The following is a 56,942-nucleotide window of genomic DNA, read 5'->3' as shown; positions in this document are numbered from 1 at the left end:
GATGTTGAGGCGCTTCGGGCAGCCATTTCGGACATGGCGGGTGTTCGGGTCCTGGACCCGGCCGGCGACTTCACCGAGCGGCTCGGTCACTATCGTGAACGGGCCCTCTGGCTGATCGGTTTGTCGGCACTGATGATGGTCATTCCGCTCACCTGGCGCTATGGGCTGAAGGGTGGCCTTGTCGTCCTGGTTCCCCCGGTTGCTGCGCTCATTCTGGCACCGGCATTGATTGCCTTGACGGGCGAGGGTATCAGCTTCTTTCACGTCATGGGGCTCATCCTGGTGCTGGCGATCGGCGTCGATTACGCAACCTTCTGCGCTGAAGCGGACTTGGCCGACCGGCCTGTGACGATGCTGGCCGTATTGCTGGACATGGCGACCACGCTCCTCTCCTTCGGCGTGCTGGCCTTCAGCAGCGTCTTCGCGGTCCATGCATTCGGTCTTACCATGCTGCTCGGCATCCTGATCGCGTTCCTGCTGGCACCCATCGCCGGAAACGTCAATCCGCGCCAGGTGAGGCGGGCATGATGACGTGGACAAAGGCGCTCGCTGGGCCAATCACTGCCATCCTGCTGATCCTCGCCGGATGCACCCCGACGCCTGTGGCCGTTACAGACAATCTTCCCTATTTTGCGCCGGGTCGGTTGCTGGAGTTGCCGCTGCCGGGAGATCTCGGGCGGTCGGTCGAGATGTCGCAGATGATCACCGTGCGCCATGATGGCGAGGTGTTTACCTTCGAAGGGCATATCAGCATTAACCCACAGCGGTTCCTACTGGTTGGTGTTGACGGACTGGGGCGGCGGGCGATGAGCATCAGTTGGGATATGTCCGGCAAGGTCACGGCTGAGCGTGCTGATTGGCTGCCATCAGTGGTGCGTCCGGGTCCGATGCTGGCCGATATCGTTCTCCTTTATTGGCCATCCCGGAAATTGCGACAGTCACTGGCACCTTCGGGTGCGGTCATGAGGGACGCACCCAACCGCCGCGTGGTGGTGGTGGATGGGGTTGATGTTCTGGAAATCGACTATCTTTCCGGTGGCGACCAATCAACCAATGGCCGACTGCGGTATCGGAACCATGCCTGGGGCTATGACATCGACGTTCGATCGGTCGAGGCGACCCCATGACCCAGGCTCGGCTGGGAATTCACGCCGTGGGTCTGGTGACGCCGCTGGGTGCCGGCAAGGACGAGAATGCCGGCAAGCTCTTCTCCGGCACGCGGTCGGGCCTGGCAACGGAGGTTGACATCCTGCTGGATCGCCGGGTCCGGGCTGGCTGCGTCACGTCGGCATTGCCGGCGCCTCCAGACGGGTTCGGCCGATACCAATCACGCAACAACCGCTTGATGTTGCTGGCCCTGCAGGAAATTGCGCCAGAGGTCGCGGCCGCGCGCGAGCGCTTTGGGTCCAGCCGCGTCGCCGTCGTCCTGGGAACCAGCACATCAGGCATTGCGGAAGGAGAAGCGGCCTTTGCCGCGCACCACAGCACGGGGCAGTGGCCGGCTGCATTCGATTATCGCCAGCAGGAGCTGGGCAGCCTTGCCAATTTTGCCGCTGCAGTTTTGCAGGTGACCGGTCCGGCTTTTACGATCGCGACCGCCTGTTCATCCAGCGCCAAAGTCTTTGCCTCGGCACGCCGGTTGATAAGGGCGGGGATATGCGATGCCGCCGTCGTCGGTGGCGCCGACACGATCTGCCGCACGACGCTCAACGGCTTTGCTTCCCTCGATGCCATGTCACGCGGTCTTTGTAATCCTTTCAGCCGTAATCGCGACGGCATCAACATCGGCGAAGGTGCCGCGGCCTTCCTCCTTACCCGCGAGGCGGCACAGATTTCGCTCCTCGGCTGCGGCGAAAGCTCGGATGCCCATCACCTCAGCGCCCCGGATCCGACCGGCGCCGGTGCGAAGATGGCGATGTCGGCAGCCCTCGGAGATGCCGGCATACTGGCTTCTGATATCGACTACGTGAACCTGCACGGTACGGGTACGTCGCTCAACGATTCCATGGAAGGCGTCGCTGTCCACAGCCTGTTCGGTGGCGAGGTTCCCTGTAGTTCGACCAAGGCCATGACGGGCCACATGCTCGGTGCCGCCGGCGCTTGTGAAGCGGCCTTCCTGTGGCTGTCACTGGCGCGCGGAGGCCAGTTGCCACCGCATCTTTGGGACGGTGTACAAGACCCTGCCATTCCGACGCTGAATCTGGTTGAAGCTGGCGCGCGCCTGCCATCCAATAACCGCTCCGCCATGATGAGCAATTCCTTCGCCTTTGGTGGCAATAACATGGCCCTCATCCTCGGTCGGGGTGACTGGTGATGCTGCCTTGTGAGCATCCGATCGCGGCATTGCTGCCGCATGCGCACCCTATGATCCTCCTCGACAAGGTGACTGGTTGGGGTGCTCAGGCGATCGAGACCACCCTCGTGGTTCGAGCAGATGCGCCGTTCTTCCAGCCCGGAAAGGGGATCGCCGCCCATATCGCAATTGAGTGGATGGCGCAGAGCTGCGGCGCTTTCGTGGGGCTGGAGGCCCTGACCCTGGCCAGGCCGGTGCGCGTCGGCTTTCTGCTGGGCACGCGCAATTTTGCCGCCGACCAGGCCTGGTTCAAGGAAGGTGAGACCGTTCACATTCGTGCTGAACTGGCATTCCGGGATGGCGAAACCGGGGTGTTCGATTGTACGGTGCGCTGCCGCGACGCAGTCGCTGCCAGGGCGCAACTCACCCTGCATCAGCCGGCCGATTTGGCGGCCGTGCTGGCAAGTCAGGGGATCAAACCGGGGACCACGGACAATAGATGACCAGGACGATCCTAGTGACCGGCGCCAGCAAAGGTATCGGGCGCGCCATTGCCGAAAAGCTTGCCGGCGACGGATTTTCGTTGGTTCTGCATTACGGCCGCGACGTAGCCGGTGCCGAAGCGACCTTGACGACAGTTCGCGCCAAGGGCGCCGCTGGGCGGTTGATGAGTTTCGATCTTCGTGACCGTGACAATGCCAGGGCAACGCTCGAGGCGGACATGGCCGAGCACGGTCCCTATTGGGGTATCGTGCTCAGTGCCGGAATCGCGCGGGACGCGGCTTTTCCGGCGATGACTGACCGGGAATGGGATGATGTCCTCGATACCGATCTCGGTGGGTTCTACAATGTCATGCGCCCGACGGTCATGCCGATGGTCTCGGCCCGCAAAGGTGGCCGCATCGTCACGATTGCCTCCGTCTCCGGTATCGCCGGCAATCGCGGGCAGGTGAATTACAGCGCAGCCAAAGCCGGCATCATCGGCGCCACGAAGGCCCTGGCGATCGAGCTCGCCAAGCGTAACATCACAGTCAATTGCGTGGCACCTGGTGTCATCGAGACGCAGATGACCGATGCCCTGCCGATGGACGAGGTGCTGAAAATGATTCCGATGCGCCGTGCCGGGCAACCGGACGATGTCGCTGCGGCGGTTTCCTATCTCTGTTCGGATGGTGCGGGCTATGTGACGCGCCAGGTGTTGTCCGTGAATGGCGGGATGATCTGATGCGTCGCGTCGTCGTCACTGGCATCGGTGGGATAACTGCCCTGGGCAATAACTGGCACGAAATCCGCGCGCGGATGGCCCGGGGCGAGACCGCTATCTGCTACATGCCGGAATGGGAGCGATTCGAAGGCATCAACACACGCCTGGCTGCCCCGATCGTCGGGTTCTCGGTTGACGACCGCTATCCCCGCAAGAAGACCCGGACCATGGGGCCGGTCGCCAAGATGGCTGTGCGCGCCACGGAGATGGCCCTCGACGATGCCGGGATGCTGGATGATGCAGCCTTGCGCAACGGCCGCACCGGCATCGCCTACGGCTCCTCATTCGGGAGTCCGGCCCCGGTCATGGCCTTTGCCGAGCTGATGAAGGATGGGTTCTCCCGGACCCTCAACGCCACCAGCTACATTCAGATGATGAGCCACACAGCCGCCGTGAACATCGGCCTGTTCTTTGGAATCACTGGCCGGGTCATCCCGACCTCCAGCGCCTGCACATCGGGCAGCCAGGGCATCGGCTATGCCTATGAATCGATCCGCTGGGGCAAGGCCGATGTGATGGTGGCCGGCGGTGCCGACGAGCTCGACATTACCGAGTCTGCGGTGTTCGACACGCTCTATGCGACCAGCACCAGGAACGACCGGCCGGAAACGACGCCACGCCCCTATGATCGCGACCGCGACGGCCTGGTCATTGGCGAGGGTGCCGTTACCCTGATCCTGGAGGAACGAGAGCGCGCTCTGGCACGTGGTGCCCGTATTCATGCCGAGATCGTCGGCTTCGCCTGCAATGCGGATGGCAATCACGTCACGCAGCCGCAGGCCTCCACCATGCAGGTGGCATTGCGTGAAGCGCTGGATGATGCGGGGCTGGCTCCATCGGCAATCGGTTTCGTGAGCGGCCATGGCACGGCGACGGAATGGGGTGACATTGCCGAGACCGAGGCAACTCATTCCATCCTCGGCGCCCGGGCGCCGATTCACTCATTGAAATCCTATTTCGGCCATTCGCTCGGCGCCTGCGGGGCGATGGAGGCTTGGCTAGGAATCGAGATGATGCGCGACCAATGGTTTGCCCCGACGGCCAATCTCGCCAATGTCGATCCGCGCTGTGCTGAACTCGATTACATCATGGGTGAAGGGCGGCAGCTCGACGTCGCCTTTCTGATGTCAAACAACTTCGCCTTTGGCGGCATCAACACTTCGCTGATCTTCAAGAGAGTTTAGGGAGCAGGCGACACATGGCCTGGGAGCTTCTTGACAGCGCCGAGGTGCCTGACGGGTTGCTGGAACTCTACCGGCGGGACGATGTCTTCATGATTCGCGCCAATGGACTCGAATTGATGAACGGCCTCGGTCACACCTCCGAGATCGCGTTCGGCGTGATGGCGGCGGAGGTATCAGGCAAGGTATCACCGAACATCCTGCTTGGCGGTCTGGGACTTGGCTATACCCTGGCCGCCGCGGCGGGCGTGCTCGGCGAGAACGGCAGCATCACCGTGGCGGAGCTTTCGCCCGCTGTGATTGCCTGGTTCGATCGCTATATATCGGCGTCCGTGCTGCCACGGCGACCGAGCAATGTGACGATCGTCGCCTCGGATATCGGCGATCTGCTGCGGGCGGAAGCTGGATCGCGCTATGACGTCATCGCACTCGACGTGGACAATGGTCCGGAAGCCCTTGTGTCACCGCAGAATGCCCAACTCTACGACTCGGTCGGGCTTCGCTCTTTGGCGGCACGGCTTACTCCTGGTGGCGTGATATTGCTGTGGTCCGCTTTCGAATCCCCGGCATTTGTCGCCATGGCTGAGGAAATTGGGTTTTTGACCCAATGCACTGCGCTGGCCAGCGTTGGGCGGTCGGATCTGTTCCACTACGCTTACAGCCTGCGGCTGGGCTAGCGAATTCGCAGCAAAAACCAAGTGTTTTCAAGGAGAAATGGTGCCGTCGAGAGGAATCGAACCTCCGACCCCGTCCTTACCAAGGACGTGCTCTACCCCTGAGCTACGACGGCGCCTTTTGAGCTTTTGACCAGCGGGCTTGGGTGAGGCCCGGTGAAGCGGCGCGGAACATGCCAGAAGGCGTTTACGATGGCAAGGGTTGTGAACACCCGGCCGGGAGCCCCCGAAACAACCTTGGCCCGGCCGCAATTTGGTCGTAATTAAATGTTGTTAATTCAGGGTCTTGGGGCCGTTCAGCGAAGGTGGATGGATATGGGTGCAGGCAATGACTGGGATCCGGCCAAGCCGGCGCGCGCGCGGCCTGATCCCGCAGCGTCCGCCAAGCCAGTGCAGGATGACAAGGCCAGGCGCCAGGCCGAGGCCTTGCGGGCCAATCTGAAACGTCGCAAGACCCAGCAGCGGGTCCGCGCCGACCCAGCCAAATCTCCAACCGGCCAGGACTGACAGGCACGCTAGTCCTTGAGGCCTGGGAGGCCTTCCGATACAAACTGCGCGGTTGGCACTGGCGTAACGAGTCAGGGGTTACGGTGCCAATATCGTTAATAATCAATCACTCCATCGAGGCTCGAGGGGACCGTCCGCCAAATGTCGATTATGCCCGATACCTGGATCCGCGAGATGTCGCAAAAGCACGGCATGATCGAGCCATTCGTCGAAAGCCAGAAGCGTGACGGTGTCATCTCCTATGGTGTCTCCTCCTACGGCTACGATGCGCGCGTGTCGCCGGAGTTCAAGATCTTCACCAATGTGGATTCTGCAGTGGTCGACCCCAAGCAGTTCAACCCGAAGAGCTTTGTCGACCGTGAAGCCGAGGTCTGCATCATTCCGCCCAATTCCTTTGCGCTGGCTAGGACGGTTGAGTTCTTCCGCGTGCCGCGCGATGTGCTGGTGATCTGTCTTGGCAAATCGACCTATGCGCGCTGCGGCATCATCGTCAACGTGACGCCGCTGGAGCCGGAATGGGAAGGCCATGTCACATTGGAATTCTCCAACACCACGCCGTTGCCGGCGAAGATCTACGCCAATGAAGGTGCCTGCCAGTTCCTGTTCCTGAAGGGGGCTTCGCCCTGCGAGGTCTCGTACAAGGATCGTGCCGGCAAATATATGGGCCAGCGCGGCGTGACGCTGCCGCGGCTCTGACAGAATCGGAAAGTTAGTAATGGATCGCATTCGCATTCGCGGTGGCAATGCCCTCAAGGGCGAGATCAGGATCAGCGGCGCCAAGAATGCGGCATTGCCGTTGATGTGCACGTGCCTCCTGACCGATGACGAGGTGCGCCTCGACAATGTGCCGGATCTTGCCGATATCACGACAATGACCAATCTGCTGACGCATCTCGGCGTTGAGGTCACTACCCGGCAATCGCTCAAGGATCGGTCCGTTATCTTCTCGGCCAAAGGCCTAACCGAAACCACGGCGCCCTATGACCTCGTCCGCAAGATGCGCGCGAGCGTGCTGGTGTTGGGTCCGCTGGTTGCGCGCCATGGCCAGGCCAAGGTTTCACTGCCGGGCGGCTGCGCCATCGGCACTCGGCCGGTTGATCTGCACATCAAGGGCCTGCAGCAGATGGGTGCCGAGATCGAGCTCGATTCCGGCTACATATTGGCAAAGGCGCCGGGTGGTCTCCGGGGCGGCGAAGTTACTTTCCCAAAAGTGTCGGTCGGCGCCACCGAGAATTTGCTGATGGCAGCGACGCTTGCCAAGGGCGAAACGCATCTCATCAACGCAGCGCGCGAACCGGAAATCGCCGACCTTGCCAACTGCCTCAACGCCATGGGCGCGCAGATCGAAGGGATCGGCACGGATCACCTTAGGATTCGCGGTGTCGACAAGCTGCATGGCTGCACGCACAGCGTCGTCGCTGATCGGATCGAAGCCGGCACCTATGCGATGGCGGCGGCGATCACTGGCGGCGAAGTCGAACTCGTCGGATTGCATCACGATCTGATTGGCGCCGCGGCCTCGACCCTGACCCAGGCCGGAGTCTCTCTCACCGAAACGCCGCGTGGCCTGCTGGTAAAGCGCCAGAACGGCGCGCTGAACGGCGTCGACGTGATGACCGAACCGTTTCCCGGCTTCCCGACTGATCTGCAGGCACAGATGATGGCCTTGATGACGACGGCTGAGGGTGCCTCGATGATCACCGAGACGATCTTTGAAAACCGGTTCATGCATGTGCCGGAATTGACCCGAATGGGCGCCAGCATCAATGTCCATGGTTCATCCGCGATGGTGCGCGGCGTCAAGAAATTGACTGGTGCACCGGTGATGGCCACCGACCTGCGTGCCAGCGTATCATTGGTTCTGGCCGGCCTCACGGCGGAGGGTGATACGTATCTCAACCGCGTCTATCATTTGGATCGTGGTTATGAAAAGCTGACGGCCAAGCTCTCGGCATGTGGCGCGGAAATCGAGCGCCTGTCGGATGGGGCGGCGGAGTAGGGGATGTCAAAGGCGGCCAACGCGACCGACATGCGGCTGATCGCAAAGGATGCCGAGGATCTGGCAATCGTTGCTGCTTGCCTGCAGGACGCTCTGGTCCCGATCTCCGAGGTCCAATACCTCGCCGGGGAGCAGCGGTTCATCATGCTGCTCAATCGGTTCAGATGGGAACGCCAGCCGGCGGGCCGCCATGGACCTGTGACGGGCAAGGCATCAACTGACGATGCCAGCTTTCATGATGCCGATGACTACTACGACACCGAACAACGGATCCATTGCGGTCTGTGCATCGACAAGGTGACGTCGGTCCGTAGCCGCGGCGTCGATCTCAAGCAGCGTGGCAAGTTTCTGTCGCTTTTGACGCTGCAGATTGACGGACAAAACCTCAATCTGGTCTTTTCCGGCGGTGGCATCATCCAGTTGACGGTTTCGGAATTGAACGTTTTCCTCAAGGATATGGGCGAAGGTTGGCCGACCCAGTGGCGCCCGGACCACGAGCGCGACATGGCTGCTGCGGCCAAGGGGCGGGGATGAGCGACGTCTTTGTCCTGGCCCTTCCCAAGGGACGCATTCTCAAGGAAGTCCTGCCGGTTCTGAAAAAGGCCGGTATTGAACCGGAAGCGGAGTTCGCCGATGAGAACTCGCGTGCGCTCAGGTTCCGCACCAACGATCCGCAACTCGAAATCATCCGCGTGCGCAGCTTTGACGTGGCGACCTTCGTGGCCTTTGGCGCGGCCCAGCTGGGTGTTGCCGGCAACGACGTGCTGCTCGAATTCGACTATCCGGAAATCTATGCGCCCGTCGATCTCGGGATCGGGCATTGCCGCCTGTCGGTGGCGGAACCAGCCGACCTGTCGGCGACCGACGATCCCAGCCGCTGGTCGCATATCCGGGTCGCGACAAAATACCCCAACATCACGCAGAACCATTTTGCCGCCCGTGGCGTCCAGGCCGAATGCATCAAATTATCCGGTGCCATGGAACTAGCCCCCACCCTTGGGCTCTGCCGTCGCATCGTCGACCTCGTCTCCAGCGGAGCCACACTCAAGGCGAACAATCTGGTCGAGATCGAGCGGATTGCCGATGTCACATCTCGCCTCATTGTCAATCGGACCGCGATGAAGACCTATCCGCGCGAGATTGGCGCTTTGGTTGAACGTCTGCGTCTGGCAGTTGCCTGAATGATCGGCGACGACGCGTCCGCACCGGGTGCGAGCGGTCGGCTGATCCGCATAGATCTCGACGAGCAATCGACAGCCCGACGCTCGCCCGAGGTGGAACGGGAACGCGCTGTCGCCATCTTCGACCTGCTGGAAGAAAACGAATTCAGACCCGCCATCGACCATTGCGGCCCTTACCATCTTGGCTTGTCGATCGAGGAAAACCGGCTGGTATTCGATATCAAGGATTCGACTGACGCGCCGCTCTACAAATTCATCCTCTCGCTCTCGCCCTTTCGCCGCATCGTCAAAGAATACTTCGACATCTGCGAAAGCTATTACCAGGCGATCAAATCTGCCTCGCCCTCCCAGATCGAAGCCATCGATATGGGGCGGCGCGGACTTCACAACGAGGGATCGGAAATCCTGCGCGAACGACTCGTGGGCAAGGTCGAGGTCGATTTCAATACCGCACGTCGGCTGTTCACGCTGATCTGTGCGCTGCACGTCAAGATGTGAGGCTGCATGCCGCAGGGCCTCCCCGGCAGCGTGCTCTTCTGTTGCACCTACAATTCCGTGCGCTCTCCTATGGCGGAAGCCATCATGAAGTACCTGCATGGGACGCGCGTGTTCGTCGATTCCGTGGGTGTTCGCGCGCAGGAGGTTGACGGTTTCGTGGTCGCAGTGATGGATGAAATCGGCATCGACGTGACGAAGCACCGCCCGAAGACCTTTGATGATCTCGAAGACGATTCCTTCGATCTCATCATCTCGCTCTCACCGGAGGCACAGCACAAGGCGGTCGACACGACCCGCACTATGGCCTGCGACGTCGAGTTCTGGAACACCATGGATCCGACCATCGTCGAAGGCAGCCGTGAAGACCGCTTGGAGGCCTACCGCACCGTGCGCGACGGTCTGATGAAGCGCATCCGCGACCGCTTCCCCATGCAAGGCGCACCGCAGATCTAGTTGCTGATCCGATTTATCGATATGTGCGAAAGAGTTAGCGGAGGTGTGGACTGCAATTGAGCTTTGGCCCGATTTCAGTATGATCCGCCCGAATTTCACGAAGGATTGTGTTTTGACCAGTTCCGGCGCCCGTGCGCCTTTCATCCTGGCCTCCGCCTCGCCGCGGCGCCTCGATCTGCTGGCGCAGATTGGCCTGCGGCCGGACGCGGTCGATGCGCCGCATGTCGATGAGACTGCGCAGCCCCATGAACTGCCGGCTGCCTATGCCAGGCGCATCGCCGGGGACAAACTCGCGGTGGTCGCTACACGGCACCCCGGTGCCTTTGTGTTGGCGGCCGACACGGTGGTGGCGCTTGGCCGCCGTATCCTGCCGAAGGCGGAAGATGTTGCCACGGCGCGCAAATGCCTCGAACTGCTGTCCGGGCGGCGCCACAAGGTGGTGGGCGGCATCGCCATTGCTGCGGCCGATGGGCGCCGGGCGATCCGCGTGGTGTCGACCGACGTCATCTTCAAGCGCTTGGAAGAGAGCGAGATCGAGCACTATCTCGCCGGCGGTGAATGGCACGGCAAGGCCGGCGGCTACGCCATTCAAGGCGCAGCGGCGGCATTCATTCCGAGGGTCGCGGGCTCCTACAGCAATGTGGTCGGCCTCAGTCTCAGCGATGCCTATGCCATGCTGACCGGCGTTGGGTTCAGGTCATGAGCGAGATGCGCGAACAGATCTTCCTCAGCCTCCATCCCGAGCGCACCGAATTCTATCGCTGGTCGGGCGGTCGCCTGATCCAGGCCATCGTGGAAAAGCCTGGGCAGGGCAGCCTTGCGGGCGGCGTCTATCTCGGTCGCGTGCTGCGGATCGAGCAAAGTTTCAATGCAGTCTTCGTCGATATCGGCCTCGAGAAACCGGGCCTGCTACCGCTGAAGCGCCAGGGTGCGCAACCGACCGAAGGCGACGCCGTGATCGTCCAGGTGCGCCGCGACGGCCGCGAGGAAAAAGGCGTGCGCCTGACCACCAGCGTGAAGGTGCCGATCGACGTCGTCGCCCTTGCCAAGGGTAAACAGCCGCCCACTCAGCTGATCGCGCCGCCCACGGTATGGCAGACGGCGCTCGAAGCCCTCGCTCCGGAACAGGTCGCCAGCATCATCTGCGATCGCCGCGTCGACGTGGCGCCGGTCGCGGATTGGTGTCGCAAGCATCGTCGCGGCATGGAGGACAAGGTCGCCTTCCTGCCCGACCGTGAATGGGTGCCGTCACGCACCGACATCAAGGAAAGTGTCGCCGAGGCACTCGATGAGGAGGTGCTGCTGCCGGGTGGCGGCAAGCTGCTCTTCGAGCCGGTCCGCACCCTGACCGCGATCGATGTCAATTCCGCCGCGGCCACGGCCGAGAAAGGTCTCGAGCGCACGGCGCTCTCGGTCAATCTCGAAGCGGCACGCGAGATTCCGCGACAGCTCGCCTTGCGCAATCTCGGTGGCATCATCGTCATCGACTTCATCGACCTTGAAAACCGCAACAAGCGCGAGCAGGTTCTGGAAGCCCTGCGGCAGGCTGTCGGCGTAGATCCGGCGATCGAGTGGGTCGGCAACATGTCGCGTTTGGGGCTGGTCGAGCTGCTGCGTCGTCGCGCCGGCCCGACCCTGGCGGAGATGTGGCAGGCGCAAAATGGCTAAATGTCCTATCTGCGGAAAACCCACCGAACATGAGTTTCGCCCATTCTGTTCCGCGCGCTGCAAGAAGGTCGACCTCAATCGCTGGCTGAGCGATATCTACCGAGTCCCGGCAGACGCTACCCCGCCGGATGAGGATGACAAGTCAAGCGACTGATTGGGCACGGCTTTTTTCGGGTTCTTCGGGCGTGATTTGCGGCTGGACAAGGTCCGGCAAAGCCATTAAATATCCGCCGGTTCCAAGGTTGCCCGGGTAGCTCAGTTGGTAGAGCAGCGGATTGAAAATCCGCGTGTCGGCGGTTCAAATCCGTCCCCGGGCACCACTTCCCCCGCTTCCCAGATGTCGTCGCCACTGAAAGCGGCTCCATGCCGCGCGCCGCAGTGTCAATCAGGCTCGAACAGCGCCTTGTCTTCGGGGCTGGGCAGCACGCCGAGATTGGCGGCGACCCGCTCGGCCAAAGCGAGACTGGCGGTCAGGCCGGGCGATTCAATGCCGAACAGACTCACCAGGCCCGGGGCGCCATGATCTGCCTCCGTGGCGATCATGAAATCGGAATCGATGCGTGGATCACGTGACAGTTTCGGACGAATGCCGCAATAGCCAGGTGTCAGGGAGCCATCCTTCAGACCTGGAAAATAACGCCTGACGGCCGGATAGAAGCGTTCGGCGCGCGCCGGGTCCATGCCATAGTTGATCTTGTCGATCCATTCGACATCAGGCCCGAAGCGAACGCGACCGGCCTGATCCAGCGTGACATGCACGCCTAGTCCGCCGGGCTCTGGCATCGGATAGACCAGATGCGAGAAGGGCGGCGGTCCACCTTGATAGGTGAAGTAGTTGCCCTTGGCCAGATGCGTGGCCGGCACTCGGTCAGGTGCCAGCCCCAGGGCCCGCGCGACCTGGCTCGCCTGCAGCCCGGCAGCATTGATCACGCACCGCGCCCTGATATCGTCCGGTTCGGCGCCGCCAAGTCCGACCTGCCAATGGTCGGCATGTCGGACACCACGAATGACGGGTGTCTGCAGCGCCAGGCTGGCGCCGGCATTCTCGGCATCGCCGAGAAAGCTCAGCATCAATTGATGGCTGTCGACGATCCCGGTCGACGGTGAAAACAAGGCGGCGACGCAGCGGAGATTCGGCTCAAGTGCGATTGCCGCCGACTGGGACAGGGCCTGCAGATCATCGACGCCATTGGCCACGGCCTTGTCGGCAAGGATTTGCAAGGCCGCTCGCTGCGTCTCGTCAACTGCGACGAGCAGCTTGCCGCAGCGCCGATGGGGCACGCCATGGCTGGCGCAGTATCGGTACAGCGCCAGGCGGCCCGATACACAGAGCGCAGCCTTCAAACTGCCGGCAGGGTAATAGATGCCGGCATGGATGACCTCGCTGTTGCGAGAGCTGGTTTCGCCACCGATCGCAGAACCGCCGTCGACGATGACGATTTCGCGGCCGGCACGGGCCAGGCGGCGGGCGATGGCAAGGCCGATAACGCCGGCGCCGATGACAAGAAAATCCAGCATCGCGGCAAGCTATCAGGGATGTCGCTGGCCGTCATCTCGACAAAACGATGTGGCGCGCCATCCAGCGGACGGCGCGCCACGATTGAACCGGTTGACCTGGAAGTGTCGACCGTTACTCCGAGGTCGCCGCATTGCCACCGGGTTCGGTGGTGGGGTCGCGTTCGCCTTCCGGGTCCGGGGCGTTGCCGGATTCGGGATCCGGATCGGGGTCCGGGTCCGGTTCCTTGTCACCGCCGCCATCCTTGTCGTCCTTGTCGGGCGTACTGGTGTCAGCGGGTTCTCCGCCGGCCGCGGTGGCCATGTCGACGTCGCAGGAACCCTGTTCGATGGCCGTCATGAGATCGTCGGCCGAGAGCTGGTTGCAGTTCGAGGCAGTGCTGGCCGTGTTACCGGTCTGGGCACAGCCGGCCAGCAGCGCGCTTGCCGCGATGGCCGAAAGCAGGAGGAATTTGCGCATAGTCGTCACTCCGTGGTGAACAAACCGCCGCGGCATTGCGGCGTCTATGCTGGTTAGTGCCTCGGCAGCGGCATTTCGTTCAAATGCGCGACAAAGTCATGGGATGAAAATAGCTTGTAAAATCAGCCGGATGCAAAGCCGACCGGCAGCAGTTCAACGCGCCTGTGATGCTGGTCACAGCCGCCGATCACTCCTCGGCGGCAATCGGCCCGCTGGCCTTGGGCTGTTTCGTCGCCTCTGTGACGGGGGCCGGTAGAGCCGCCGGATCGGGCCGGGAACGCACGACGCTCGCCGTATGCGCAATGTCGACGCCATGGGCCCGGAATGCGTTGTCGATGGCGAAATTGAGATCCGAGGTGACCTGGTTGACATAGTTGGTGTCGATCACGAAACAGCGCAGTTCGAACTCCAGGCCGATGTCGACGAACTTCTTGAACAGCACCGTCGGTGCCGGTTCCGCACAGATGCGCCGTTGCTGGCGGGCGCAATCGAGCAAGAGGTCGCGCACCAGCTTGGTGTCGCTGCCGGGGACGACGCGCATCGAGATCACGATGCGGACAACCCTGTCGCGCAACGTCCAATTGACGACGGCGCTGGCGATCAGCTCCGAATTTGGAAATATCACGCTCGCATTGTCAAACGTCTCCACCTCGGTGGACCTAACGGAGATGCGCTTGACGGTGCCCTCGGTGCCGCCGACGACAATCCAGTCTCCGACTTTGATGGGGCGTTCGATCAGGATGAGGATGCCGGCCACAAAGTTCTCAACAACCGTCTTGAGGCCGAAACCGATGCCGACCGACAGGGCGCCGGCGATGATGGCGACGCTGGAAAGGTCGATGCCTAATGTCACCACGGCGAGTGTGATGACGATCAGGCTCGCCACATAGCCAAAACCAGCGGCGACGGAGTTCTGCAGGCCGATATCGAAGCGGGTGGTCGGGAGGATCTGGTCGGACAGCCAGCGCTTGACCCGGCCGACGATGAAGAGTCCGGCAACAAGTACGACCAAGGCCAGCACGATCTCGGTCAGCGACAAGGTGACCTGACCGACCTGCACACCGCTGACCGCCCGATTGATGATCAGGTTGAGGAGCGACGGTGACAGTCCATAGGATAGCAGCAGCAGATAGAAGGCCGGCAGCCACAGGACCGTCTCGACCAGCAGGCGGGCCCAGAAGCTGAGGCGGAAGGCATTACTGGCACCTGGTACTGCAGCACCTTCATCCGTCACCTCACTGCCAAGCAGAAGCGAGAGGCTCTCCAGCATGACGGAACGCAGCAGCCAGGCGATGCCCACAATCACCAGTGTCGCGGTCACCGCGATCAGCACCGCTTCCGACAGATAAGCATAGCCGGCCAACGACAGCAGTGGCGAAACGCAGGCCACAAGAATGAGAAAGCGGCGGACGAGACCCATGATGCCGGCGAGGCGGGCATCGGGTGCCGCCCAATACTCCCGTCGCAGCAGCGAGAGGGCGATGCTGCCGACGACGAGGTCGCGCAGGAACGCGTTGCAGGCGGTGAAGGCATCGGCCGCGACCGGTCCGTCTTTGGTGCCCATCAGGTAGATCATGTTGAAGAGGGCGACCATGATCGCCAGCAGAGTGACCTTGTTGGCAATCTGCTGCGCGCCCTGCGGGGTGACGGGAATGACGCGCCAATTCGGGAGATGCGGTGACAGAGTGGCGCGGGCGAGGCCGGAGACGAGCAGAAAGGCCACCAGGTTCTTGGCACCGCCGCCGACCAGTTGGGTAAAGAAGTCGGTTGTGACCGGAACCGCCCAGTCGACGATCCGCCACAGTGCCAGCAGGAAGATGCAGGGAATCAGAATGTCGGACACCGCCATCGCGCCGGCCGCCAGGATCCGTCGCGCATGGCTTGGCTCATCGATCGTCGGATTGGGTCCCCATCGGCGCCTCAGAAAGAGGTGTAGCCGCCAGGCAAAGAGGAGCGTCAAGCCAAGCAACAGGCTGCCGCCAATGAGCACGACACCTGCCATGCCCTCGGCGGCGATGACCCGCCACCAGGCCTGCGGTGCGGCCATCGTGTCATCGACGGCGGAGAGCATCTGCTGCCAACCGTCAACCCAGACCGCTGGCTTCAAAGGTGCTGGCAGCCGCTTCAGGATAAATGCGGTCCGCTGACCCTGTTCGTGAACCCCTAGGGCCCCGGCGAGGTTCTGTGCCCGGACGATCGTGAGCTGCGCCTGGCTGATAAACCCGTCGAGCTCAGCCTGACGTTTGGTCAGGGTGGCGCGGGTCGTGGCAACCTTGCCGTCTTCGGGCGGGGATCCCTCCGCTGGCGCTGGACCGAGGCTCTGCAGTTCGGCACTGACCGACTGCAACGCCTGTTGGCTGGCGCCACGCAATGCCTGCGCGCTGCCAACCACGGTGGAGAGACTCTGCGATGTCTCCTCGATCTCGGGCCGGGAAAGATCGCCCTTCTGTTGCAACAATTCTTCTGCGGCTTTGAGCGATTTCTCCCACTGGGCGATTTTCTGCGATGCTTCGGCCAAAGGCGCCGGCCCCGGCGCGGTCTGCGCGTGGGCAGACCAGGCGGAGATGGCGAGGACGAGGGCAATGAAGCTGAAAAACGCGACGAAAGAGCGGCTTGCCCGCATTCTGGCGCCTTGAACTGTGAAATGAAAATCGATCGACACAGAGTAGCTACCTCGGCGCTGAAGTCCAGGGTCTACACGTCGCAGCCGCGCCGAGATGGTCTGTTCCGATCATCGCCACGACACAACACCGCCACGGCTGGATGGTTTCCTGTGGCGGCTGGTTTTTTCCAGCGTGACAGGACCCCCAGACCGGTCATGGCCTGGGGGTCCTTGATATTTCTGGTAAGCCGGACTAGATGCCGATGAAGGGCTGCATCAGGCGGCCGATCCAGTTGCCAAAGCGCAGCGGGGCATCCGTGACCGCAAGACAGATGCAGACATCCTCGGCGCCGGCCACGGGCCTGTGTTGAGTGTTTTCGTCGGCCATTTCCAGATCGCCTCGGACAAATCTCTGGCCTTGGGCGAGGTAGCTGCCGTTCAGCACCAGGGTCAGCTCCGTGCCGCCGTGACTGTGATCGAAGACTGAGCGACCTGGCGCAATGCGCAGCAGTCGCGCAGTCACGCCGTCCGCCGTCACCAATGGCATGTGCTGGATGCCGGGGCCGAGTGTCCGCCATTTGGCCGCGTCTACATCGCCGCCCACATAGTGCCGCAACGGTGCCGGCAGCATGATCTGGGAGGTGGGCGCGTGCTTGCTGGGCTGCGTCGCGCCCATTGTCCCCATGGTGGTAGTGCCGCTGCGCACGCGCGCCAGCGTTGCGGACAGGGCATCCTGTGCCATGGCCATTTCTGGCAGTTCCTCGATCAGGCTCGCGCCGAGTGCCTCATAACAGGTTGCCTCGCGCCGGCAGGCCGGGCACAGGGTCAGATGTGTGGCGATCGCCAGCGCATTCGCCTCGTCCAACGAACCAGCGGCATAGGCGGCGATAAGCTCTTCACTGGGGTGATGGGTGATCATAGGACAGGCTCTCCAAGTGCCTTGCGAAACCGTTGAAAGGCGAGGCGCATACGTGATTTTACGGTGCCGAGGGGGATGCCGAGCTGTTCGGCGATTTCGGCGTGTGGCTTGTCCTCGAGCATCGCCATGGCCTCCTGCGCCAGTTCTTCCGCCACGTCCTCGGCAGCGCCGAGCTTGCGCATGTAGGACTTCACCCTGGGGGCGTAGAAGCGAAACAGCTCTGCGAAGGCGATTTCGTCGGGCCCCGACTTCATCACGCAGAGCAATTGCGTCATGCGCTCAGGGCCGGTTGCCGGCTTAGGGTCGCTCATGACGGGGCCGCCCAAATTCACTTGATTTCCAGACCATGACGGATTCATAGACCGTTTCGGCGTGACACGCACCTTTACCGGTTGGCGGGCGGCACGCCGCATATGCCCGGATTCCAACGAAATTTCGGTTGCCAGAACGCCAAGGCCGGGGGTTTCTCGTTGGAGCATTGCTGTTTCCATGCCCATACCTACGGTGCTTGCCTATACCCGGATCAGCGGGACGCCGATCGTTTCTTAACTTATTTGTGCGATTTCACGGATTGGCTACTCACACGGTGTGATCCACAACCGGCCATGACGCGTATCAAAACCTATAAACATCAAATCGTGACAGGCAGTTACGTCTGAACCTGCACGCCGCGATCCATCACAGAAGTGCTCCGAATGGCCCCCAACGACCAGGCATCCTTTCCTTCCCATATCGAGCAGCAGCTGATTTCTCATCCGGATCGTCCAGGGGGCGCCCCGCAGAACTTCGCAGTGATTGGCTCCGGTATTTCGGGCCTGGCTGCCGCCTGGCAGTTGGCCGAGCGCCACAATGTCACACTGTTCGAGCGGGATGACCGTCCGGGCGGGCATAGTCATACGGTTGATCTCGACTTGGCCGAGGGCCGTATCCCGGTCGATACGGGCTTCATCGTGTTCAATGAGCGGACCTATCCGAACCTGACGGCGTTGTTCAAGCATCTGGGTGTCTTCAGCAGGGCGACCGACATGTCGTTCGCGGCCTCCATCGACAATGGCAGTTTCGAATACTCCGGCACCAACCTCCGCGGCCTCTTTGCACAGCGACGCAATCTGTTGCGGCCGCGCATGTGGCGCATGATCTCGGACATCCTTCGCTTCTATCGGCACTCGCGCCAGGCGACGGGCAGCAGTTCCGAAGATCTGACCCTTGGCGACTACCTCTCTCAGTCGGGCTATGGCGCCAATTTCATTCGGGATCACCTGTTGCCGATGGGTGGTGCCATCTGGTCAACCTCGGCCGACCAGATGCTGCAGCACCCGCTGCAGTCCTTTGTCAGGTTTTGCGACAATCATGGCCTGCTGCAACTGGTTGACCGCCCAAGCTGGCGGACCGTGGTTGGTGGCAGCCGCAGCTATGTGACGCGCCTGCTCGCCGACCGCGACATCAACCTGCAGCTGGGTGCGCGAATATCTGCCGTGTCGCGTGATGCGGACAGACCCACCTTGCACTTCGCGGACGGCAGCAGCCGGCAATTTGACGCCGTGATCCTCGCGACCCATGCCGACCAGGCGCTGGGACTGATTGCCGACCCAACGGCGTTGGAAAGCCAACTCCTTGGCGCCATGCGCTACCAGTCGAACACCGCCGTGCTCCACGGTGACGCCACACTGATGCCGCGACGCGCATCGGCCTGGTCCAGTTGGAATGTCATCAGCGACAGCACGGACGTGCTGGCGAATGCGCAGATCTGCGTCAGTTACTGGATGAATCGCCTACAGAACCTGCCGGTCAAGCAACCGGTCTTTGTGACGTTGAATCCCAATCGCTCGATTAGGGAAGACCTCACCTGGGCGACCTTCAACTACGCGCACCCGTTGTTCGATCATCAGGCGATGGTGGCCCAGCGCCAGCTCTGGAAGCTGCAGGGGCAGGGCGGCCTTTGGTTCTGCGGTGCCTATTTCGGCGCCGGTTTCCATGAGGACGGCTTGCAGGCTGGGCTTGCGGTGGCGGAGCGTCTGGGCGATGTGCGCCGTCCCTGGTCGGTTGCCGACCAGTCCGGCCGTATTCATGTGCCCGACTTGCCGGCTTTCCCTGCTATTGTGCCGAATGCGGCCATTCTGGCGGTATGATGGAACAGCTGGCAAAGATCCAATCGGGCATCTATTGCGGTACGGTCATGCATCGCCGGGTGCGCCCCAGGGCGCATTACCTGCGCTATGGTGTGTTCTATTTGTTGCTCGACCTCGATGAGCTTCCCCAACTCGACCTGCGACTGCTGGGCGTAGAGCGCAAGGCGCCTTTCTCGTTCCGCGCCAAGGATCATGGCGATGGCAGCGGCGACCTCAAGACCTGGGTCCGAAAGTGTCTGGTCGACGCCGGCATCGGGACCGACCTGGCTCGCGTTTCCCTCCTTACATTTCCGCGCGTGTTTGGCTTCGTTTTCAATCCGATCTCGGTCTACTTCTGCTATGGCCCAGAAAACCGGCTCACAGCGACGCTCTATGAGGTCAATAATACCTTTGGTGGCCGCCATACCTATGCCCTAGCCGCCGAAGCTGGGCCGGCCGGGACCATCCGCCAGAGTTGCGCCAAGCGGCTATATGTCTCGCCGTTCAATGATGTCTCCGGCGGGTATCGCTTTGCCGTGCGGCCGCCGTCTGCCAAGATCGCTCTGTCGATCGATCAGCACGATGCCGACGGTCACCTGCTGCAGGCGGCCTTTGCCGGAAAGCGCCATGAATTGACGGATCGGGCGCTCCTGCGATTGCTGCTGGTCTACCCCTTCCTGACCCTCAAGGTTGTGGCCGGTATACACTGGGAGGCCCTGAAGCTCTGGCTCAAGGGCGTGCCGCTTCACAAACGGCCCCAGTCCGTGAATAATCCGCCCCAGTCAGGTCAGTTCGGGGCTGATCAGTTCGGACCTGGCATGAGGGGGGATAACCATGGCGGGGTCACTTCGGAGTCGGAACCAGCGCGGGTCGGAACATGATAGCCTGGAAAAAGATGGGCCGGGCCGCTCCATGATGTCCGGCCTCTGGGAACATCTCTTCAGTCACGCCTTGAATCACCTCCGCGTCGGCAAACTGGCCGTGTTGTTTCCGGATGGCCGGCGGCATGCGGTCGAGGGGGCGGAACCGGGGCCGGATGCCGAACTGGAGATTCGCGACGTCCGGGGCTTGCAGCGCCTGCTGCGCGGTGGCGACATCGGCTTTGCCGAGGCCTATATGGCAGGCGAGGTCGACAGCCCGGATCTGACTGACCTCATCGAATTGGCCGCCCGCAATGAAAGCGCCCTGGCTGACGCGTTGTCCGGCAAGCGTCTGGTGCGCGCCTGGAACCGGCTTCGTCACCTGATGCGGGCCAATACGCGGTCGGGCGCTAAGCGCAACATCGCCTATCACTATGACCTCGGCAACGAATTCTATGGAACCTGGCTCGACCCGTCGATGACCTATTCATCGGCCTATTTCGAACGCGGCGCCAACGAACTGCAAGCGGCCCAGGTCGACAAATACCGGCGTGTGGCGGAACTGGCCGAACTCGCACCCGGCAAGCATGTTCTCGAGATCGGCTGCGGCTGGGGCGGCTTTGCCGAAGTGGCGGCCCGCGATTTCGGCTGCCGGGTGACGGGCCTCACCCTGTCCAAGGAACAGTTGGCCTTCGCCCAGGCCCGCATGGCGCGCCAATCCCTCGATGGGCTGGTGGAGTTGCGCCTGCAGGACTATCGCGATTGCCCGGGTCGCTTCGACAGCATCGTCTCGATCGAGATGTTCGAGGCAGTGGGAGAAGCGCATTGGAAGCGCTATTTCGATGTACTGCGCGAACGACTGAACCAGGGCGGCACCGCCGTCCTGCAGATCATTACCATCGCGGAGGAGCGCTTTGAGAGCTATCGGCGCAATGCCGACTTCATCCAGCGCTACATTTTCCCCGGCGGCATGTTGCCGACCAGCACGGCCCTGCGCCGGCTCGCCACCGATAGCGGCCTGCTGCTGCGCGGCGAGGATGGATTCGCGGCATCCTATGCCCGCACCCTGCGTGAATGGCGGGAATCCTTCCTGCATGCCTGGCCAAGGATCCAGCCTCTCGGCTTCGACGAGCGGTTCCGCCGCATGTGGACCTACTATCTGGCCTATTGCGAAGCCGGCTTCCGGGCGGGTTCGATCGATGTCGTACACCTGAAGCTGCAAAGGTGAAGTGGCGCGGCGGGTATCTGGTCTATGGCCTGCCGGCGCTAGCCCTGGCTGTTCCAACCCTGCCAGCCCATGTGCTGCTACCCAGTTTCTACGCGGGACCGCTCGGGGTCGGTCTGGCTGCCACGGGCCTCGCCATTTTTCTGGCGAGGCTGGTCGATGTGCTCAGCGATCCGATCATCGGTCATTTCAGTGATCAGGCGGGCCGCCGCAAGCCGTTCATCGCGGTTGGTGCGATCCTGGCCGCAGTGGCCCTGGTGGCATTGTTCGCCCCGCCGGAAGGTGCGGGACCATTCTATCTCGGCATCTGGTGTTCGCTTCTCTACATAAGCTGGTCCGTGGTCATGGTCCCCTATACGGCCTGGGGGGCGGAACTCAGCTCTGATTATCGTGGCCGCTCGCAGATCGCCTCCTGGCGCGAAGGCATGGGACTGGTCGGGATCACCCTGGCCGCGACTTTGCCGGCGGCGCTGCAGAACATCGGCTATTCCCTGGCCGATTCCATGTTGGCGACGGCGCTCCTGGCCATCGCGCTCGGCGCCCCCGCTCTTCTTTTGCTCCTGCTTTGGGTGCCGGAGGTGCGGCGACAGGTGCATCACGCGTCCGGCAATCTGCCCGCGGCCTTCCGGGCCGCCGCCAGCAACGCACCCTTCCGCCGGCTGCTTTTTGCCTGGTTCATCAACGGCGTTGCCAACGGACTTCCGGCCGGGCTGTTCCCCTTGTTCATCGTGGCGCGGATGGGGGCAGGCGAGCAGGAGCTGGGCGTTGTGCTGCTCGTCTATTTTGCCTCCGCCTTGATCAGCCTGCCGCTCTGGCTGTGGCTTCTCAAACGCGTCGACAAGCATCGCCTCTGGTGCCTCACCATGCTAGCGGCGATTGCCTCCTTCATCTGGGTTCCGTTGCTGCCATTCGGCTCGGTCGTGGCCTTTGCCGGCATCTGCATCGTCACCGGCTTTGCCCTCGGGGCCGATCTCTCTTTGCCCCCGCCATGCAGGCCGACGTCGTTGACTGGGACCGGGTGCAGCACGGCACTGAGCGGGCAGGGCTGTTCTTTGCCTTCTCGAGCATGTCCGGGAAACTGTCCGCTGCACTCGCCATCGGCGTTGCCTTTCCCCTGCTGCAACTTCTTGGATTCGATCCAAAAATGGGTGAAACGGTTGGCAGCGTCGCGGCGCCGGGCAGCTTGGCCGTGGCCGTGATCTATGCCTGGGTGCCCTGCGTATTCAAGGCAATAGCGGTGGCGATGATGTGGCGTTTCCCGATCGACCGGCAGCTTCATGCTGAATTGTCGGCGCGCCTCCACCCGAATGTATGATCCAGGGTAGCGTCCGTCATGGTGGCAAAATGGTTGAAGTTTATGGTCACCGGGACGCTGCTGCTGGCCAGTATGGCGATCAGCGGATGCAGTACGATGAAAGTTGAAGATTTTGCCGGTAAGCAACCGGCCCTCAGGCCGGAAGTCTACTTCCTTGGGGAAACCCGCGGATGGGGCATGTTTCATGACCGCTTTGGCAATCTTCGGCGCCAATTTGTGGTCGACATGATGGGCGAGATGCAGGGCGATACGTTCGTCCTCACCGAGGATTTCGTTTACGACGATGGCGAAAAGGAACAGCGGATCTGGCGTCTCGATCCCTTGCCAGGCGACGCTTATGAAGGTGCCGCTGGCGATGTCGTCGGCACGGCGCATGGGCAGGCGGCCGGTAACGCCTTCAACTGGAAATACCGGCTGGACCTAAAGGTTGGCGAGGGGACTTGGCGGGTGGCTTTCGACGATTGGATGTTCCTCCAGTCTGACGGTATCATTCTCAATCGCGCGACCGTCACGCGGTGGGGGTTGAGATAGGAACCCTGACCGCCACCTTTCGCAAAAGCGCGCCGGAGGCAGCCTTGACGCAGGAAATGTCAATGCAACCGCAATCGCTCGCGCAGGCGGCGGAGTAGCCATCCCAGCACCGGGAAATAGGCATAGAGACCGCCAGCCAGGTCCCAATGATCTTCATGTGACATGACCAGTCCCTCGCTTGACAGGACCATGTCGCTCATCCCCGATACAGCCCAGGCGCGACCGCCAAGGCGACGCAATCTGCCGCTGTAATGCCATTTGACGAAGGCGCGCTGCGTGCCTACCCAGCCTATCCCAAGGATGTCGACACGCTGATCACTAATCGCGGCGGCGGCGTCACGGAAAATTTCCTTTAGCGCGTCGCGGCCGGTGACATCGTTGATCGGGTCCTTGAAGCAAATGTCCGCCGTCGTCAGTTGATCGAGCTTCGACAGGTCCCGGGACGGCGACGCATCGGCCCAGAGCGCCAGATATTCCTGCAGCAGGTCTGCGTGGGTACCGTTCATTTGCCAATCATGCGCCGTGTGATGGCAAAGTAGAATCGCGCCGGCAACAGGCGGCCAAGTTTCAGGAGCAGGACGAAACGCCATGGAAAGGCGATCTCGAACCGCTGGCTGTCCAGGCCTCGACGGATCTGGCGCACGGCTTCGTCAGACTTCATCAGGAACGGCATCGGAAATGCGTTGCCCTCGGTCATCGGTGTTTCGACAAAGCCAGGATTGATCAGCTGCAGCTTGATCCCGGCAGCGTCGGCGCTGGGCTTGAGCGCTTCCACCATGTTGATGAGGGCCGCCTTGCTCGGGCCATAGGCGGCGGCCTTGGGTAGTCCGCGATAGCCGGCGACCGAGGCGATGACGGCAATCTGACCCGCGCGCCGCGCCGCCATACGCTTCAAGAGCGGGTCCAGGCAATTGGCGACGCCAAGGATGTTCGTGTTGATCGTCTGACTGAATAGTCGCGCGTCGAAATCGGCAAGATCCATGGGCTGATATTGCGCGGCATTGAGAATGGCTACGTCGATCGGGCCATGCCTGGCTTCGATCTCGGCGACAATCGTAGCGAGCCCAGATGCATCGGTGACATCGGCCTGCTGAATGAAGATATTGTTGGAGACCGAAGCGGTCTCCTCCAGCGCCTGCACACGTCGCCCGGTGATAACGACCTTGTGGCCGTCAGCGGCAACGCTCTGGGCGAGAGCCCGGCCGATCCCGCTGCCGCCCCCAGTAATCCACCACAGCTTTTGGGTCATTGCGCCTTGGCCAGTTGGGCCGGACAGGTCCGGCAGCGATATTCGATCGTGGAACCGTCCTCGCCGGCAAAGCGCATGCCGAGCCAACGGCCGGCCGGATCATACCATGTTTCCAGCCGAATATCCCCGTCGAGGCGATAGCGGTTGGCGCGAATGATGCCGTTGGCGGCAGGGACGAAGGCGCTGCCGATCGTCGTCGTGGTGATGTTGTTCACATGGCCGGTAATGGTGTTGAGTACCTGCTGGTCCTGAACAAAGCTCTGCGACCAATGTTCGGTCGGCAGCAACGGTCGCTCCAGTTCCAAGGTGCCCGTCGGACCGGTAACGGACATATCCTGGTCATCGCGGGTGACGCTGACTTCCGACAATTCCCCATCGTCATCCGTGCGGGCCGTGAGCCTGGTGAGGAGATTGTCCTCCCAAACGGATGTCGACTGATAGTCGAAGCGATAGCCGGTGAGGAAAAGAAAGGGGATTTCGATAGAGGCGCTGGTTTCCGCAATGAGCGCCTCACCCTGCCTGCTGAAGGTGATCTGATGATCCCCGACCTTTTCACCATTGCGAAGAATGTCGTAGGCGACCCGCGGGCCATAAAGGGCGAGGGGATCGACAAATGCCTGTTGCGGATCCTGCGCGTGGGCAAACGCGGGCAGGGTGGTGCCAAGGCATAGGATGAGTGATGCGATAGGCGCGCGTGACATCAAGTTCCTCCGCCGAATCTACGTGTTTGCGATGGCGGCAGATCATCACGGCCGGGTTACGGTTGGATGGCAGGCAGATGGCAGGGCGGCTTGCCATGCGCGGCCGGAGGCTGATTGAAATTGTCCAGACCGGCAATAAGCCCTTGAAATATCAGGCCTTCGCAGCCTGCCCCAACTGTGCACGTTTCTGTGTTAAAGGGTTGAAAACAGGGGGAAAATCGCGCATTCTCCGGCCAGTCTTCGAGAAAAATTAGAGTGATTCAAAAAGAATGAGCAGTCGTAATCTCGCTGCCCAGTCGGACTTTGGCGTTGCCGCATTGGATGGCCGCCTGGAACTGGGTATCGACCGAGCCGCCGAAGCGCTTTTGGGCCTGCAACGGGAAGATGGCCATTGGGCATTCGAACTCGAGGCGGATGCCACGATTCCGGCGGAATATGTGCTGCTGAAGCACTTCCTCAATGAGGTCGACACAGCTACCGAGGCCAAGATCGTTCGCTACCTGAAGAAAATCCAGGGCGACCATGGCGGCTGGCCGCTCTACCATGGCGGCGCCTTCAACATCTCCGCCTCGGTCAAAGCCTATTATGCCCTTAAATGCTGCGGCGAGGATATCAATGCCCCGCACATGACACGTGCGCGCGAGGCGATCCTGGCCTTCGGCGGTGCCGTCAAAAGCAATGTGTTCACATTGATCCAGCTGGCGCTGTTCGGGCAGATCCCCTGGCGCGGCGTACCGGTGATGCCGGTCGAGATCATGCATCTGCCGCGCTGGTTTCCATTCCACCTCGACAAGGTCAGCTATTGGTCGCGCACCGTGATCGTGCCGCTTCTGGTGCTGATGTCGAAGAAGCCCCTGGCGCGGAACCCGAAGAAAATTGATGTCCAGGAACTGTTCCTGGTGGCGCCGGAAAAGGTGGCAAACTGGTACAACATGGACCGCAAGGGTTTCTGGGCGGTGTTCTTCCGGGTCCTTGACCGGATCCTGCAGCGCACCGATCGCCTTTTCCCGCGGAGTGTGCGGCAAAAGGCGATCGACAAGGCCGTGGTCTGGGTCACGGAGCGGCTGAATGGCGAAGATGGCCTTGGTGCGATTTATCCTGCCATGGCCAACTCGGTGATGATGTTCGACATCCTCGGCTACAAGACGGATCATCCTGACTACGCCATTGCGCGCCGGTCGATTGAAAAGCTGATGGTGTTCAAGGACGACGAAGCCTATTGCCAACCCTGCCTGTCGCCGGTCTGGGATACCGGGCTCGTGGCCCACGCACTCCTGGAAGTGGGTGGCGAAGCGGCAGCCCGCGTGACGGCAGCGACCGATTGGCTGAAGGATCGTCAGATCCTCGACGTGGTGGGTGATTGGGCGGCTGCGGCACCGGGTATCCGGCCGGGCGGCTGGGCGTTTCAATACAACAATGATCATTACCCCGATGTCGACGATACGGCGGTGGTGGTGATGGCGATGGATCGTCTCGATCACGCCCGCTACAAGGACTCCATCGACCGCGCGGTTGAATGGATCTTCGGCCTGCAGAGCAAGAATGGCGGCTGGGGCGCCTTTGATGCCGACAACGAATACTACTATCTCAACCACATTCCTTTTGCCGATCATGGTGCGCTGCTGGACCCGCCCACCGCAGACGTTTCGGCGCGCTGCCTCTCGATGCTGGCCCAGCTTGGCTACAAGATCGACCACCCCAAGGTGAAGGCCGCGGTCGATTACCTGCTGCGCGAGCAGGAGCCCGACGGCGCCTGGTTCGGTCGCTGGGGCACCAACTACATCTACGGTACCTGGTCTGTTTTGTGCGCGTTGAATGCCATCGGCATCCCGACTGACCACCCTGCCATGCGCAAGGCCGTAGCCTTCCTGGAGAGCAAGCAGCGCGCCGATGGGGGCTGGGGCGAAAGTGGCGACAGCTACTGGGCCGACAAGCCGCGTGGGGAAGGACCGGAATCAACGCCCTCGCAAACTGCCTGGGCCGTGCTCGGCCTGATGGCGGCGGGCGAGGTCGACAATACGACGGTGGCACGCGGCATGGCCTATCTTGCCGAGACGCAGAAGCAGGACGGTACCTGGGACGAACAGGAATACACCGCCGTTGGTTTCCCGCGCGTCTTCTACCTGCGCTATCACGGCTACAAATCGTTCTTCCCGATCTGGGCGATGGCGCGCTTTCGCAATCTGAAGCAGGGCAATTCCCAGCACGTCATGTACGGCATGTGATGGCCATCGGTGTCGTCACCGGCATGGTGTCCGAGGCAAGGCTGCTGGAAGGCCTTGGCTACACAGTCATTTCAGCCGGTGGCCATGCGGTGGCGACACGTGCCAAGGCGGAACGCCTGATCCGCGACGGTGTCACCGGGTTGATCAGCTTCGGTATCGCCGGCGCCCTCGATCCGAGCCTGCGGCCGGGCGATCTGGTGGTGGCTGATGCCGTCATCCTGCCGGATGGCACGCGGGTGACGTGCGATGCGTCCTGGCAGCGCAAGGTGCAGGACAGCCTCCCAGGCGCGCGCATGGGCGCCGTGGCTGGCTCCTCCAGTGCCGCAACCACAGCGCCGGCCAAGGCCGCGCTGTATGCTGCGTCCCGCGCCCTCATCGTTGATATGGAAAGCCATCACGTGGCCGACCTGGCGCGCGCCCACAATCTGCCGTTCATCGTGTTCCGCGCTGTCGCCGACACCGCAGAAGACGATCTGCCGGAGGCTGCTCTGGTCGGCCTCAACGAAGAAGGACGACCCGCGATCGGTGCCGTCCTTCTTTCACTTTTCAGAAAGCCCTGGCAGTTGCCGGCCTTGATCCGCGTCGCGTTGCGCTCCCGCGCTGCGCTGGCTGCCTTACTCGGCGGCCGCGCGGCCCTGCTTTAGCTTTTCCTTCTCGGCGTGGATTTCACCCATCGCCTGTTCGACATGGCTTGAGAAGACGTATTCAGCCGGGCGCTGATTGTCGAGCGAGATGTCCGGCACCATCGGCTTCTCGACCTCGATGCCACGGAAGGCAACCTTGAGGGCCTTCAGCGGATTGCGAATGGTGTCCTTCACGGCGCTACCTTCGAAACCGGAATGGACCATGCAATCGGCGCACTTCTCGTAGTTGCCGACGCCGTATTTGTCCCAATCGGTTTCTTCCATCAGCTCCTTGAACGAGCTGACGAAACCTTCGCCGAGCAGATAGCACGGACGCTGCCAGCCGAACACATTGCGTGTCGGGTTGGCCCATGGCGTGCAATGATAGCTCTGGTTGCCGGCGAGGAAGTCTAGGAACAAGGTCGACTGGCTGAAACGCCAGCGGCGGCCCTTGTCACCCTGGCGGAAGATGTTGCGGAACAGATCCTTGGTCTTCTTCCGGTTGAGGAAATGCTGCTGGTCGGGGGCCCGCTCATAGGCATAGCCCGGCGAGACGGTGATGCCATTGACGCCCATCGCCATCACATCATCGAAGAACTTCGCCGCGCGATCGGCATCGGTGCCGTCGAAGAAGGTGCAGTTGATATTGACGTTGAAGCCGGCGGCCTTGGCGGCCTTGATGGCATCCACGGCCTGCTCATAGACGCCTTCCTGGCAGACCGACTTGTCATGCTCGGCCTTCGATCCGTCGAGATGGACCGACCAGGTGAAGTAGGGCGACGGCTTGTAGAGATGCATCTTCTTCTCGAGAAGAAGCGCATTCGTGCAGAGATAGACCGCGCGCTTCTGCTTGTTGATCAGGCCGTCGACGATCTCCGGCAGTTCCTTGTGCAGCAGCGGCTCGCCACCGGCGATGGAAACGATCGGCGCGCCGCACTCCTCGGCAGCTCCCAGTGCATCGGCCACGGAAATGCGCTTGTTGAGGATCTCGGCCGGGTAATCGATCTTGCCGCAGCCGGCGCAGGCAAGGTTGCAACGGAACAAGGGTTCCAGCATGAGGACCAGCGGATAGCGCTTGCGCCCAAGAACATGCTGCTTGACCACATATGAGCCGACGCGAATAGCCTGGCGCAAAGGTACAGACACGGGGTGATCTCCTTTTCTTGATCTTACTGCGCGGCCGCTGGCTGATCGGCCAGTTCGGGCGGCAGGCGGAAGCGGACGTTTTCTTCGACGCCCGCCATCAGTTCGAGTTTCACGTCATTGAGGTCGTGCAATCTGGCAACTTAGATCCTGGACCAGGACATCCGGCGCGGATGCACCGGCGGTCACGCCGACCGCCTTGGCATCCTTCAGCCATTCGGGCTGCAGCTGCGAGGCATCTTCGATGAGATAACTACGCACGCCGAGTTCCTCGGCCATTTCCTTCAGCCGATTCGAATTCGATGAATTGGGCGCGCCGATCACCAGGATGACATCAACCTCTTCTGCGAGCTGCTTCACCGCATGCTGGCGATTCTGCGTCGCATAGCAGATGTCCTTGGTGTTGGGGCCGACGATTTCCGGGAAGCGGGCTTTGAGGGCCTCGATCACCGCCTTGGTGTCATCGACCGACAAGGTGGTCTGGGTGACATAGGCAAGCTTTTCGGGATCCTTCACCTCAAGCTTGGCGACGTCATCGGCCGTCGAAATCAGCAGCACGCCGCCGGGAACCTGACCCATCGTGCCTTCGACCTCAGGATGACCAGCATGACCGATGAGTACGACCTGGCGACCCTGATCGGCATAGCGCGTGCCTTCGGTATGCACCTTGGAGACCAGCGGGCAGGTGGCGTCGATAACGTTGAGTCCGCGCTCCTGCGCTGCCTGCACAACGGTCTTCGAGACGCCGTGAGCGCTGAAGATCGCGTAGCGGCCTTCGGGAATTTCGTCGAGCTCTTCGACGAAAACGGCACCCTTGGCGCGCAGTCCCTCGACCACGTGCCGATTGTGCACGATCTCATGCCGGACATAAACCGGCGGACCAAAGCGCTCAATGGCGCGTTCGACAATTTCAATCGCGCGCTCGACGCCGGCGCAAAAACCGCGCGGCTGAGCCAGAACTACCCGCATGCCAATCGATCCGCTTTGTTTAACGATAGTGACAAATACCCTAGCTGGGCGCTCAGTCTTGGCGCCCAACCACAGCGCTAATCATCGTTGGTGAATAGCTGGGACTGAGCGCTACATTTACACAGAATCGCCTTGGTTGACCACTATAAATACCCCATTTTGTCGTTAACCACAGTAGGCTAAGGGTGCAGAGCGCAATAATCTAACGGATTGGTCAACCATTTCGGAGATTTTGCAGCAGGTGGTATCAATACCCATCCGGAAAGGGGTGGCACTTTGCCGGCGATTTGCCTATAAGCAGCCGGATTCGGATAACCTTGAATAGTCACAATTCCCGGCATTTGGCCCTCGTCACTGCCGGCACGTGGCGCATCAACAATGGGTAAAAGGCTTCTCTCTTGACCAGCAAAACCCCCTTGCTCGACCGGGTTGTGACGCCGGCGCAACTGCGCCAGCTCGATCCGTCAGATCTGCGCCAATTGGCCGACGAACTGCGCCAGGAAACGATCGATGCTGTCTCTGTGACAGGTGGCCATCTCGGGGCCGGCCTCGGGGTGGTCGAACTGACTGTGGCCATTCACTATGTTTTTGACACGCCCTATGATCGCCTTATCTGGGATGTAGGACATCAGGCCTATCCGCACAAAATTCTGACCGGCCGCCGTGACCGAATTCGCACCCTGCGCCAGGGTGGCGGTCTCTCCGGCTTCGTAAAGCGCTCGGAATCCGAATACGACCCGTTCGGTACCGCCCATTCCTCGACCTCGATCTCCGCCGCCCTCGGCATGGCGGTGGCCTCCGAGATGCAGGGCCGCAAGCGCGCCAGCATCGCCGTGATCGGCGACGGGTCGATGTCGGCCGGCATGGCCTACGAGGCCATGAACAATGCGGGCTCGCTGGATACCAAGCTGATCGTCATCCTCAACGACAACAACATGTCGATCGCGCCGCCCGTTGGCGCGCTCTCCCGCCTATCTCTCGCGCTCACTGTCCTCGACCTCGTTCCGGTCGCTGCGCCACTTCGCCAAGGACACCTTGCGCATCCTGCCCGATCGCCTGCAGAAAATGGCGGCACGGGCTGAGGAATATGCCCGCGGCATTATTTCCGGCGGCGGCACGCTGTTCGAGGAACTGGGCTTCTATTATGTCGGCCCGATCGACGGTCACAATATCGACCACCTGCTGCCTGTGCTGCAGAACCTTGCCAATTCCGATGAGACTGGTCCGGTGCTGGTCCATGTGGTCACGCAAAAGGGCAAGGGCTATGCGCCCGCGGAAGCTTCGGCCGACCGCTATCACGGCGTCGTCAAGTTCGATGTCGCGACCGGCGTGCAGCAGAAATCGGCCCCCAAGGCGCCGAGCTATACCGGTGTCTATGCCAAGGCCCTGATTGCCGAAGCCAAGGCCGATGACCGCATCGTCGCCGTCACGGCCGCCATGCCGTCGGGCACCGGCCTCGATGCTTTCGGCAAGGAGTTTCCCAAGCGCACCTTCGACGTCGCCATCGCCGAGCAGCATGCGGTGACTTTCTGCGCCGGCATGGCCACCGAAGGTCTGAAACCGTTCTGCACGATCTATTCGACCTTCCTGCAGCGCGGCTATGACCAGGTCGTACACGACGTCGCGATCCAGAGCCTGCCTGTGCGCTTTGCCATAGACCGAGCCGGTCTGGTTGGGGCCGACGGGCAGACCCATGCCGGCAATTACGACATCGCCTATCTGGGCTGCCTGCCGAACTTCGTGCTGATGGCGCCGTCCGACGAGCTTGAACTGATGCATATGGTGGCGACGGCCGCCACGATCGACGACCGCCCCTGCGCCTTCCGCTATCCGCGCGGTGAAGGCCTTGGTCTCGATCTCCCGTCGCGTGGCGAGGTTCTGCCGATCGGCAGGGGCCGCATCATCCGCGAGGGCACCAAGATCGCCATTCTGAACTACGGGACCAGAATGGTTGAGGTCCTCAAGGCCGCCGACGAGCTTGGCGCCAAGGGTCTCAGCTGCACGGTGGCGGATGCCCGTTTCTGCAAGCCGCTCGATGAAGATCTCGTGAAGCGCCTTGCGCGTGAGCACGAAGTGTTGATCACGATCGAGGAAGGTGCCATTGGCGGTTTCGCCGCCCATGTCCTACAGTTCCTGGCCAAGAATGGACATCTCGACAAAGGACTGAAGATCAGGCCCATGACTCTGCCGGATATGTGCATCGACCATGAAGCCCCGCACAAGCAGTACGACGTGGCCGGACTCAATGCCCGCCACATCGTGACCGAGGCGCTGACCGCATTGGGTGTCGCCGAGGCGAGCGTTCGCGCATGACCCGGTTGACGTTGTCCCGTCGCCACGCGCTGGCAATGCTCGGCGCTGCGGCAGCGCTGTTTCCGCGTCTGGCCCATGCCCAATCGGAACCGGACCCCAGCTCTCATCGGCGGGTTCTATGACACATTGCTCGATTGCCTGAAGCGCGGTCCGGAACTGGGCTTTGACGGTCGCTATCAGCTGATCGAGCCGGTCCTCAACGGGACCTTCGACGTTGCCACGATGTGCAAGATCGCGGTGGGTCCCGAATGGACCAAGATGCCTGGCGACAAGAAGGGCGCGGTTCTCGTGACCTTCAACAAGTACATGGTCACCACCTACGCAGCGCGCTTCAAATCCTTCGTCGGCCAGCAGTTCAAGATCGGCGAAGCGAAGCAGGCCGGTGATGGTCGTGTCCTGGTCGAAACCCAGTTGATCCGCTCCAATGGCGAGCCGGTCGAGTTGAACTATCTCTTCCGGCTCAACAAGGGCGTGTGGCGCGTCATCGACATTTATCTCGCCGGGGCGATTTCGCAGATGGCGCAGATGCGCTCGGATTTCGCCAAGACGGTCACCGATGGTGGTCCGGATGCGCTGATCGCCTCGCTCGAACAGAAAATCCTGGATCTCAAGAAAGAGTCCTGAGGTTCCTATCTCCGACGGAATGAAAAAGGCGGGAGCCCGATGGCCTCGCCTTTTTGCTATTCGGTCGCTGCCGCCTTGGCGGGCGGCTTGCCCATCAGAACCGGCATGAAGGCGAAGATCACGACCAGGAGGATGGCCAGCGAAATCAGCAGCAGCATGCCCATTCGCGCCGTGCCGGGATGGCTTGAGAGGGCGAGACTGCCGAAGGACGAGCCGGTCGTCAAAGCGCTGAAGAGCACCGCCCGGGCCGTGCTGGTCGCGATCGGATTGTCGATGCCGCGCCGCCAATTGACCACGAAGTAGATATCGAAGGCGACGCCGATGCCGAGCAGGAGCGGCAGCGCGATGATATTGGCGAAATCCAGCTTCAGGCCGAATGTTACGCAGACGATGATCGTACCCAGCGCGGTCATCAGCAGGGGTAACATGACATAGGCGACATCCCGCGGCCGCCGCAGGATCGCAAAGAGCAGCACCGCAATGGCGATGACGGCGGTGATGCTGGCCATCTGAAAGGCCTTGGTGACGGCGCGCCCCGATTCATAGATCTGCACCGCGGGTCCCGTTGCTTCCGGCGCCACGCTCCTGACCGCGGTCACGAAATTGGCCAGCACGGCGCTGTCATTGCTGTCACCCTTCGGCATCACCGTGAGGCGCATCTCACCGTTTGGTGCGATCCATTGCGACTTGATCTCTTCTGGCAAGGTATCGACGGTGAGCGGTGTCGCCTTCAGGGCAGAGGCCAGCATCTTCATACGCGGCATGAGGCCATCGACCAGCATGCGCTGCAGCTCCGGATAGATCGCCGGATCAGCCGCTGCCGCCTGATCGAGCAGGCGCGCCAGCTGCTGCGCCTTGTCTGAGGAGGGCAAGGATTGGCGCAATTTCGCGGCACATTCCTTCAAGGCCGCGCGGGTTTCTTCGATGCTGGGAGTCGGGCGCGTGCTGAGCGGTTCCAGGGTGAGGCCCATCAGCAATTGCAGATCGCCGAGGATCGCAAGCTTGTCGTCCTGGTCCTTCGGCACGAAGCTGGAGGCGGAGATGACGGCATGCACCTCGCGCAGCTTCGCGAGTTCCGGCTTCAGTTTCTCGGCGGCTTCCGCGTTTGGCACGACGATCTCGATCGCATAGGGCGAGCGGATGGGATCCTTCATGAGATCGAGGATCGCCGCCATCGATTCCACCTTTGGATCCTTGAGGTGCAGCGGATGGAAATCGAATTCCAGCCGCGGTGAGAGTGCCAGGCCGACGATGGCCACGACACCCCAACCCGCCAGCACGGGCCAGCGATGCCGAATGAGCCAGCTATCGACCGGCTTGCCCCAGGCAAGCCCCATCTCACTGCCGAGAATGCTGGGCTTCATCAATGCCAGCAGGGCCGGGAGCAAGGTGAGGTTTAATCCCAGTGTGATGGCCATGCCGGCGGTAGCGATGAGTCCCAGTTCCGAGACGCCGCGATAGTCGGTTGGCACAAAGGCGGCGAAGCCGACGGCGATGGCGATGGCAGCCAATGTCAGTGGCCGCGCCATGGCGATGCCGCAACATACCAGCGCCCCCTCCAAGCCGCCTTCCAGGCGCTCCTGCCCATAGCGCACGCCGAACTGGATGCCGAAATCAATCGACAGGCCGATGAACATGACGGCGAAGGCGACCGAGATGAGGTTGAGCTTGCCGACCGCGAGCGTTGCGAAGGCAAAGGTGAGGATCAGGCCGACGACGAGGGTGATGAAGGTGGCGAGGATCAGCTTAAACGAGCGCAGTGCCAGGAAAAGCCACAGCAGCACCAGCACAGTCGATATCAGCAGCGCCCAGCCCATGCCCTCGGCAACCGTAGCGAACTCATCGTCGTTGAGCGCCACCGGCCCGGTCAGACGCACGGTGACGCCGGTATCCGCTGTCAGCCCCAATTCCTTTATGCTCTCGCGCACGAAATTCGTGGCCGCGGCACCCGGCTTCAGGGCGGCAAAGTCGCGGTTGGGCTGGGTGAGGATCAGGCGCCGCAGGTCGCGTGCCTCGGTCGGGCGGTCGAGCAGCAGGGTTGCCCAGGACATCGCCTGCCGCTTGCCGGAAAGGGCGTCGCTCAGCGTCGCCGAAATAGATGCCAGCGGCTTTTCCAGGCGGCCGATGCTGCCTGGCTGTTCTGCGACATGTTCCGCGAAAAACGCCAGGGTGCCGAACAGGCCATGCAACGTCGGGTCCTGCATCAGCGGACCGATGAATTGTTGCGCCTCGATCACCGCGTCGGCGATCTTCTGCACCTGTTCCGTGGGCAGGAACAACAGGCCATAGCGCTCGAAGAACGCACCGCCATCGGCCCGGCGCGCGGTTGAAAACAGGTCCCTGCGCGCCTCGATTTTCGCAAACAGAGCAGCTGCCGCGTCCTCGGCCACATCCGGTGTCTTGCCATCGATCATGACCACCAGCAGGCCCGTGTTCTGCGGGAACAGGCTGTTGAAATGGGTAAGGTCCTTCCGCCAGGGCAGGTCCGGCGAAATCATGTTGGCCGTGTCGGTGTCCATGCCGAGGTTACGGGCCGTGAAGACGCCGGCGCCCGCCGTCAGCAGTGCAGAGAGGATAAGCAGGAGGAGGGCGCGGCGCTCGCTCCAGGCAACGATGGCGCCAACCAGTTTTTCCAACATCGGGTCAAATCTCTCGGTAAAGAATAAGGATCGCGCCGACGGCGCAGAAGAAGATGGGCCACAACCAGCCGCAGATATTGCGTGCCGTGCCCTCCAGCCGGAGCTCCAGCCAACGCGCCCAGCCAGCCCAGATGCCGAAGATCGCGATCGGCATATGTGTCATCTCGATAAGCAGCAATTCTTTGACATTGGCGATCGAGTGCGAATGGGTGAGCAGCATCATCCCACCCGTGGCGCATAGCAGAGGGAAGACATAGCGCGCCCATCTGCGGGTCAGCGCTTCCGTGCGCACGCTCCATTCGAACCCGGCAAACCCGATCAGCAGGAGCATGAAGATCTTGTGCTGCACGAACTCCGGATCGCGCAAGCTGGCGCCAAGACTGATCGATCCGAAAGGCCACCCCTCCGCCTCCGATCGCAGGAACAGGAAGCCGGCGAGTGCCACGAACAACAGCGGCCAGTGCTTGGCCCAGGGCGCGCGGCCGCTACGCTCAAGAAGGGCCAGGATGCCGATCAGGAGAACAATGATCCCAGACCAATGATGATTGTATTCGGACCAGGCGATATCCTTGGCGTTGCGAGGCAGCGGTACGCCTGAGCCGGGCACATAAACCTGCTGATGACTGAGCGTGTCGCCGGCCTGCAAGTCACTGGCCGCGCGCTGCGCTTCATAGAAAGCGAGGCTGTCTTTGTCCGGACTGGTCAGCATCGGCCATTTTGGCTCCAGCCGCTCGACGATATCGTTGAGCGTGGCGCGGCCCTCGACCAGATCGATGGCCGGCGGCAATGAGGTGATCGAGGCGGCGACGAACAGCACGGTAATGCCGATGCCGATCTCGACCTCGACAAACCGCTTCAGCCGCAGCAACGAGCGATCGGTCCCACGGCTGAGCTCGCGGACAGCGCGTGCATTGAAGAAGCCGAGGCAGAGCAGGCTGACGAACAGGATGGTCTTGGTTCCCAGCATCATGCCATAGGCAGTGCCGTACATGGCTTCCATGGACCCGACATAGAAGACCAGCATCAGGATACCTGATGCGGCGATGGCGAGGACCGATAAAAGCGACAACATCGAAAAACGCGCGCCCACCCGCGCGAGACCGGGACCATGCGGCAATGTGTTGAGCGCGAACAGGAAAGCCGGCAATCCGCCGATCCAGACGGCAGCCCCCAGGTGATGGAGCGCGGTCGCGATAAGGAGGATGAGCTGGTTGTCGAGCCGTGCGGCCGCGTGGCTGGTGGCAATGCCGGCAGCAAGATCGATTGCCCCCAGCAAGGCCACGACGAAACCCAGCCTGCCGCCGCGTGCCAGCAAGGACATGGCCAGGACGGCAGCCGCCAGGCGGATCAACTGTGCGCTGGCATAGCTTCCGCCGAGCGCATTCAGGTAGCTGCCATCGGTGGTTCCGGCCAGGATGACCGTATGGGCCCACAGGCTGGCCGCCAGGAACGCCACCATGATCATGACGCTGTAGAATGCGATGCGGCGGGTGCCGGTGGCGATGCGTTGGCCGATCGGACCTAGCTCGTCCTGAAGAGGCAGGACGACCAGGAACATGAAGCAGAGTGACCCCAGATAGAAACTCTGCGCCGACCGTGTAAAGCCGGACAGCAGCACGCTCAGGAACCCGAAGATGTCGAGGAGAAAGGTCAAGGCGCGACGCTCACGCAGGCAAGTGAATGGATCAAGGGGCTACCACGAACGGCACGTCGCCGCGCGTGATATGACCGTCGGTGGCCAGCACCTGCCAACGGATCGAATAGGCGCCAGGCGTCAAGCCAGTCAATCGGCCCGCAAGGACTGCAGGGCTGGGATTCGGGAGGAGGGCAATCTCGACAGTGCCGCCGTCCGGTCTGGTCAGGATGAGCTTGGAGCGCGCGCCGTCAATGCGCACGTTGAACGTGAAAACTACGTCGACATCGGGGCCAGTGACGGTCTCGCCGGTTGCGGGTTGGGGCGCGACGATGATGGCATGGGCGAGGGCTGCCCCCGGCAATCCAGCCAGGAGCCAGCAAAGGACCAAGGTCTTCAAGAAAAAGTTAAATTTGTTCAAGATCTTAGCAGCCCCCAATGAGCGACGGGTGGGTTGCTCGCTACATAGCAGACCGGGCGCCGTGAGTCACCTGGGAGGGGATCCTGGCTGCGGCGGCAAGGCGCGGTCCAGCGCTTGGCGCCAGGGATCCAGGATCGACGCCGCGGTCCGCTGGCTAGGCCCGATCGGCGCGGCCCGCATCATGGCGACGCTGCGCAGGAAGATGCCCAACGACACGCCAAGAATGCGCAGATCAGCCAGATGCGGCCGGTCGGGCATGCCGGCCATCTGCCAATCCACCGGCCAGGGTTCCGACTGCGGCCGGTTGAGCCATGAGTGCACCACTGTCATCTGTTGTGGAGCGGCTACAGCTTCCAGGCCCGAAAGCGTCAGCCCGGGATAGGTGGCATGGACGCGTGCCACCGCATCGCTGGCCAGGGCGCAGAAATCGCGAGCAAAGCGGCGGCGCTCGTCATCTGTCAGATCGTGCCACAGTCGGCCGGCGGCGAATCGGCCGAACGCCTCGACCTCCGGGCACAAACCGGCGGCTTGACCGCGCGTGGGCAGGGTTGCGCTGAACAGGGCGCGAATATAGCGTGCCGCAGCCAGATCCATCGGCGTCTCGGCCTGCGGCGCGCCGGGTCCTGCCACGACGAGAACGAGACCGATGAGGATCGGCAAGAGGGTACGAATGATGCGCATCAAGGCTGATACTACATGTTAGGGCAGGAGCGACGCGAGGGGCGACTATCCCTTGTGACGGGCGGATGCGGCTTCATGGGCCGGCACCTGGTATCGCTGCTCAGCGCCCGGGGCGACCGTGTCCGTGTGCTCGACCTGCGCGACTGGCCAAGCTCGCCGGCCATGCCCTTGCCGGCCAATGTGGAGATGCGCCTGGGCTCGATCCGCGACCGGGAAGTTCTGGCGCGCGCCAGCGCCGGCGTGGACCGGGTCTTTCATCTCGCCGCCAACCCCAATCTGTGGGCGGCCTATCCCAACACCTTTCACGAGGTCAATTTCGAGGGCACCTGTCGCGTCATCGACGCGGCGGCGGCGGCTGGCGTCAGCCGCTTCGTTTATACCTCGACCGAATCCATCCTCAAGAACATCAACGCGCCGCGCGCCTCGCGCAAGGCGCTCATCGATGAAAGAGTGCATCACACGGTGAACGATGTGCCCGGCCCCTATTGCCGCTCGAAGTTCCGGGCGGAAGAAGCGGCCCATGCCGCGGCGCAGGGCGGCTTGCCCGTCGTCATCGTCAATCCCACCATGCCGATCGGGCCTGGTGACTTTCTGCTGACGCCACCTACCAAGATGATCCTCGGCTTTCTCGACGGCACCACACCGGCATATCTCGACTGCGATTTCAATCTGGTCGACGCCCGCGATGCGGCGCTTGGCCATCTGCTGGCGGCGGAGCATGGCAGGATCGGGGATCGTTATATCCTCGGTCACGAGAATCTGAGTCTCGGCCATTTGCTGGCCCAGTTGCAGCGGCTGACCGGATTGTCGATGCCTAGGCACCGAGTGCCCTATTGGCTGGCCTATGCCTCGGCCCTGGTCAGCGAGGGCGTTGCCAACATTACCAAGAAGCCGCCCATGGCGCCGCTTACCGGCGTCCGTCTTGCGCGCTCCTCGATGGCGTTTGATTGCAGCAAGGCCCGGACCGAACTCAACTGGCAATGCCGGCCGCTGGAACAGTCCTTGCGCGACACGATAGCCGATCTGCAGCAGCGCGGCCTATTGCGGCGGAACCCAGGCCTGGCCGTCCATTGACCCAGGGTTGCTTGATGCTATTGGGGCAGGCGCTGTGCCCGCTGCGACATTGTATATGAAGCCGTAGGCCGGATAGACGCTGCCATAGGAGCCGGCCTCGCCATTGTAGAAGCGTGGCATGCTCCAGTCATTGGCCGGTGAGACGTCATAGACGCTCTGGGCATGGGTGACATGGCCGCGAATCCAGTTCGCATGATCGACCAGGATCTCGCGCGCGCTGATCACCTGCCGCACGACCGCCACATGACCGCTCCGCAATCTGCCGGTCTGGGCCAAGACCAGCACCGCGCCCGGCGCCGGTGATGCGCCGCGCTGATAGATGCCGCTGGCACCATCCCACCAGGTAAAGGCGTCGCCACGCAGATTAATCCCAGACACCATGCGTGCATAGGGAACGCAGGTCATCGTGGTATAGGGCGAGCCAGGTGTGGAACTGGGCGCCGGGATATCGAGGAACGCGGTCGACGGGCGCGGCTCGACATGCGGCGCCTCCAGGCTATCTGCACAAGCGGTCAACAACAGTATCGCGCCTGTCAGCGTTGTCATGACGGCGTAGTGCCGAACCTGAATCGACAGGTGTTTCTGCATGATTTGCGCGCGCAACCGACTCGTGACGTTTTCGCAATCATGCTAGTCGAATCTGGGACAGTGGCAAAGACCCGTCACGATAAGATGATCATGGGCAGCCCAGAAGCGCCCGGACGAATGACCGGACACGCGCGCAAGCGCATTTAAGAAGTCGTCATCCGCCCATGCGACCAGAGTGATCGCATGCCGGACGCAGGGGGCGGAGAAATTTCCGTCCGCTTGGTCAATCGGCCTGCTGAACGCAGCATTTGCCATCCAGATAAATCGATCGCGCGTTGGGCGCCACGGGCAAACTTGCCTCGCGGCCAAGCCCGGGCTGATAGGGGAGAGCAGGCGATGAACATCCATGAATACCAGGCAAAGCAGTTGCTGCGTCGCTTCGGCGTGCCGGTACCGCGCGGCGATGTCGCGCACAATCTGGTCGAGGCGGAATCGGTCGCCGAGGAACTCGACGGCCCGACTTGGGTCGTCAAGGCGCAGATCCATGCCGGCGGCCGCGGCAAGGCCGGTGGCGTCAAGATCTGCAAATCGATCAAGGAAGTCGTCGCCAACGCCGACCAGATGCTCGGCATGAAGCTGGTGACGCATCAGACCGGCCCTGAGGGGCGCCAGGTGCGCAAGATCTACATTGAACAGGCGAGCGACATTGCCCGCGAGCTTTACGTGGCGCAGTTGATCAATCGTGCGACCGGCGGCGTCACGCTTATTGCCTCCACCGAAGGCGGCATGGATATCGAAGAGGTGGCGGCGCATCATCCGGACAAGATCATCCGGCTCGACATGCAGCCGGCCACGCCGATGCGCGCCTTCCAGGCGCGGCAGGTGGCATTTTCTCTCGGCCTTAAGGAGCGCGAAGTGCATAAGTTCGTGCGCTTGGTGATGGCCGTCAACAAGGCCTTCCGCAGCCTCGATGCGGTGATGATCGAGATCAACCCGCTGGTCGTGACCGGCGTCGGCCGCCTGGTGGCACTCGACTGCAAGATGATCTTCGACGACAACGCCTTGTTCCGGCACAGCGACATCCAGGATCTGCGAGATGACAACGAGGTCGATCCGCTGGAACTCGAAGCCGCCCGCCACGACCTCAATTATGTGAAGCTGGATGGCAATATCGGCTGCATGGTGAATGGCGCCGGCCTCGCCATGGCGACCATGGACATCATCCAGCATTTCGGCGGCCAGCCTGCCAACTTTATGGACATTGCCGGTGCTGCCACCAAGGAACGCGTCGCCTGCGCCTTCAAGCTCATCTTCAACGATCCCGGCGTGCGCGGCATTCTCGTCAATGTCTTCGGCGGCATGATGCGCTGCAATTCGATTGCCGAAGGCATCGTCGGTGCAGCAAGGGAAGTGGGCCTCGACCGACCGCTCGTGGTACGGCTCGAAGGCACGAATGTGCAACTGGGCCGTGAGATCCTGGAGCAATCCGGCCTGCCGATCATCACGGCAACCACATTGGCCGATGCTGCGCAGAAGATTGTCGCCGCCACGCAATCCAAGACTCCCGAGCAGAAGAGGGCCTAAGCCATGGCAATTCTCGTCAACAAGGACACCAAGGTGATCTGCCAGGGCTTCACCGGCACGCACGGCACCTTCCATTCGCAGCAGGCGCTGGATTACGGCACGCAGATGGTGGGCGGTGTCACCCCGGGCAAGGGCGGCAGTTCACATCTCGGCCTGCCGGTCTTCAACACGGTGCATGAGGCGCGCGCCAAGACTGGCGCCAATGCGACCGCGATCTATGTGCCGCCCATCTACGCCATGGATTCGATCATGGAAGCGATCGACGCCGGCATCGAGATCATCGTCGCCATCACCGACGGCATCCCCGTCCACGATATGGCGCGCGTGCGCAAGGAGCTGAAGGGCACGAAGTCCCGCGTCATCGGCCCGAACTGCCCCGGCGTCATTACGCCGGAACAGTGCAAGATGGGCATCATGCCGGGCTACGTCCACAAAGCCGGCAAGGTCGGCATTGTTTCCCGCTCCGGCACCCTTTCATATGAGGCAGCGACTCAGACCACGGCGGTCGGCCTCGGCCAATCGACCGTGGTCGGCATCGGCGGCGACCCGGTCAACGGTTCCAGCTTCCTCGATATCCTGGAGCTGTTCCTGGGCGACGACCAGACCGAGGCCATCATCATGATCGGCGAAATTGGTGGCACACCGGAGATCGAGGCAGCCGAGTTCCTCAAGCGAGAAAAGCGCAAGAAGCCGGTTGTGGGCTTCATCGCCGGCAAGGCTGCCCCCGCCGGGCGGCGCATGGGCCATGCCGGTGCCATCGTCTCGGGGGGCGGCGAAAGTGCCGCCGAGAAGATCGACGCGCTGCGGGCGGCCGGTATCCGGATCACCCCCAGCCCGGCGGAGCTGGGCCAGACGGCCCTTGAGGCCTTGCGCGCCTAGATTTACTTTATTGCACTGCACAAAAGTTCTTTTGCGCCTGCGCCGGGACCTGTACTCTTTGGGTCTCGGCGCACGAATTTTCTTGAGTTGGAGGTACCCATGACCACGGCGAAGCAGGGCAAGTCGCGAAATTCCGATGCGGCTGCCTTGCGGGTCAAACCGGCCTCGCGCAAGCCGGCCGCGAAGGGGCCGGCGCTTGAAGCCGGCCTCAAGCCCCTCGAGCGCATGTTCCCCATCGAGCGCGGCTTCGATGTCGCGAAGGCGGAGCGTGATCTGAAATCAGCGTTCGGCGATCTTGCGGGCCTCCGCGAGCGCAATCCCTTCGGCAATTCGGTGAAGCTGCTGGCGCTTGAGGTCGGCAAGCGCCTCGACAAGGGCAAGCTGTCGCTCGGCGGCATCGAGACCCTGATTCAGGAACTGACCGTGGCGGGCTTCGAACATCGCGCCGCGCGCCTCAACCACTATCTGGGCGAAAGCGATCCCAGGCGCAACGAGCAGCGCCTGCGCGATGCCTTCCAGGCCCTGGCCGCCAGCTCGCGCAGGCCGGGCGGCGGCAAGCAGAAGGCCAATCGCATTTCCTTTCAGAGCTACAAGGCCGCGGTAGAGCGGGAATTGTTCGGCATCGTCATCACCGGCCATCCGACCTTCAGCCAATCCCACGAAATGGTGCGCCTGCTGGCCGAGCTTGGCGTCGGCCGCACGGCGGATGGCGAGAAGGTGACCGCCACGCGCCGCCGCAAGATCCTGGCCGATGCGCGGGCCGTCGAGCACCGGCCGCCGGAAAAGCTCGATCTCACCTATGAATACGACATGTCGGTGGTGGCGATTGCCAACATCCACGGAGCGCTCCGCCGCGCCTATGAAATCGCTCTCGACGTCGCTGCCGAGCACTATCCCGACGAATGGGAGCAATTGTCGCCGCGCCTCATCACGGTCGCAAGCTGGGTCGGCTATGATCTCGACGGCCGTTCCGACATCAAGTGGAGTGACACGCTCTTCACCCGCCTCAAGATCCAGGTCCTGCAGCTGCAGCGTTATGTGAAGCTGGTCGACGAACTGCGTACAGGGATTGAATCGAAGCGCAGCAATGTCGATCTGGTTCATCTCCTCGAATTGCTGGAAAGCCGCCTTGCGCTGGCCATCAAGGAAGCCGAGGACGAGATCGAGGTCTTCCAGGGTGGCAAGAAGGAAGGCGAGGCACCCTTGGCCTGGGCCGAGGAGGTCCGCCGCATCGCCAAGCGCATGCATGACGGCCGCGAACTGCGCCTCATTGATTCGGCGCAACTGCTGGAACTCATCGATCGGGCCTTGGGACTCTCCAAGACGCCTGAGCAGCGGCGCAAGCTCATCGTGTTGCGCGCCGAGATCGCCAATCACGGGCTCGGTATGGCGCATACCCATGTGCGCCTGAACGCCGTGCAGATCCATAACGCGATCCGCAAGCTGATTGACATGGAGGCGGCCCCCGACGATCCCGCCCACAAGCGCTCCTACATCGCCAAGATCACCAAGCTGCTGCTGCATGTGAAGCCGGTACAGATCAACTTCGCCTCGATCCTCGCTGAGCGCACATCGGCCAAGCGTCTGTTCATGATCGTGGCGAAGATGCTGAAATACATTGACACCACGGTCCCCGTCCGCTTCCTCATCGCCGAGACCGAGACGCCACTCACACTTCTCTCGGCGCTCTATTTTGCCAAGCTGTTTGGCGTCGACGGCAAGGTCGATATCTCGCCGCTGTTCGAGACCACCAAGGCGTTCGAACGCGGTATCCGCGTCATCGATGAATGCCTGCAGAACCCGGCCTTTGCGGCCTACGTGCGCAAGCGCGGCCGCCTGTGCATCCAGACCGGCTTCTCGGATGCCGGCCGCCATCTCGGCCAGACAGTGGCGGCCATTTCAGTGGAGTGGCTGCGCCTCAAGCTTGCCGAGCTGATGCGCCAGCGCGGCTTCGACGATATCGAACTGGTGATCTTCGACACCCACGGCGAATCGATCGGCCGCGGTGGCCATCCGGAGGATTTCCGCGCTCGCCTCGAATATGTGGCCTCGCCTGTGAGCCGCCAGAACTTCGCGCAGCAGGGCATCCGCGGGAAGGAGGAGGCAAGCTTCCAGGGTGGCGATGGCTATCTCTATTTCATCACGCCGGATATTGCCTTGGCCTCGGTCACGCGCATCCTCGAATACATGCTGCCGATTCCCACCGACGATGTTGAATCGGATCCTGCCTATCGCCATGACGAAGACTATGTGAAGGAGTTCTTCATCACCATCCGCCGCTTCAATGAGGAGGTGATGAACGACCCGGCCTATGCAGCACTCCTCGATACGTTCGGCGGCAATCTCCTTTTCATCAGCGGTTCGCGCCCGGTGAAGCGCGAACACGAAGGATTAGCGCAACGCGTCAACCTCACCCATCCCAGCCAGATGCGCGCCATCCCCCATAACGGCATCCTCCAGCAATTGGGCATGCTGGCGAACACGGTGGGCGGCGTGGGGCAGGCGATTGCCCGCGACCCGGAACGCTTCCAGCGCCTTTACCAATCATCGCCGCGCTGCCGCAGGCTGCTGGGAATGGTCGATTGGGCCCTGGCCTTTACCGATCTCGAAGCCTTGAAATGCTATGTCGATCTGTTCGATCCCGGCCAGTGGCTCTCGCGCGCCTATCAGGCGAAGGACGCAGTGGCTGCTACCGAGCTTCGCCATGTCGCGGAGCATCTCGAAGGCGACCGGGTCTATGAGAAGCTCGCCAAGATCTACCGCGTCTTCCAGCGCGACATGCTTGATTTGCGCGAAGGCCTTGCCCTGGTCGGCCTGCCACAGGCCAAGATCAGCGACGAGGTGCGCATGGACCTCCGCCTGCTGCATGGGCTGCGCATCGCGCTCATCATGCGCATCTTCACGCTGACCGCGCATATCCCGGACTTTTCGGACCAGCACAACATCACGCGACAGCAATTGGTGTCGAAGATCTTCCATCTCGAGATCGACGACGCCATGCGCAAGCTGAACACGATTTTTCCCAAGGTCGAGCAGATCAAGTTCGAAGGCGATTTCGGAGAAGCCGCGACCTATGTAGGGGATTGGCACCAGACCTATGAACGTGAACACCAGGCGATCTTTGGTCCTATTGCCGGTCTCTACACACTGGTCAGGCGGCTGAGTTCAGGTATCATCCACACCGTCGGGGCGTTGGGCTAGGTCGATCATCAGGGCCGGCGCGCCCCTTTGTCAGGGGTGCGTGATGGATCGAACGGGTGGGACGGCCGGGATCGCTGGAAAACCGGGTGTGATGGGATGGCTGGTCGTCGGCCTCGGCTTCATCGCCCTCTCGGTCGGATTCTCGGCGCGGGCCAATATCGGCCTCGCCATGGCGCCCATGGAACTGGAGCTTGGTTGGAACCGGACCGGCGTGTCGGATGCCGCCGGTTGGGCCCTGGTCATCATGGCCATGGTGGCGCCCTTCGCCGGCAACCTCGTCGACAGGTTCGGTCCGCGCCTTCTGCTGGGCGGTGGCCTGGTGGCGCTTGGTGTCGGCATGCTCGGCACCAGCATGGTGCAGAACGCCTGGCAGTTCTATCTCGCCTACAGCCTGCTGGCCGCGATCGGTTTCGGCACGGTGGCAACCCATGTCGTCTCCACGGCAGTCAGCTACCGGTTCAGCGAACGCCAGGGTCTGGCCGTCGGCATCGCCACCTCCGGCTCTTCCGCCGGTCAGTTTCTCTTTGTGCCGATCGTCGCGCTCATCCTCGCGGCCTTCGGTTGGCGCGCGAGCTATGTCGTGCTGGGTCTGGGATGTCTGGCCCTGGCGCCGATCGTCTTCTTCCTGCTGCGCAATGAGGGCACCTCGCGCACGTCACGCAACGCGGTCCAACTCGATAGCCTGCCGGTTCGGCTCTCTCGGCTGGCGAAGAGCGGCACCTTCCAATTGCTGTTCTGGAGCTTCTTCATCTGCGGCTTCACCACGACCGGCGTCATCGAAACCCACTTCCTGCCGTTTGCCGCTACCTGCGGCTTTCCACCCCAGGAAAGTGCTGTGGCCTATGGGCTGCTCTCGGCCATCAATCTTGCCGGCATGGTGTTCGCGGGCTGGCTCACCGACCGCATGAACCGGCCGCTGCTGCTGGGCGCCATCTATATCGCCCGCGCCTTCAGCTTCCTCATCCTGCTGATGGCGGCCGACGACATCAATTTGCTGTTCGGCTTTGCGGTTGTGTTCGGCGTGTTCGACTATTCGACCGTCCCGCCCACGGCCAGCCTCGTTGCCAGCCATCTCGGCATGAAGGTGATGGGGCTTGCCATGGGGCTTCTTTCCGCCGGTCACGCACTGGGTGGTGCCGTCGGCGTGTTCCTCGCCGCCCGCATCTTCGACTGGTCAGCGAGATATGATTGGGTTTGGCTTGTCGCCTTCGGTTTGGCTATTCTCGCCGGACTGATGGCCTTTGCCATCCGGGAAAACCGGGGCAGGGATCTCGTGCCGGCCATCGCCTGAAAATCGCTCTCTCAAGGGAAACGACCGATGAAAATTGACTTTGTGGCCAAGCCGGCTGCCGATGCCGCGGTTCTGGTTGTGCTGATCAGTGAGGGTGGCAAGCTTGGACCTCGTGGCGAGGCTCTGGACAAGGTGCTTTCCGGTGCGCTGCAGCGCAGCCTCGATCTGCCGCGCTTCAAGGGCAAGAAGGGCGAACTCACCGAGCTCCTGGTGCCCAATGGAACGAAAGCGCGCCGCGTCATCATCCTCGGCCTCGGTGCCGCGAAGGATATGGCTGCCTTGTCGCTGCGCGAAGCGGGCGGGGCGCTCGCGGCCCATCTCGTCAAGGAATTCGAGACCAGCGCCACCCTGCTGGTCGATCCGGTCAAGGGCTGCAAGCTTGAAGAGGCTGAGATCGGCGGCGAGATCGCGTTGGGCGCGCAGCTGCGCAACTACCGTTTTGACCGCTTCCTCACTGAACACAAGCCCGACAAGCCCAAGGCGCTGGCCGGCCTCACATTGGTGACAGCGCATCCGGCCGCGGCAGACAAGGTCATGCGGCGTCTGGGTGCCGTCGCCAATGGCGTCGCTTTGGCGCGCGACCTCACCAACGAACCGCCCAACGAGCTCTATCCGGAAAGCTTCGTCGCACGGGCGAAGAAGCTCACCAAACTCGGTGTCAAGGTCGAGGCGCTCGACGAAAAGCAGATGGCCAAGCTCGGCCTCAACGCGCTGCTCGCCGTGGGCCAGGGCTCCGCGAGGCCGCCGCGCCTCCTGGTGCTGCAGTATAGCGGTGCCGGCAACAAGAAAGGCGATGCGCCGCTGGCGTTCGTGGGCAAGGGCGTCTGCTTCGATCCGGCGGCCTGTGCATCAAGCGTTCGGGCGCCATGTACGACATGAAGGGGCGACATGGCCGGCGGTGCCGCTGTGATGGGTCTCATCTGGGCGCTTGCCGAACGCAAGGCCAAGGTCAATGTGGTGGGTGTCGTCGGCCTGGTCGAGAACATGCCCTCCGGCAATGCCTTCAAGCCGGGCGACATCGTCAAGACGCTTTCCGGCCGCACCATCGAGATGATCGACACCGATGCCGAGGGGCGCCTGGTGCTGATCGATGCGCTCTTTTACACCGCCTCACGCTTCAAGCCGAAATCGATCGTCGATCTGGCGACGCTCACCTATTCGATCCAGGCAGCGCTCGGCACGGTCTTTGCCGGCATCTTCGCCAACAATGACGATCTGGCGACGCATCTCACCAGCGCCGGCCAGGAGGTTGGCGAACGCTTGTGGCGCATGCCGCTCGACAAATCCTATGACGAGCATCTGGAATCCCGCATCGCCGACATCAAGCACCATGCCGAAGATTCGGAATCGGGCGATGCGCCGCATGCAGCGGCCTTGCTCAAGCAGTTCGTCAAGGATCTCCCCTGGGCGCATCTCGATATTGCCGGCCGAGAGTTTGCGGCCAAGGACCGCAGCACCTGCCCGGCCGGCGGCACGGGCTATGCTGTCCAGCTTCTGGAACAATTTGTGGCCAAAAGCGAAGGCATTGTCTGAGATTTAGGCGACGTCTGCCTGGAAAAGAGGCGACCGGCGCTTAGCCGTCGGTCGCACCACTGACATTGAAATTATCTATATAGGACATAGAGAAAGCCCCTGGCGACTTTGATTTGTAATCAAAGCATCATCAAAGGTGCGCAGTTGAGCGCCAACTTCCAGTCGCCGCAAATTAAGCGGTCGCACACCAGGAGACGGGGATATGAAAAATTGGATCTCGCGCCGCAAGATGGCGCTGATGGGGGCAGCCGTTCTGGGGACGGCGGCTTCACTGTTCGCTGCTACCACGCCGACCTTGGCTGACGACGTCGTGCTCAAGGTCTATACCGCGCTCGAAGAAGAGCAGATGCCGATCTACAAGGAAGCCTTCGAGAAAGCCAATCCCGGCATCGTTATCGAATGGCAACGTGACTCGACTGGTGTCATCTCGGCGCGCCTGCTGGCCGAAAAGGACAATCGTCAGGCTGACGTCGTTTGGGGCCTCGCCGCCACCAGTCTGATGGTGCTCGACAAGGAAGGCATGCTTGAAAGCTACCGTCCGGTTGGCTTCGACCTGATCAAGGACGATTTCAAGGATCTGCGCAGCGGCTGGCCCACCTGGGTCGGCATGGACGCCTGGGCCTCCGCCATCTGCTTCAATACGGTCGAAGCTGAGAAGCTCGGCCTGCCGAAGCCGACCAGCTGGAAGGACCTCACCAACCCGGTCTACAAGGACCAGATCGTCATGCCGAACCCGGGCTCCTCGGGCACTGGATTCCTGACGGTCTCGGCTTGGCTGCAGCTCTTTGGCGACAAGGGCGGATGGACCTACATGACGGCGCTCCACGACAATATCAAGACCTACTTGCATTCGGGCTCCAAGCCTTGCAAGGCGGTGGGCGCCGGTGAATATCCGATCGGCATCTCCTTCGCCTATCCGGGTGTCAAGTTGATCAATGACGGCGCACCGGTCGAAGTGATCCTGCCCAAGGAAGGTATTGGCTGGGACATGGAAGCAACCGCCATTATGAAGGGCACCAAGCAATTGGCCGCGGCCCAGAAGCTGGCTGACTTTGCCGCCAGCGCGGACGCCAACAAGCTCTACAACGACAGCTATCAGGTCCTCGCACGCAAGGACGTGACGGCAAGCCTGCCGGCCAACTATCCGGCCGACGAAGACAAGCTGATGATCTCGCCCAACAACTTCTATGACATGGCCGATCGTCGTCAGGCCATTCTCGACGAATGGCAGAAGAGCTTCGGCTCCAAGGACGCGCCGAAGTAACAGCGACGCGGACCTTAGTTGTGACCTCGGGCGACCCGGCCACTGCGTGTGGCCAGGTCGTCCGATTGTTTTGTCGTTGATCGAACGGAATATGAAGATGACCGGCCGGACGCCCTACCTACGCATCGAACATGTGAGCAAGAGTTTCGGCGACTTCCAGGCACTGAAGAACATTTCGCTGGATATCTATGCCGGCGAATTTGTCTGCTTCCTTGGGCCATCTGGCTGCGGCAAGACCACCTTGCTCCGCGCCATCGCCGGTCTCGACATTCAATCCTCCGGCACGATCGTCCAGAACGGTGTCGACATCTCGGCCCTGCCGCCATCGCAGCGGGATTTCGGGATCGTTTTCCAATCCTATGCGCTATTTCCCAATCTCAACGTGGCCGACAATGTTGGGTACGGACTGGTCGGCGGAAAACTGTCGCGGACTGACATCCATCAGCGCGTCGACGATCTGCTGGCCATGGTCGGCTTGACCGGGCAGGAGAAGAAATATCCTAGCCAGCTTTCGGGCGGACAACAGCAGCGCGTGGCACTGGCGCGGGCGCTTGCCATGTCGCCGGGCTTGCTCCTTCTGGACGAGCCGCTCTCGGCCCTCGATGCCCGTGTGCGTCAGCATCTTCGCGCCGAACTCAAGCAATTGCAGCGCCGCCTCAAGGTCACCACGATCATGGTCACCCACGACCAGGAGGAAGCCCTTGCCATCGCCGACCGCATCGTGGTCATGAATGAGGGACGCATCGAACAGATCGGCACGCCAATCGACGTCTATCGTCAACCGGAAGCATCCTTTGTGGCCGATTTCGTGGGGCAGATGAACTTCCTGGACGTCGAGCATCAATCCGACAACTTGATCCGCCTGGGCGAAGCCGTGCTTGAGATCCGTGGTGGCAGGTCCAATGGCAACGGCGGCGCAATGCTCTGTATTCGCCCAGAAGATATCCAGATTCGCGGCGTGGTACCCGGACAGGCCAACAGCGTACTCGCCAAGATCGAGCATATGGAATTCCTGGGCTCCTTCTGCCGGGCGGAATTGCGGCTCGTTTGCGGCCGCCGCTTGCAGGCCGATTTCTCCATCAATGCAATGCGCGATCTGTCTCTGGCGCCGGGCCAGGAGCTGACCATCGCCCTGCCGGCCGATCGCATAAGGTTGTTCCCGGCACTGGTAAGCGCGGCCAGCCATCATGGTTGACATGATAATGTCCGCCAGCGCCGTCACACCGCGCCGGATCCGGCCGACAATCACGCGAGAAGATTGGCTGGTGCGCCTGTGCCTGTTGCTGCTCGGCCTTTACCTGGTCGTGACTCTGGTCCTGCCGCTTTATACGCTGCTGGCCAAGAGCTTGCAGGACAAGGACGGTACGTTCGTCGGTCTCGCCAATTTTGCGCGCTACTTCGCCGACCCGGCAATGCTACAATCATTCGGCAACACGATCTTTGTGGCCGGCATCGGCACTGTCATCACCCTGCTCATGGCATTTCTCTATGCCTATGCCCTGACGCGCACCTGCATGAAGGGGCGCGGCCTCTTCCGTGCCATTGCCTTGATCCCGTTGCTGGCGCCCTCGCTGTTGCCTGGCTTGGCGCTAGTCTATCTGTTCGGAAATCAGGGAATCTTCAAATCTCTTTTGCTCGGTCACGAGATTTATGGCCCGATCGGCATCGTCATGGGCGAAGTATTCTTCGCCTTTCCCCATGCGCTCATCATTCTGGTAACGGCCCTGTCGGTCGCCGATGCGAGACTCTATGAGGCGGCTGAGTCCCTCCGTGCGCGCCCGGCACGGATATTCATGACGGTGACGTTGCCCGGTTGCCGCTATGGCTTGGTGAGCGCCGGCCTGGTGGTCTTCACACTTATCTTCACCGATTTTGGCGTGCCCAAGGTCATTGGCGGCTCCTACAACGTCCTGGCGACCGATGTCTATCGGCAGGTGATCGGCCAGTTCAATTTCCAGATGGGCGCCGTTGTCGGCCTCCTGCTCCTGCTGCCTGCTGTTCTTTCCTTCGCCGTCGACCGCATCATCCAGCGCAAGCAGGTGGCGCTCCTTTCGGCGCGGGCAGTGCCGTTGCAGCCCAAGCCCCGCGTGCTGGTCGACCGTCTGTTCTTCTGCCTGGTCGCGGCGATGGCGGGCTTTCTGCTGTTGGTTCTCGGCATGGCGCTGTTCGGGTCGCTGGTGAAGTTGTGGCCCTACAATCTCAGCCTGACTCTCAAATGGTATGATTTCGCCCGCGCCGGCACCGATGGCTGGGGGCCCTACTTCAACAGCCTGCGCATGGCAGCACTGGCGGCGGCGATCGGCACGGCGATCATCTTCTGCGGCGCCTATCTGGTGGACAAGAGCAGGGGGGCGGCCGCCTCCGCGCCATGCTGCATCTCCTCGCGATGATCCCGTTGGCGGTACCGGGGATCGTGCTCGGCCTCTCCTACATCTTCTTCTTCAATGCGCCGGACAATCCGCTCAACTTCATCTACGGCACCATGACCGTGCTGGTCGTGAACACGATCTGTCATTTCTATACAGTCGGCCACCTCACCGCCGTCACCGCACTGAAGCAGGTGGATAGCGAGTTCGAATCCGTCGCGGCCTCCTTGAAGGTCCCGCTTTACCGGACTTTCTGGCGGGTGACCGTACCGGTCTGCCTGCCGGCGATCCTGGATATCAGCGTCTATCTCTTCGTCAATGCAATGACGACGGTGTCGGCCGTGGTGTTTCTCTATTCGGCCGATACCAATTTGATGTCGATCAATGCCATCAACACCGACGATGCCGGCAACACGGCCTCCGCCTGCGCCATGGGCATGACCATCGTTGCCACCTCGGCGGTTCTCAAGGGATTGCACAGCCTGATCATGCGCCGGGTCGAGCGGCGGACGCAGGCGTGGCGCAAGCGCTGAGTTAGCGGTCGGTCCTAAGCCTTCATCGCCATCGCCAGCCCCAGTATGTTACAGTTTCGTGACAGAAGCTGAGTCGGGCGTACTAGCCCGGCGCGGAAAAATTGAGGCGATACCGGCATGATCTTTCTGCTCAATCTATTCGGCGCGGCGGCGCTCCTGCTCTGGGGCCTGCGCATGGTGCGGACAGGCGTGCTGCGCGCCTATGGCGCCAGGCTGCGCCAGAGCCTCAGCCTCGCCACCAGCAACCGTTTCAGCGCCTTCCTCTCCGGCCTCGGCATCACCTGCCTGCTGCAATCTTCGAGTGCCACGGCGCTGCTCTCGGCTTCCTTTGCGTCGCGCAAGCTGGTGACGACGGCCGGTGCCCTTGCCGTCATGCTGGGGGCCGATCTCGGCACCAGCCTGGTGGCGCAGGCCTATTCCTTCAAGGTGGGCTGGATCTCGCCGCTGATGATCGTCATCGGCTGGGTGATGTTCAGCAAGTTCGAGGATTCCAAGGTGCGCGATCTCGGCCGCGCCATCGTCGGCCTCGGCATCGCCTTGCTGGGCCTCCATCTCATCACCGAGGCGGCCGAGCCTGTCCGCAACGCGCCGCTCCTGCCGCAGGTGCTGAAGCTGATGAGCGATGCGCCGGTCTTCGGCGTGCTGGTGGGAGCAGCCCTCACCGTGCTTTCGACCTCCAGCCTTGCGGTCGTGCTGCTGGTTATCAGCTTCATGGCGAAATCCATGGTGCCGGTCGATCTCGGCTTTGCGCTCATCCTCGGGGCCAATCTCGGCAGCGCCGTCATGCCCATCCTTGCCACCTCCGGCGAACCGCCCGAGGCACGTCGTGTGCCGCTCGGCAATCTTATCTTCCGCGTAATCGGTGTTTGTCTTGCCGTACCGCTTATCGGGATCGTGCAGTCTTATCTTGCGATGCTGGAGGCGGCCCCGGTGCGCCAGGCGCTCAACTATCATGTCGCCTTCAACCTGGCACTGGCGGTGATCTTCATCGGCTTCACCGGGCCTGTGGCGCGGCTGACCGCGCGCCTGCTGCCCGATCAATCCGGCGCCGATGATCCAGGCAAGCCGCGCTATCTGTCGCAAGGTCCCGTCGACCAGCCGACCATTGCACTTGCAAATGCCGGGCGCGAGGCGCTGCGCATGGGTGATCTCGTGGGACAGATGCTGCGCCAGTCGCTGGAAGTGTTCCGCTCCGATGATCGGCGCCTCATCAAGCAGGTGAGCGACCTCGACACGCAGATCGACCGACTCAATGAGGCGATCAAGCTCTATCTCACCGGCGTCAGCCGCGAATTGATGGATCCGGCCGATCAGAAGCGCGTGCTCGACCTCATCACCTTCATCACCAATCTCGAGCATATAGGCGACATCGTCGACAAGAACCTCATGGACCTTGCCGCGAAGAAGGTGAAGTACCAGCTGAAATTCTCGCCTGAGGGCACGCAGGAACTCGACAAGCTCCATGAACGCCTGACGCACAATCTCGAACTCGCCATGAACGTGTTCATGTCGGGCGACATCAAGCTGGCGCGCCAGCTATTCGAGGAAAAGCGCCTGTTCCGGGAAATGGAGAAGAGTGCGGCGGAGAATCATCTGTCGCGCCTGCGTTCGGGGCGCATCGAGAGCATTCAGACCAGCAGCCTGCATCTCGACATCCTGCGCGACTTGAAGCGCATCAACTCGCATCTGGCCATTGTCGGCCAGCCGATTCTCGAAGCGGCGGGCGAGCTCAGCCCAACCCGCCTCAAATAGTCCTTATCTACTTTCCAGTCCGCCGGTCGCCTGCGGGCAGGCGTACCGGGCGACGCAGGAAGGCCGGCAGATGATCGCCAAAGCCGTGGCCAGCGATCATTGCTTCTTCTTCATGATGCGGCTTGGAATTGGCGCGGCGTTGATGCCTGTTCTCATGCGGCTGAACGGGCACCAAGCTCTTCTGGCCTTGCACATGGGCGTTCGTGTCGATCGCCTCCGGCAGGGCCGTGCTGGCTTCGAGCAGGTCATGGCGATGCAGCGTTTCGGTCGGATGCGGAATCGCCGCATCGATCACGGCTTCCGAGTTTGCTGCGACCGCGACATTGTCCTTCTTGCCGCCGCGGCGACGACGCGGCGTGCGCGACTTCGCTTCATTCGGCACGGCGCCATTGGCCTCGACATCGAGGACCGTCACTGGCTGTTCGATATCGGCTACGGGCAGGGCCGTCATGTCCGTCTCGGCAACGGCGGCCTGGGGCCGCTCATCGCGCTGCGGGCGGTCGCCATGACGCGGGCGATCCTTGCCGCCACGGCCGCGATCATTGCGGCCCGACGACGGTGCACCGCGGCTGCGACCACGGCCACGACGGCCGTCGCCTTCGCCGAAGGGCTGCGATTCGATGCCCTCGATGGTGATGGTGGGAATTTCCTTGCCGATCAGCTTGACGATCGCGGCGATGTTCTTGCCGTCATCGGGTGTCGCGAAGGTGAAGGCGCGGCCTTCCTTGCCGGCGCGGCCGGTGCGACCGATGCGGTGGACATAGTCCTCGGCGTGAATCGGCGTGTCGAAGTTGAATACATGGGTGAGGCCGGCAATGTCGATGCCGCGGGCGGCAACGTCGCTGCAGACCATGAGCGATGCTTCGCCGCGCTTGAACATTTCCAGCGTTTCGCTGCGCGCCGACTGCGCGAGATCGCCATGCAGGCGCACGGCCTTGAAGCCATGCTTGGTGAGCGACTTGTAGAGGATGTCGACATCGACCTTGCGGTTGCAGAAGATCAGCGCGTTGCCGACATTCTCATTGCGGATAAGGCGACGCAGCGCTTCGCGCTTGTCCATGTCGTTGACGACGATCATGCCCTGGGTGACGGTTGTCGCCGTGCTGGCGGGCGCCGAGACCGTGATCTCTTTCGGGTTCATCAGGAACTGGTCGGAGAGACGGCGAATTTCTGGCGCCATCGTGGCCGAGAAGAACAATGTCTGGCGGATCTTCGGCAGCAGGCTGACGATGCGTTCGACATCGGGAATGAAACCCATGTCCAGCATGCGATCGGCTTCGTCGATGACCAGGATCTTCACATCGATGAGCAGGATCTTGCCGCGCTCGAACAGATCGAGCAGGCGCCCGGGCGTTGCGATGAGCACGTCGACGCCGCCCATCAGCCTGGCTTCCTGTTCGGCGAAACCTTCACCGCCGATGATGAGGGCGTGCTTGAGGTTGTGGTACTTGCCGTACTTCTCGAAGTTCTGCGCGACCTGGGCCGCCAGTTCCCGCGTCGGCTCGACGATCAGCGAACGCGGCATGCGCGCCTTGGCGCGGCCGTTCGCCAGGATGTCGATCATCGGCAGGGTGAAGCCGGCGGTCTTGCCGGTGCCGGTTTGGGCACAGCCCAGCACGTCGCGCCCCATCAGCACCGTCGGAATGGCCTGCGCCTGGATCGGCGTCGGTTCAATATAGCCGGCTTCGGTGACCGCGCGGATAAGCTCGGGGCTGAGCCCCAGATCGGAAAAAACCATGATGTCTCGAAAATTGGGGGGCCGATCTCACAAGCAAAACGGCCGCCCTCGGCTCCCGTGGCGACCGCCGCATACATGTCGCGCAATATAGGGAGATGTTGGCTTTTGTCAATCACAGCCGGGGGCTATGGTCGAGGAAATGCCGTCAAAATCGCGTGTTCTGGGAGGTCGCCATGTTGCTGAAGCGTGACAATTCTCAATTGCTGGTTGTCGATATGCAGGAACGCCTGGCGCCCGCGATCGACGATATCGCCGGTGTCGCGGCGCGCTGCGGAATCCTGCTGCAGGGGGCGGCCGAACTCGCCGTGCCGGTGCTGATTTCCGAGCAATACCGCAAGGGATTGGGGGCGACCTTGCCAACGCTGCTGGCGCTCGCCGGCAAGCATCAAGCGTTTGAGAAGGTGGAGTTCTCCTGCTTTGCCAATCCTCTTCTGCGCGCGGCACTCACCAAGGTCCCCGGGCGTAACACGATCATCTGCGGCACGGAGGCGCATGTCTGTGTATTGCAGACGGCGCTGGAGATGCGGGAAGCGGGTCACGAGGTCAGCTTGGTGGCCGATGCCGTGGGTTCGCGCCGGGCCGAGAGCAAGAGCGTCGCGATCGCGCGGATGCGCGCTGCGGGTATTGACGTGGTGACCAGCGAAATGGTGCTCTTTGAGTGGTTGCGCACGGCGGCGGCGGCGGAATTCAAGGCGATCTCGCGCTTGATTCGCTGACGCGGCAGC

General features: G+C 62.0%; 48 protein-coding genes, 2 tRNA genes and 5 pseudogenes (1 of these 55 running past the window's edge). 38 read left to right on the top strand and 17 right to left on the bottom strand.

Features of this window, described 5'->3' with window-relative positions:
- The 7 genes in view from IPK59_04450 to IPK59_04420 are tightly spaced (at most 14 nt apart) and all read left to right on the top strand, a layout consistent with a single transcriptional unit that may run on beyond the window.
- Positions 1–528: the 3' end of a hypothetical protein gene (locus IPK59_04450; protein MBK8158049.1), read on the top strand. 1,698 nt of this gene lie to the left of the window's left edge; 528 of the gene's 2,226 nt are visible here — the last part of the coding sequence; its start codon lies beyond the left edge, outside the window; the stop codon is at positions 526–528.
- Positions 525–1,127, top strand: a complete 603-nt coding sequence (locus IPK59_04445; protein MBK8158048.1) for a DUF3261 domain-containing protein — start codon at positions 525–527, stop codon at positions 1,125–1,127. The genes IPK59_04450 and IPK59_04445 overlap by 4 nt, the downstream gene beginning before the upstream one ends.
- A complete protein-coding gene (locus IPK59_04440) occupies positions 1,124–2,314 on the top strand; it encodes a beta-ketoacyl-[acyl-carrier-protein] synthase family protein (protein ID MBK8158047.1) in 1,191 nt (396 codons plus the stop codon). The genes IPK59_04445 and IPK59_04440 overlap by 4 nt, the downstream gene beginning before the upstream one ends.
- Entirely contained in the window at positions 2,314–2,796 is a 483-nt protein-coding gene (locus IPK59_04435) for a 3-hydroxylacyl-ACP dehydratase (protein MBK8158046.1), read from the top strand. The genes IPK59_04440 and IPK59_04435 overlap by 1 nt, the downstream gene beginning before the upstream one ends.
- Complete coding sequence (gene fabG, locus IPK59_04430) at positions 2,793–3,518, top strand: 3-oxoacyl-ACP reductase FabG (GenBank protein MBK8158045.1); 726 nt, start codon at positions 2,793–2,795, stop codon at positions 3,516–3,518. The genes IPK59_04435 and fabG overlap by 4 nt, the downstream gene beginning before the upstream one ends.
- Complete coding sequence (locus IPK59_04425) at positions 3,518–4,741, top strand: beta-ketoacyl-ACP synthase (GenBank protein ID MBK8158044.1); 1,224 nt, start codon at positions 3,518–3,520, stop codon at positions 4,739–4,741. The genes fabG and IPK59_04425 overlap by 1 nt, the downstream gene beginning before the upstream one ends.
- A gap of 14 nt (positions 4,742–4,755) precedes the next feature.
- The gene (locus IPK59_04420; protein MBK8158043.1) at positions 4,756–5,415 is read left to right on the top strand and encodes a spermidine synthase; all 660 of its coding nucleotides are present in this window, start codon (positions 4,756–4,758) and stop codon (positions 5,413–5,415) included.
- 38 nt (positions 5,416–5,453) lie between these two features.
- On the opposite strand, the gene IPK59_04415 is transcribed toward IPK59_04420, so the two are convergent.
- Positions 5,454–5,528: transfer RNA gene (locus tag IPK59_04415), tRNA-Thr, on the bottom strand.
- A gap of 193 nt (positions 5,529–5,721) precedes the next feature.
- Here IPK59_04415 and IPK59_04410 point away from each other — a divergent pair.
- The 11 genes from IPK59_04410 (at position 5,722) to IPK59_04360 (ending at position 12,038) form a co-directional block, all read left to right on the top strand.
- A complete protein-coding gene (locus tag IPK59_04410; GenBank protein MBK8158042.1) occupies positions 5,722–5,919 on the top strand; it encodes a hypothetical protein in 198 nt (65 codons plus the stop codon).
- Between the two features lie 141 nt (positions 5,920–6,060).
- Positions 6,061–6,615: a dCTP deaminase gene (locus tag IPK59_04405; protein ID MBK8158041.1), complete on the top strand. Its 555-nt coding sequence runs from the start codon at positions 6,061–6,063 to the stop codon at positions 6,613–6,615.
- A gap of 19 nt (positions 6,616–6,634) precedes the next feature.
- Positions 6,635–7,918, top strand: coding sequence for a UDP-N-acetylglucosamine 1-carboxyvinyltransferase (murA, locus tag IPK59_04400; GenBank protein ID MBK8158040.1), 1,284 nt, complete (start codon positions 6,635–6,637; stop codon positions 7,916–7,918).
- Positions 7,919–7,921: 3 nt separating this feature from the next.
- Positions 7,922–8,452 (top strand): DUF2948 family protein, encoded by a 531-nt coding sequence (locus IPK59_04395; protein MBK8158039.1) that lies wholly within the window; start codon positions 7,922–7,924, stop codon positions 8,450–8,452.
- Entirely contained in the window at positions 8,449–9,099 is a 651-nt protein-coding gene (locus IPK59_04390) for an ATP phosphoribosyltransferase (GenBank protein MBK8158038.1), read from the top strand. Before IPK59_04395 ends, IPK59_04390 begins: the two co-directional genes overlap by 4 nt.
- Positions 9,100–9,597 (top strand): UPF0262 family protein, encoded by a 498-nt coding sequence (locus IPK59_04385; protein ID MBK8158037.1) that lies wholly within the window; start codon positions 9,100–9,102, stop codon positions 9,595–9,597.
- Between the two features lie 6 nt (positions 9,598–9,603).
- Positions 9,604–10,050: an arsenate reductase ArsC gene (locus IPK59_04380; GenBank protein MBK8158036.1), complete on the top strand. Its 447-nt coding sequence runs from the start codon at positions 9,604–9,606 to the stop codon at positions 10,048–10,050.
- Between the two features lie 79 nt (positions 10,051–10,129).
- Complete coding sequence (maf, locus tag IPK59_04375; protein ID MBK8158035.1) at positions 10,130–10,753, top strand: septum formation protein Maf; 624 nt, start codon at positions 10,130–10,132, stop codon at positions 10,751–10,753.
- Entirely contained in the window at positions 10,750–11,718 is a 969-nt protein-coding gene (locus tag IPK59_04370) for a ribonuclease E/G (protein MBK8158034.1), read from the top strand. Before maf ends, IPK59_04370 begins: the two co-directional genes overlap by 4 nt.
- Positions 11,711–11,872, top strand: a complete 162-nt coding sequence (gene yacG, locus IPK59_04365) for a DNA gyrase inhibitor YacG (protein MBK8158033.1) — start codon at positions 11,711–11,713, stop codon at positions 11,870–11,872. Before IPK59_04370 ends, yacG begins: the two co-directional genes overlap by 8 nt.
- A gap of 90 nt (positions 11,873–11,962) precedes the next feature.
- Positions 11,963–12,038: transfer RNA gene (locus IPK59_04360), tRNA-Phe, on the top strand.
- A gap of 61 nt (positions 12,039–12,099) precedes the next feature.
- Here the strand turns inward: IPK59_04360 and IPK59_04355 are convergent.
- The 5 genes from IPK59_04355 to IPK59_04335 form a co-directional block, all read right to left on the bottom strand.
- Positions 12,100–13,236 carry an NAD(P)/FAD-dependent oxidoreductase gene (locus IPK59_04355; protein MBK8158032.1) on the bottom strand — a complete coding sequence of 379 codons (1,137 nt, stop codon included), beginning with the start codon at positions 13,234–13,236 and terminating at the stop codon, positions 12,100–12,102.
- 112 nt (positions 13,237–13,348) lie between these two features.
- Positions 13,349–13,693: a hypothetical protein gene (locus IPK59_04350; protein ID MBK8158031.1), complete on the bottom strand. Its 345-nt coding sequence runs from the start codon at positions 13,691–13,693 to the stop codon at positions 13,349–13,351.
- Between the two features lie 187 nt (positions 13,694–13,880).
- Entirely contained in the window at positions 13,881–16,316 is a 2,436-nt protein-coding gene (locus tag IPK59_04345; GenBank protein ID MBK8158030.1) for a mechanosensitive ion channel family protein, read from the bottom strand.
- Positions 16,317–16,548: 232 nt separating this feature from the next.
- Complete coding sequence (locus IPK59_04340) at positions 16,549–17,214, bottom strand: cupin domain-containing protein (protein ID MBK8158029.1); 666 nt, start codon at positions 17,212–17,214, stop codon at positions 16,549–16,551.
- Positions 17,211–17,525: a hypothetical protein gene (locus tag IPK59_04335; GenBank protein ID MBK8158028.1), complete on the bottom strand. Its 315-nt coding sequence runs from the start codon at positions 17,523–17,525 to the stop codon at positions 17,211–17,213. The genes IPK59_04340 and IPK59_04335 overlap by 4 nt, the downstream gene beginning before the upstream one ends.
- A gap of 384 nt (positions 17,526–17,909) precedes the next feature.
- Between IPK59_04335 and IPK59_04330 the strand changes: the two genes are divergently transcribed.
- The 5 genes and pseudogenes from IPK59_04330 to IPK59_04310 all read left to right on the top strand — a co-directional run bounded on the left by IPK59_04330 (position 17,910) and on the right by IPK59_04310 (position 23,351).
- Positions 17,910–19,343, top strand: coding sequence for an FAD-dependent oxidoreductase (locus IPK59_04330; GenBank protein ID MBK8158027.1), 1,434 nt, complete (start codon positions 17,910–17,912; stop codon positions 19,341–19,343).
- Positions 19,343–20,203 carry a DUF1365 domain-containing protein gene (locus tag IPK59_04325; protein MBK8158026.1) on the top strand — a complete coding sequence of 287 codons (861 nt, stop codon included), beginning with the start codon at positions 19,343–19,345 and terminating at the stop codon, positions 20,201–20,203. The genes IPK59_04330 and IPK59_04325 overlap by 1 nt, the downstream gene beginning before the upstream one ends.
- Positions 20,204–20,237: 34 nt before the next feature.
- Entirely contained in the window at positions 20,238–21,410 is a 1,173-nt protein-coding gene (locus IPK59_04320) for a class I SAM-dependent methyltransferase (protein MBK8158025.1), read from the top strand.
- Positions 21,407–22,606 carry an MFS transporter gene (locus tag IPK59_04315; GenBank protein MBK8158024.1) on the top strand — a complete coding sequence of 400 codons (1,200 nt, stop codon included), beginning with the start codon at positions 21,407–21,409 and terminating at the stop codon, positions 22,604–22,606. Before IPK59_04320 ends, IPK59_04315 begins: the two co-directional genes overlap by 4 nt.
- Before the next feature lie 158 nt (positions 22,607–22,764).
- Positions 22,765–23,351 (top strand): annotated as a pseudogene (locus IPK59_04310) (DUF3833 domain-containing protein).
- On the opposite strand, the gene IPK59_04305 reads toward IPK59_04310, so the two are convergent.
- The 3 genes from IPK59_04305 to IPK59_04295 are packed head-to-tail and all read right to left on the bottom strand — an operon-like array spanning position 23,313 to position 25,203.
- On the bottom strand, positions 23,313–23,759 hold the full coding sequence (locus IPK59_04305) for a nuclear transport factor 2 family protein (protein ID MBK8158023.1): 447 nt from the start codon (positions 23,757–23,759) through the stop codon (positions 23,313–23,315). The pseudogene IPK59_04310 and the gene IPK59_04305 sit on opposite strands and share 39 nt — an antisense overlap.
- A complete protein-coding gene (locus IPK59_04300; protein ID MBK8158022.1) occupies positions 23,756–24,502 on the bottom strand; it encodes an SDR family NAD(P)-dependent oxidoreductase in 747 nt (248 codons plus the stop codon). Before IPK59_04300 ends, IPK59_04305 begins: the two co-directional genes overlap by 4 nt.
- Positions 24,499–25,203: a hypothetical protein gene (locus IPK59_04295; protein ID MBK8158021.1), complete on the bottom strand. Its 705-nt coding sequence runs from the start codon at positions 25,201–25,203 to the stop codon at positions 24,499–24,501. Before IPK59_04295 ends, IPK59_04300 begins: the two co-directional genes overlap by 4 nt.
- A 269-nt stretch (positions 25,204–25,472) precedes the next feature.
- Between IPK59_04295 and shc the strand changes: the two genes are divergently transcribed.
- Both shc and IPK59_04285 read left to right on the top strand, forming a co-directional pair.
- Positions 25,473–27,428 carry a squalene--hopene cyclase gene (gene shc / locus IPK59_04290; protein ID MBK8158020.1) on the top strand — a complete coding sequence of 652 codons (1,956 nt, stop codon included), beginning with the start codon at positions 25,473–25,475 and terminating at the stop codon, positions 27,426–27,428.
- On the top strand, positions 27,428–28,072 hold the full coding sequence (locus tag IPK59_04285) for a nucleoside phosphorylase (GenBank protein MBK8158019.1): 645 nt from the start codon (positions 27,428–27,430) through the stop codon (positions 28,070–28,072). The genes shc and IPK59_04285 overlap by 1 nt, the downstream gene beginning before the upstream one ends.
- On the opposite strand, the gene hpnH is transcribed toward IPK59_04285, so the two are convergent.
- Both hpnH and ispH read right to left on the bottom strand, forming a co-directional pair.
- Positions 28,043–29,197, bottom strand: a complete 1,155-nt coding sequence (gene hpnH / locus IPK59_04280) for an adenosyl-hopene transferase HpnH (protein ID MBK8158018.1) — start codon at positions 29,195–29,197, stop codon at positions 28,043–28,045. The genes IPK59_04285 and hpnH overlap by 30 nt on opposite strands.
- A 23-nt stretch (positions 29,198–29,220) precedes the next feature.
- Positions 29,221–30,163 (bottom strand): annotated as a pseudogene (gene ispH, locus IPK59_04275) (4-hydroxy-3-methylbut-2-enyl diphosphate reductase).
- Positions 30,164–30,561: 398 nt separating this feature from the next.
- Between ispH and dxs the strand changes: the two are divergent.
- Both dxs and IPK59_04265 read left to right on the top strand, forming a co-directional pair.
- Positions 30,562–32,476: pseudogene (gene dxs, locus IPK59_04270) on the top strand (1-deoxy-D-xylulose-5-phosphate synthase).
- Between the two features lie 75 nt (positions 32,477–32,551).
- On the top strand, positions 32,552–33,100 hold the full coding sequence (locus tag IPK59_04265) for an ABC transporter substrate-binding protein (protein MBK8158017.1): 549 nt from the start codon (positions 32,552–32,554) through the stop codon (positions 33,098–33,100).
- A gap of 56 nt (positions 33,101–33,156) precedes the next feature.
- On the opposite strand, the gene IPK59_04260 is transcribed toward IPK59_04265, so the two are convergent.
- The 4 genes from IPK59_04260 to IPK59_04245 form a co-directional block, all read right to left on the bottom strand.
- The gene (locus IPK59_04260; GenBank protein ID MBK8158016.1) at positions 33,157–35,739 is read right to left on the bottom strand and encodes an MMPL family transporter; all 2,583 of its coding nucleotides are present in this window, start codon (positions 35,737–35,739) and stop codon (positions 33,157–33,159) included.
- A 4-nt stretch (positions 35,740–35,743) separates the two neighbouring features.
- Positions 35,744–37,393, bottom strand: a complete 1,650-nt coding sequence (locus IPK59_04255; protein ID MBK8158015.1) for a CopD family protein — start codon at positions 37,391–37,393, stop codon at positions 35,744–35,746.
- A 31-nt stretch (positions 37,394–37,424) separates the two neighbouring features.
- On the bottom strand, positions 37,425–37,772 hold the full coding sequence (locus IPK59_04250; GenBank protein ID MBK8158014.1) for a copper resistance protein CopC: 348 nt from the start codon (positions 37,770–37,772) through the stop codon (positions 37,425–37,427).
- A gap of 87 nt (positions 37,773–37,859) precedes the next feature.
- Positions 37,860–38,474, bottom strand: a complete 615-nt coding sequence (locus IPK59_04245; GenBank protein MBK8158013.1) for an ABC transporter substrate-binding protein — start codon at positions 38,472–38,474, stop codon at positions 37,860–37,862.
- A 15-nt stretch (positions 38,475–38,489) separates the two neighbouring features.
- Here IPK59_04245 and IPK59_04240 point away from each other — a divergent pair, with 15 nt between their 5' ends.
- Entirely contained in the window at positions 38,490–39,548 is a 1,059-nt protein-coding gene (locus IPK59_04240) for an NAD-dependent epimerase/dehydratase family protein (GenBank protein ID MBK8158012.1), read from the top strand.
- Here IPK59_04240 and IPK59_04235 read toward each other — a convergent pair.
- Entirely contained in the window at positions 39,513–40,094 is a 582-nt protein-coding gene (locus IPK59_04235) for a CHAP domain-containing protein (protein ID MBK8158011.1), read from the bottom strand. The two genes, IPK59_04240 and IPK59_04235, sit on opposite strands and share 36 nt — an antisense overlap.
- A 378-nt stretch (positions 40,095–40,472) precedes the next feature.
- Between IPK59_04235 and sucC the strand changes: the two genes are divergently transcribed.
- The 9 genes and pseudogenes from sucC to IPK59_04190 all read left to right on the top strand — a co-directional run bounded on the left by sucC (position 40,473) and on the right by IPK59_04190 (position 54,479).
- Positions 40,473–41,660 carry an ADP-forming succinate--CoA ligase subunit beta gene (gene sucC, locus IPK59_04230; GenBank protein MBK8158010.1) on the top strand — a complete coding sequence of 396 codons (1,188 nt, stop codon included), beginning with the start codon at positions 40,473–40,475 and terminating at the stop codon, positions 41,658–41,660.
- Between the two features lie 3 nt (positions 41,661–41,663).
- A complete protein-coding gene (gene sucD / locus IPK59_04225; protein MBK8158009.1) occupies positions 41,664–42,539 on the top strand; it encodes a succinate--CoA ligase subunit alpha in 876 nt (291 codons plus the stop codon).
- Positions 42,540–42,638: 99 nt separating this feature from the next.
- Positions 42,639–45,740, top strand: a complete 3,102-nt coding sequence (locus IPK59_04220) for a phosphoenolpyruvate carboxylase (protein MBK8158008.1) — start codon at positions 42,639–42,641, stop codon at positions 45,738–45,740.
- A gap of 91 nt (positions 45,741–45,831) precedes the next feature.
- The gene (locus IPK59_04215; protein ID MBK8158007.1) at positions 45,832–47,031 is read left to right on the top strand and encodes an MFS transporter; all 1,200 of its coding nucleotides are present in this window, start codon (positions 45,832–45,834) and stop codon (positions 47,029–47,031) included.
- A 27-nt stretch (positions 47,032–47,058) separates the two neighbouring features.
- Positions 47,059–48,564 (top strand): annotated as a pseudogene (locus IPK59_04210) (leucyl aminopeptidase).
- A gap of 202 nt (positions 48,565–48,766) precedes the next feature.
- Entirely contained in the window at positions 48,767–49,828 is a 1,062-nt protein-coding gene (locus tag IPK59_04205; GenBank protein ID MBK8158006.1) for a putative 2-aminoethylphosphonate ABC transporter substrate-binding protein, read from the top strand.
- A 97-nt stretch (positions 49,829–49,925) separates the two neighbouring features.
- The gene (locus IPK59_04200; protein ID MBK8158005.1) at positions 49,926–51,023 is read left to right on the top strand and encodes a putative 2-aminoethylphosphonate ABC transporter ATP-binding protein; all 1,098 of its coding nucleotides are present in this window, start codon (positions 49,926–49,928) and stop codon (positions 51,021–51,023) included.
- Position 51,024: 1 nt separating this feature from the next.
- Positions 51,025–52,727 (top strand): annotated as a pseudogene (locus IPK59_04195) (putative 2-aminoethylphosphonate ABC transporter permease subunit).
- Positions 52,728–52,844: 117 nt separating this feature from the next.
- Positions 52,845–54,479 carry a Na/Pi cotransporter family protein gene (locus IPK59_04190; protein MBK8158004.1) on the top strand — a complete coding sequence of 545 codons (1,635 nt, stop codon included), beginning with the start codon at positions 52,845–52,847 and terminating at the stop codon, positions 54,477–54,479.
- Positions 54,480–54,486: 7 nt separating this feature from the next.
- Here IPK59_04190 and IPK59_04185 read toward each other — a convergent pair whose 3' ends face one another.
- The gene (locus IPK59_04185; GenBank protein MBK8158003.1) at positions 54,487–56,217 is read right to left on the bottom strand and encodes a DEAD/DEAH box helicase; all 1,731 of its coding nucleotides are present in this window, start codon (positions 56,215–56,217) and stop codon (positions 54,487–54,489) included.
- 173 nt (positions 56,218–56,390) lie between these two features.
- Between IPK59_04185 and IPK59_04180 the strand changes: the two genes are divergently transcribed.
- The gene (locus IPK59_04180; protein ID MBK8158002.1) at positions 56,391–56,933 is read left to right on the top strand and encodes a hydrolase; all 543 of its coding nucleotides are present in this window, start codon (positions 56,391–56,393) and stop codon (positions 56,931–56,933) included.
- The last annotated feature ends 9 nt before the right edge of the window (positions 56,934–56,942 follow it).

The organism is Rhodospirillaceae bacterium, from assembly GCA_016712715.1.
GTDB lineage: Bacteria > Pseudomonadota > Alphaproteobacteria > Dongiales > Dongiaceae > Dongia.
The sequence above is the reverse complement of the archived record's forward strand: the minus strand, read 5'-3'. Positions and strand labels throughout refer to the sequence as shown.

What these genes read in the sequence shown, in the direction of transcription:
- IPK59_04410 (MBK8158042.1), top strand. Translation starts at nt 5,722, where the DNA reads ATGGATATGGGTGCAGGCAATGACTGGGATCCGGCCAAGCCGGCGCGC.
- IPK59_04440 (MBK8158047.1), top strand. Translation starts at nt 1,124, where the DNA reads ATGACCCAGGCTCGGCTGGGAATTCACGCCGTGGGTCTGGTGACGCCG.
- IPK59_04345 (MBK8158030.1), bottom strand. Translation starts at nt 16,316, where the DNA reads ATGCGGGCAAGCCGCTCTTTCGTCGCGTTTTTCAGCTTCATTGCCCTC.
- sucD (MBK8158009.1), top strand. Translation starts at nt 41,664, where the DNA reads ATGGCAATTCTCGTCAACAAGGACACCAAGGTGATCTGCCAGGGCTTC.
- IPK59_04240 (MBK8158012.1), top strand. Translation starts at nt 38,490, where the DNA reads ATGTTAGGGCAGGAGCGACGCGAGGGGCGACTATCCCTTGTGACGGGC.
- IPK59_04190 (MBK8158004.1), top strand. Translation starts at nt 52,845, where the DNA reads ATGATCTTTCTGCTCAATCTATTCGGCGCGGCGGCGCTCCTGCTCTGG.
- IPK59_04300 (MBK8158022.1), bottom strand. Translation starts at nt 24,502, where the DNA reads ATGACCCAAAAGCTGTGGTGGATTACTGGGGGCGGCAGCGGGATCGGC.
- IPK59_04325 (MBK8158026.1), top strand. Translation starts at nt 19,343, where the DNA reads ATGGAACAGCTGGCAAAGATCCAATCGGGCATCTATTGCGGTACGGTC.
- IPK59_04355 (MBK8158032.1), bottom strand. Translation starts at nt 13,236, where the DNA reads ATGCTGGATTTTCTTGTCATCGGCGCCGGCGTTATCGGCCTTGCCATC.
- sucC (MBK8158010.1), top strand. Translation starts at nt 40,473, where the DNA reads ATGAACATCCATGAATACCAGGCAAAGCAGTTGCTGCGTCGCTTCGGC.
- IPK59_04320 (MBK8158025.1), top strand. Translation starts at nt 20,238, where the DNA reads ATGTCCGGCCTCTGGGAACATCTCTTCAGTCACGCCTTGAATCACCTC.
- IPK59_04285 (MBK8158019.1), top strand. Translation starts at nt 27,428, where the DNA reads ATGGCCATCGGTGTCGTCACCGGCATGGTGTCCGAGGCAAGGCTGCTG.
- maf (MBK8158035.1), top strand. Translation starts at nt 10,130, where the DNA reads ATGATCCGCCCGAATTTCACGAAGGATTGTGTTTTGACCAGTTCCGGC.
- IPK59_04445 (MBK8158048.1), top strand. Translation starts at nt 525, where the DNA reads ATGATGACGTGGACAAAGGCGCTCGCTGGGCCAATCACTGCCATCCTG.
- IPK59_04380 (MBK8158036.1), top strand. Translation starts at nt 9,604, where the DNA reads ATGCCGCAGGGCCTCCCCGGCAGCGTGCTCTTCTGTTGCACCTACAAT.
- IPK59_04420 (MBK8158043.1), top strand. Translation starts at nt 4,756, where the DNA reads ATGGCCTGGGAGCTTCTTGACAGCGCCGAGGTGCCTGACGGGTTGCTG.
- IPK59_04185 (MBK8158003.1), bottom strand. Translation starts at nt 56,217, where the DNA reads ATGGTTTTTTCCGATCTGGGGCTCAGCCCCGAGCTTATCCGCGCGGTC.
- IPK59_04305 (MBK8158023.1), bottom strand. Translation starts at nt 23,759, where the DNA reads ATGAACGGTACCCACGCAGACCTGCTGCAGGAATATCTGGCGCTCTGG.
- IPK59_04350 (MBK8158031.1), bottom strand. Translation starts at nt 13,693, where the DNA reads ATGCGCAAATTCCTCCTGCTTTCGGCCATCGCGGCAAGCGCGCTGCTG.
- IPK59_04385 (MBK8158037.1), top strand. Translation starts at nt 9,100, where the DNA reads ATGATCGGCGACGACGCGTCCGCACCGGGTGCGAGCGGTCGGCTGATC.
- IPK59_04215 (MBK8158007.1), top strand. Translation starts at nt 45,832, where the DNA reads ATGGGATGGCTGGTCGTCGGCCTCGGCTTCATCGCCCTCTCGGTCGGA.
- yacG (MBK8158033.1), top strand. Translation starts at nt 11,711, where the DNA reads ATGGCTAAATGTCCTATCTGCGGAAAACCCACCGAACATGAGTTTCGC.
- IPK59_04295 (MBK8158021.1), bottom strand. Translation starts at nt 25,203, where the DNA reads ATGTCACGCGCGCCTATCGCATCACTCATCCTATGCCTTGGCACCACC.
- IPK59_04200 (MBK8158005.1), top strand. Translation starts at nt 49,926, where the DNA reads ATGACCGGCCGGACGCCCTACCTACGCATCGAACATGTGAGCAAGAGT.
- shc (MBK8158020.1), top strand. Translation starts at nt 25,473, where the DNA reads ATGAGCAGTCGTAATCTCGCTGCCCAGTCGGACTTTGGCGTTGCCGCA.
- murA (MBK8158040.1), top strand. Translation starts at nt 6,635, where the DNA reads ATGGATCGCATTCGCATTCGCGGTGGCAATGCCCTCAAGGGCGAGATC.
- fabG (MBK8158045.1), top strand. Translation starts at nt 2,793, where the DNA reads ATGACCAGGACGATCCTAGTGACCGGCGCCAGCAAAGGTATCGGGCGC.
- IPK59_04180 (MBK8158002.1), top strand. Translation starts at nt 56,391, where the DNA reads ATGTTGCTGAAGCGTGACAATTCTCAATTGCTGGTTGTCGATATGCAG.
- IPK59_04220 (MBK8158008.1), top strand. Translation starts at nt 42,639, where the DNA reads ATGACCACGGCGAAGCAGGGCAAGTCGCGAAATTCCGATGCGGCTGCC.
- IPK59_04370 (MBK8158034.1), top strand. Translation starts at nt 10,750, where the DNA reads ATGAGCGAGATGCGCGAACAGATCTTCCTCAGCCTCCATCCCGAGCGC.
- IPK59_04235 (MBK8158011.1), bottom strand. Translation starts at nt 40,094, where the DNA reads ATGACAACGCTGACAGGCGCGATACTGTTGTTGACCGCTTGTGCAGAT.
- IPK59_04390 (MBK8158038.1), top strand. Translation starts at nt 8,449, where the DNA reads ATGAGCGACGTCTTTGTCCTGGCCCTTCCCAAGGGACGCATTCTCAAG.
- IPK59_04425 (MBK8158044.1), top strand. Translation starts at nt 3,518, where the DNA reads ATGCGTCGCGTCGTCGTCACTGGCATCGGTGGGATAACTGCCCTGGGC.
- IPK59_04330 (MBK8158027.1), top strand. Translation starts at nt 17,910, where the DNA reads ATGGCCCCCAACGACCAGGCATCCTTTCCTTCCCATATCGAGCAGCAG.
- IPK59_04265 (MBK8158017.1), top strand. Translation starts at nt 32,552, where the DNA reads ATGCCCAATCGGAACCGGACCCCAGCTCTCATCGGCGGGTTCTATGAC.
- IPK59_04395 (MBK8158039.1), top strand. Translation starts at nt 7,922, where the DNA reads ATGTCAAAGGCGGCCAACGCGACCGACATGCGGCTGATCGCAAAGGAT.
- IPK59_04245 (MBK8158013.1), bottom strand. Translation starts at nt 38,474, where the DNA reads ATGCGCATCATTCGTACCCTCTTGCCGATCCTCATCGGTCTCGTTCTC.
- IPK59_04260 (MBK8158016.1), bottom strand. Translation starts at nt 35,739, where the DNA reads ATGTTGGAAAAACTGGTTGGCGCCATCGTTGCCTGGAGCGAGCGCCGC.
- IPK59_04340 (MBK8158029.1), bottom strand. Translation starts at nt 17,214, where the DNA reads ATGATCACCCATCACCCCAGTGAAGAGCTTATCGCCGCCTATGCCGCT.
- IPK59_04335 (MBK8158028.1), bottom strand. Translation starts at nt 17,525, where the DNA reads ATGAGCGACCCTAAGCCGGCAACCGGCCCTGAGCGCATGACGCAATTG.
- IPK59_04205 (MBK8158006.1), top strand. Translation starts at nt 48,767, where the DNA reads ATGAAAAATTGGATCTCGCGCCGCAAGATGGCGCTGATGGGGGCAGCC.
- IPK59_04435 (MBK8158046.1), top strand. Translation starts at nt 2,314, where the DNA reads ATGCTGCCTTGTGAGCATCCGATCGCGGCATTGCTGCCGCATGCGCAC.
- IPK59_04405 (MBK8158041.1), top strand. Translation starts at nt 6,061, where the DNA reads ATGTCGATTATGCCCGATACCTGGATCCGCGAGATGTCGCAAAAGCAC.